This window comes from Halomonas sp. DP5Y7-2 (assembly GCF_019802025.1).
Lineage (GTDB): Bacteria > Pseudomonadota > Gammaproteobacteria > Pseudomonadales > Halomonadaceae > Halomonas > Halomonas litopenaei_A.
Genome location: NZ_JAHVHY010000001.1, coordinates 576,290 through 633,548, shown reverse-complemented (window position 1 = coordinate 633,548; position 57,259 = coordinate 576,290). Strand labels below are relative to the sequence as shown.

The 57,259-nt window shown below is 61.9% G+C and carries 50 protein-coding genes (2 of these 50 cut by a window edge); 28 read left to right on the top strand and 22 right to left on the bottom strand.

Annotation, left to right across the window (positions count from 1 at the left end):
* The 5 genes from aceE to KUW18_RS02640 form a co-directional block, all read left to right on the top strand.
* Window positions 1-928, top strand: the final stretch of a protein-coding gene (gene aceE, locus KUW18_RS02660) for a pyruvate dehydrogenase (acetyl-transferring), homodimeric type (protein ID WP_222560736.1). The gene continues 1,745 nt to the left of window position 1, outside the view; only the last 928 of its 2,673 coding nucleotides appear in the window; the start codon falls outside the window, past its left edge; the stop codon is at window positions 926-928.
* Between the two features lie 74 nt (window positions 929-1,002).
* The gene (gene aceF / locus KUW18_RS02655; RefSeq protein ID WP_222560735.1) at window positions 1,003-3,042 is read left to right on the top strand and encodes a pyruvate dehydrogenase complex dihydrolipoyllysine-residue acetyltransferase; all 2,040 of its coding nucleotides are present in this window, start codon (window positions 1,003-1,005) and stop codon (window positions 3,040-3,042) included.
* Between the two features lie 313 nt (window positions 3,043-3,355).
* The gene (adk, locus tag KUW18_RS02650) at window positions 3,356-4,012 is read left to right on the top strand and encodes an adenylate kinase (protein WP_206940008.1); all 657 of its coding nucleotides are present in this window, start codon (window positions 3,356-3,358) and stop codon (window positions 4,010-4,012) included.
* Window positions 4,013-4,207: 195 nt separating this feature from the next.
* On the top strand, window positions 4,208-4,927 hold the full coding sequence (gene tsaB / locus KUW18_RS02645) for a tRNA (adenosine(37)-N6)-threonylcarbamoyltransferase complex dimerization subunit type 1 TsaB (protein WP_206940006.1): 720 nt from the start codon (window positions 4,208-4,210) through the stop codon (window positions 4,925-4,927).
* On the top strand, window positions 4,924-5,670 hold the full coding sequence (locus KUW18_RS02640; RefSeq protein WP_374107033.1) for a class I SAM-dependent methyltransferase: 747 nt from the start codon (window positions 4,924-4,926) through the stop codon (window positions 5,668-5,670). Before tsaB ends, KUW18_RS02640 begins: the two co-directional genes overlap by 4 nt.
* Here KUW18_RS02640 and plsB read toward each other — a convergent pair.
* The gene (gene plsB, locus KUW18_RS02635) at window positions 5,654-8,089 is read right to left on the bottom strand and encodes a glycerol-3-phosphate 1-O-acyltransferase PlsB (protein ID WP_224851831.1); all 2,436 of its coding nucleotides are present in this window, start codon (window positions 8,087-8,089) and stop codon (window positions 5,654-5,656) included. The two genes, KUW18_RS02640 and plsB, sit on opposite strands and share 17 nt — an antisense overlap.
* A 236-nt stretch (window positions 8,090-8,325) precedes the next feature.
* Here plsB and KUW18_RS02630 point away from each other — a divergent pair, with 236 nt between their 5' ends.
* On the top strand, window positions 8,326-9,441 hold the full coding sequence (locus KUW18_RS02630) for a phospholipase D-like domain-containing protein (RefSeq protein ID WP_206940004.1): 1,116 nt from the start codon (window positions 8,326-8,328) through the stop codon (window positions 9,439-9,441).
* 110 nt (window positions 9,442-9,551) lie between these two features.
* Here the strand turns inward: KUW18_RS02630 and KUW18_RS02625 are convergent, their stop codons facing one another.
* A complete protein-coding gene (locus KUW18_RS02625) occupies window positions 9,552-10,253 on the bottom strand; it encodes a YecA family protein (RefSeq protein WP_206940002.1) in 702 nt (233 codons plus the stop codon).
* A 96-nt stretch (window positions 10,254-10,349) separates the two neighbouring features.
* Between KUW18_RS02625 and KUW18_RS02620 the strand changes: the two genes are divergently transcribed.
* The 3 genes from KUW18_RS02620 (at window position 10,350) to KUW18_RS02610 (ending at window position 13,971) form a co-directional block, all read left to right on the top strand.
* Entirely contained in the window at window positions 10,350-10,934 is a 585-nt protein-coding gene (locus KUW18_RS02620) for a SprT-like domain-containing protein (protein WP_206940000.1), read from the top strand.
* 166 nt (window positions 10,935-11,100) lie between these two features.
* Window positions 11,101-13,050 (top strand): acetate--CoA ligase, encoded by a 1,950-nt coding sequence (gene acs, locus KUW18_RS02615; protein WP_222161675.1) that lies wholly within the window; start codon window positions 11,101-11,103, stop codon window positions 13,048-13,050.
* Window positions 13,051-13,308: 258 nt separating this feature from the next.
* A complete protein-coding gene (locus KUW18_RS02610) occupies window positions 13,309-13,971 on the top strand; it encodes a LuxR C-terminal-related transcriptional regulator (protein WP_206939996.1) in 663 nt (220 codons plus the stop codon).
* Between the two features lie 142 nt (window positions 13,972-14,113).
* Here the strand turns inward: KUW18_RS02610 and KUW18_RS02605 are convergent, their stop codons facing one another.
* Window positions 14,114-15,079 (bottom strand): LysR family transcriptional regulator, encoded by a 966-nt coding sequence (locus tag KUW18_RS02605; RefSeq protein WP_206939994.1) that lies wholly within the window; start codon window positions 15,077-15,079, stop codon window positions 14,114-14,116.
* A 231-nt stretch (window positions 15,080-15,310) separates the two neighbouring features.
* Here KUW18_RS02605 and KUW18_RS02600 point away from each other — a divergent pair, with 231 nt between their 5' ends.
* Both KUW18_RS02600 and KUW18_RS02595 read left to right on the top strand, forming a co-directional pair.
* On the top strand, window positions 15,311-16,810 hold the full coding sequence (locus KUW18_RS02600; protein WP_222161676.1) for a CoA-acylating methylmalonate-semialdehyde dehydrogenase: 1,500 nt from the start codon (window positions 15,311-15,313) through the stop codon (window positions 16,808-16,810).
* 174 nt (window positions 16,811-16,984) lie between these two features.
* Entirely contained in the window at window positions 16,985-17,671 is a 687-nt protein-coding gene (locus KUW18_RS02595; RefSeq protein WP_206939990.1) for a peroxidase-related enzyme, read from the top strand.
* Window positions 17,672-17,792: 121 nt separating this feature from the next.
* Here KUW18_RS02595 and KUW18_RS02590 read toward each other — a convergent pair whose 3' ends face one another.
* The 4 genes from KUW18_RS02590 to KUW18_RS02575 form a co-directional block, all read right to left on the bottom strand.
* The gene (locus KUW18_RS02590) at window positions 17,793-18,464 is read right to left on the bottom strand and encodes a hypothetical protein (protein WP_222237145.1); all 672 of its coding nucleotides are present in this window, start codon (window positions 18,462-18,464) and stop codon (window positions 17,793-17,795) included.
* 353 nt (window positions 18,465-18,817) lie between these two features.
* Complete coding sequence (locus tag KUW18_RS02585) at window positions 18,818-19,972, bottom strand: GGDEF domain-containing protein (RefSeq protein ID WP_206939985.1); 1,155 nt, start codon at window positions 19,970-19,972, stop codon at window positions 18,818-18,820.
* A gap of 336 nt (window positions 19,973-20,308) precedes the next feature.
* A complete protein-coding gene (locus KUW18_RS02580; protein WP_206939982.1) occupies window positions 20,309-20,977 on the bottom strand; it encodes a hypothetical protein in 669 nt (222 codons plus the stop codon).
* 325 nt (window positions 20,978-21,302) lie between these two features.
* Window positions 21,303-21,590, bottom strand: coding sequence for an XRE family transcriptional regulator (locus KUW18_RS02575; protein ID WP_206939980.1), 288 nt, complete (start codon window positions 21,588-21,590; stop codon window positions 21,303-21,305).
* Window positions 21,591-21,947: 357 nt separating this feature from the next.
* Between KUW18_RS02575 and KUW18_RS02570 the strand changes: the two genes are divergently transcribed.
* The 4 genes from KUW18_RS02570 to KUW18_RS02555 all read left to right on the top strand — a co-directional run bounded on the left by KUW18_RS02570 (window position 21,948) and on the right by KUW18_RS02555 (window position 27,409).
* Window positions 21,948-23,381 (top strand): APC family permease, encoded by a 1,434-nt coding sequence (locus KUW18_RS02570; protein WP_222560734.1) that lies wholly within the window; start codon window positions 21,948-21,950, stop codon window positions 23,379-23,381.
* Between the two features lie 291 nt (window positions 23,382-23,672).
* Entirely contained in the window at window positions 23,673-24,635 is a 963-nt protein-coding gene (locus tag KUW18_RS02565; protein WP_206939977.1) for a TAXI family TRAP transporter solute-binding subunit, read from the top strand.
* A 32-nt stretch (window positions 24,636-24,667) separates the two neighbouring features.
* On the top strand, window positions 24,668-25,246 hold the full coding sequence (locus tag KUW18_RS02560; RefSeq protein ID WP_222560733.1) for a DUF1850 domain-containing protein: 579 nt from the start codon (window positions 24,668-24,670) through the stop codon (window positions 25,244-25,246).
* 159 nt (window positions 25,247-25,405) lie between these two features.
* Window positions 25,406-27,409, top strand: a complete 2,004-nt coding sequence (locus tag KUW18_RS02555; protein WP_222560732.1) for a TRAP transporter permease — start codon at window positions 25,406-25,408, stop codon at window positions 27,407-27,409.
* Between the two features lie 150 nt (window positions 27,410-27,559).
* Here KUW18_RS02555 and KUW18_RS02550 read toward each other — a convergent pair whose 3' ends face one another.
* Window positions 27,560-28,270 (bottom strand): YbaY family lipoprotein, encoded by a 711-nt coding sequence (locus tag KUW18_RS02550; RefSeq protein WP_222560731.1) that lies wholly within the window; start codon window positions 28,268-28,270, stop codon window positions 27,560-27,562.
* Between the two features lie 234 nt (window positions 28,271-28,504).
* Between KUW18_RS02550 and purE the strand changes: the two genes are divergently transcribed.
* On the top strand, window positions 28,505-29,026 hold the full coding sequence (purE, locus tag KUW18_RS02545; protein ID WP_206939969.1) for a 5-(carboxyamino)imidazole ribonucleotide mutase: 522 nt from the start codon (window positions 28,505-28,507) through the stop codon (window positions 29,024-29,026).
* Between the two features lie 55 nt (window positions 29,027-29,081).
* Window positions 29,082-30,197, top strand: coding sequence for a 5-(carboxyamino)imidazole ribonucleotide synthase (locus tag KUW18_RS02540; RefSeq protein WP_206939967.1), 1,116 nt, complete (start codon window positions 29,082-29,084; stop codon window positions 30,195-30,197).
* Between the two features lie 139 nt (window positions 30,198-30,336).
* Here the strand turns inward: KUW18_RS02540 and KUW18_RS02535 are convergent, their stop codons facing one another.
* Window positions 30,337-31,359 (bottom strand): YeiH family protein, encoded by a 1,023-nt coding sequence (locus tag KUW18_RS02535; protein WP_222560730.1) that lies wholly within the window; start codon window positions 31,357-31,359, stop codon window positions 30,337-30,339.
* 224 nt (window positions 31,360-31,583) lie between these two features.
* Here KUW18_RS02535 and KUW18_RS02530 point away from each other — a divergent pair, with 224 nt between their 5' ends.
* Window positions 31,584-32,519 carry a LysR substrate-binding domain-containing protein gene (locus KUW18_RS02530; RefSeq protein WP_222560729.1) on the top strand — a complete coding sequence of 312 codons (936 nt, stop codon included), beginning with the start codon at window positions 31,584-31,586 and terminating at the stop codon, window positions 32,517-32,519.
* Window positions 32,520-32,588: 69 nt separating this feature from the next.
* On the opposite strand, the gene KUW18_RS02525 is transcribed toward KUW18_RS02530, so the two are convergent.
* Entirely contained in the window at window positions 32,589-33,389 is an 801-nt protein-coding gene (locus KUW18_RS02525) for a TraX family protein (protein WP_222560728.1), read from the bottom strand.
* 256 nt (window positions 33,390-33,645) lie between these two features.
* On the opposite strand from KUW18_RS02525, the gene KUW18_RS02520 reads away from it, so the two are divergent.
* From KUW18_RS02520 to KUW18_RS02480, 9 genes are all read left to right on the top strand, one after another.
* On the top strand, window positions 33,646-34,605 hold the full coding sequence (locus KUW18_RS02520) for a LysR family transcriptional regulator (protein ID WP_222161688.1): 960 nt from the start codon (window positions 33,646-33,648) through the stop codon (window positions 34,603-34,605).
* A 170-nt stretch (window positions 34,606-34,775) separates the two neighbouring features.
* Entirely contained in the window at window positions 34,776-35,351 is a 576-nt protein-coding gene (locus tag KUW18_RS02515) for a TRAP transporter small permease subunit (protein WP_206939957.1), read from the top strand.
* Complete coding sequence (locus KUW18_RS02510) at window positions 35,348-36,670, top strand: TRAP transporter large permease subunit (RefSeq protein WP_206939955.1); 1,323 nt, start codon at window positions 35,348-35,350, stop codon at window positions 36,668-36,670. The genes KUW18_RS02515 and KUW18_RS02510 overlap by 4 nt, the downstream gene beginning before the upstream one ends.
* Window positions 36,671-36,932: 262 nt before the next feature.
* Window positions 36,933-37,991, top strand: coding sequence for a twin-arginine translocation signal domain-containing protein (locus tag KUW18_RS02505; protein ID WP_206939953.1), 1,059 nt, complete (start codon window positions 36,933-36,935; stop codon window positions 37,989-37,991).
* A gap of 66 nt (window positions 37,992-38,057) precedes the next feature.
* A complete protein-coding gene (locus KUW18_RS02500; protein ID WP_222560727.1) occupies window positions 38,058-39,437 on the top strand; it encodes a glutamine synthetase family protein in 1,380 nt (459 codons plus the stop codon).
* A 44-nt stretch (window positions 39,438-39,481) separates the two neighbouring features.
* Window positions 39,482-40,867, top strand: a complete 1,386-nt coding sequence (locus tag KUW18_RS02495; RefSeq protein ID WP_222560726.1) for an aldehyde dehydrogenase family protein — start codon at window positions 39,482-39,484, stop codon at window positions 40,865-40,867.
* Between the two features lie 7 nt (window positions 40,868-40,874).
* The gene (locus KUW18_RS02490; protein ID WP_206939947.1) at window positions 40,875-42,053 is read left to right on the top strand and encodes an iron-containing alcohol dehydrogenase; all 1,179 of its coding nucleotides are present in this window, start codon (window positions 40,875-40,877) and stop codon (window positions 42,051-42,053) included.
* An 89-nt stretch (window positions 42,054-42,142) separates the two neighbouring features.
* Entirely contained in the window at window positions 42,143-42,871 is a 729-nt protein-coding gene (locus KUW18_RS02485; protein ID WP_222560725.1) for a glutamine amidotransferase-related protein, read from the top strand.
* Between the two features lie 318 nt (window positions 42,872-43,189).
* Window positions 43,190-43,879 carry a YdcF family protein gene (locus KUW18_RS02480; RefSeq protein ID WP_222485118.1) on the top strand — a complete coding sequence of 230 codons (690 nt, stop codon included), beginning with the start codon at window positions 43,190-43,192 and terminating at the stop codon, window positions 43,877-43,879.
* Between the two features lie 27 nt (window positions 43,880-43,906).
* On the opposite strand, the gene KUW18_RS02475 is transcribed toward KUW18_RS02480, so the two are convergent.
* Window positions 43,907-46,213, bottom strand: a complete 2,307-nt coding sequence (locus KUW18_RS02475) for a heavy metal translocating P-type ATPase (protein WP_222560724.1) — start codon at window positions 46,211-46,213, stop codon at window positions 43,907-43,909.
* A 200-nt stretch (window positions 46,214-46,413) separates the two neighbouring features.
* Here KUW18_RS02475 and cadR point away from each other — a divergent pair, with 200 nt between their 5' ends.
* Entirely contained in the window at window positions 46,414-46,869 is a 456-nt protein-coding gene (cadR, locus tag KUW18_RS02470; RefSeq protein WP_222237163.1) for a Cd(II)/Pb(II)-responsive transcriptional regulator, read from the top strand.
* Between the two features lie 95 nt (window positions 46,870-46,964).
* Here cadR and msrA read toward each other — a convergent pair whose 3' ends face one another.
* The 11 genes from msrA to KUW18_RS02415 all read right to left on the bottom strand — a co-directional run.
* Window positions 46,965-47,474: a peptide-methionine (S)-S-oxide reductase MsrA gene (gene msrA / locus KUW18_RS02465; RefSeq protein WP_206939938.1), complete on the bottom strand. Its 510-nt coding sequence runs from the start codon at window positions 47,472-47,474 to the stop codon at window positions 46,965-46,967.
* A 2-nt stretch (window positions 47,475-47,476) separates the two neighbouring features.
* Window positions 47,477-47,923: a peptide-methionine (R)-S-oxide reductase MsrB gene (gene msrB, locus KUW18_RS02460; protein ID WP_206939936.1), complete on the bottom strand. Its 447-nt coding sequence runs from the start codon at window positions 47,921-47,923 to the stop codon at window positions 47,477-47,479.
* A gap of 143 nt (window positions 47,924-48,066) precedes the next feature.
* Window positions 48,067-49,224 (bottom strand): beta-aspartyl-peptidase, encoded by a 1,158-nt coding sequence (gene iadA / locus KUW18_RS02455; protein ID WP_222560723.1) that lies wholly within the window; start codon window positions 49,222-49,224, stop codon window positions 48,067-48,069.
* A 110-nt stretch (window positions 49,225-49,334) separates the two neighbouring features.
* Window positions 49,335-50,117, bottom strand: coding sequence for a transporter substrate-binding domain-containing protein (locus tag KUW18_RS02450; protein ID WP_409995815.1), 783 nt, complete (start codon window positions 50,115-50,117; stop codon window positions 49,335-49,337).
* Window positions 50,118-50,485: 368 nt separating this feature from the next.
* On the bottom strand, window positions 50,486-51,253 hold the full coding sequence (locus KUW18_RS02445) for a transporter substrate-binding domain-containing protein (RefSeq protein ID WP_374107035.1): 768 nt from the start codon (window positions 51,251-51,253) through the stop codon (window positions 50,486-50,488).
* A 196-nt stretch (window positions 51,254-51,449) separates the two neighbouring features.
* Window positions 51,450-52,181 carry an ABC transporter permease gene (locus tag KUW18_RS02440; protein WP_222161695.1) on the bottom strand — a complete coding sequence of 244 codons (732 nt, stop codon included), beginning with the start codon at window positions 52,179-52,181 and terminating at the stop codon, window positions 51,450-51,452.
* On the bottom strand, window positions 52,181-52,885 hold the full coding sequence (locus KUW18_RS02435; protein WP_206939930.1) for an ABC transporter permease: 705 nt from the start codon (window positions 52,883-52,885) through the stop codon (window positions 52,181-52,183). The genes KUW18_RS02440 and KUW18_RS02435 overlap by 1 nt, the downstream gene beginning before the upstream one ends.
* An 18-nt stretch (window positions 52,886-52,903) precedes the next feature.
* On the bottom strand, window positions 52,904-53,674 hold the full coding sequence (locus tag KUW18_RS02430) for an ABC transporter ATP-binding protein (protein WP_222560722.1): 771 nt from the start codon (window positions 53,672-53,674) through the stop codon (window positions 52,904-52,906).
* Window positions 53,675-53,896: 222 nt separating this feature from the next.
* Entirely contained in the window at window positions 53,897-54,889 is a 993-nt protein-coding gene (locus KUW18_RS02425) for a succinylglutamate desuccinylase (RefSeq protein WP_206939927.1), read from the bottom strand.
* A 675-nt stretch (window positions 54,890-55,564) separates the two neighbouring features.
* Window positions 55,565-56,584, bottom strand: a complete 1,020-nt coding sequence (locus KUW18_RS02420) for an SMP-30/gluconolactonase/LRE family protein (RefSeq protein ID WP_222560721.1) — start codon at window positions 56,582-56,584, stop codon at window positions 55,565-55,567.
* Between the two features lie 118 nt (window positions 56,585-56,702).
* On the bottom strand, window positions 56,703-57,259 hold the 3' portion of the coding sequence (locus KUW18_RS02415) for a lipocalin family protein (protein WP_206939925.1). The gene runs 13 nt beyond the window's last position; 557 of the gene's 570 nt are visible here — the last part of the coding sequence; the start codon falls outside the window, past its right edge — the gene reads right to left on this strand; it ends in the stop codon at window positions 56,703-56,705.

The window sequence follows — 57,259 nt, the reverse complement described above, 5'->3', positions numbered from 1 at the left end:
GATTGCCGCCGCCACGTCCTACTCGAACAACAACACCACGTTGTTGCCGTTCTACATCTACTACTCGATGTTCGGCTTTCAGCGTATCGGTGATCTGGCCTGGGCCGCGGGTGACATGCAGGCGCGAGGCTTCCTGTGTGGCGGCACCGCCGGCCGTACGACGCTCAATGGTGAAGGTCTCCAGCACCAGGACGGGCACAGCCTGCTGCAGGCAGCGATGATCCCGAACTGCCGGACCTACGATCCCACTTACGCCCACGAAGTGGCCGTCATCGTGCAGGATGGTTTGAAGCGCATGTTCGCCGACAAGGAGAACTGCTTCTACTACCTGACCCTGATGAACGAAAACTACGAGCACCCGGAGCTTGCCGAGATTCCTGCCGAGGACATCATCAAGGGCATGTATCTGCTGCGCGAGACCGAGGGCAAGAAGGGACACGTCCAGCTGCTGGGGTCGGGTACCATCCTGCGCGAAGTCGAGGCAGCCGCTGAAATGCTTGCCGAGGAGTGGGGTGTCGGCTCGGATATCTGGAGCGTGACCAGCTTCAACGAGCTGCGTCGTGAGGCGCTCGGTCTCGATCGTCAGGCCTTCATCAACCCTGAGGCCAAGCCCGAGAAGCCCCATGTCACCAAGTGCCTGGAAGGGCGTAAGGGTCCGGCTATCGCGTCCACCGACTACATGAAGCTGTACGCCGACCAGGTTCGCGCCTGGGTGCCGACCGACTATCATGTACTGGGCACCGACGGCTACGGTCGCTCCGACACTCGCGAAGCGCTGCGTGCCTTCTTCGAGGTGGATCGTTACTACGTCACCGTGGCGGCGCTCAAGGCGCTGGCGGATCGCGACGAGATCGATCGCAAGGTCGTGGCCGAGGCACTCAAGAAGTACGACATCGACCCGAACAAGCCCAACCCCCTGGACGTCTGAGGCGACAAGGGAATGTTCGGTGGCATGGCGGGCCGGGAGGCCCGCCTCCGTCAAGAGTTTGAAGGAGCGCGACCTTGAGTAGCGAAATCATCAAAGTGCCCGATATCGGTGGGGACACCGATGTAGAAATCATCGAGATCGCCGTATCCGAGGGCGATGTGATCGAAGCGGAAGATACGCTGATCACCCTGGAGTCGGACAAGGCCAGCATGGATGTGCCCGCGCCCAAGGGCGGCAAGGTCATCAAGGTGCTGGTCAAGGAAGGGGATACCGTCTCCGAAGGTGACGACATCGTCGAGATCGAAGCCGAAGGCGGTGGCGATGCCGATGCAGGCAACGACGCGGCTGACGATGCCAAGGACGACGCCCCCAAGGCGGAGGCCGACAGCCAGCAGGAGGCGTCAGCGGCCAGCGACAGCAAGCCTGCTCCCAAGCAGAGCGGCGGCAGTCGTACCGTGGAGATCAAGGTTCCGGACCTCGGTGGCTCCAGCGATGTGGAGATCATCGAAGTGGCGGTGTCCGAAGGCGATGATGTCGCCGAAGAAGATACCCTGATCACCCTGGAGTCCGACAAGGCTTCCATGGATGTGCCCAGCCCCCACGCCGGTAAGTTGGTCAGCCTGAGCGTCAAGGAAGGCGACACCGTCTCCGAAGGCGATGTGATCGGCACCATGGAAGTGGCGGGTGAAGGCGGCGACGAGGATGATGGCGCGTCGGATGACGCTGCGTCCGCCAGCGCGCCTGAGGCCAGCGAGCCTGCATCCGAGGATGACGGTGACGATGATGACGCCGCCGCAGAAGGCGGTCGTCAGGAAGTGCGCGTGCCGGATCTCTCCGGTTCCAGTGACGTGCCGATCATCGAGATGGCCGTCAGTGAGGGTGATGAGGTCGATGTCGAAGACGCCCTGATCACGCTGGAGTCCGACAAGGCCTCCATGGACGTGCCAAGCCCCTTCAAGGGCAAGGTGGTCGAACTGTCGGTCAAGGAAGGCGACACCGTTTCCGAGGGCGACTTGATCGGCTATATCGAAGTGGCCGGTGCAGCGCCCAAGAAGAAGGCAGCGCCCAAGCAGGAAGCGGCTAAGCAGGCAGCGCCCAAGCAGGAAGCGTCCAAGCAGCAGGCGTCTGGCGGCGGTTCGGCGGATAGCGCGAAGGGCTCTGCCGTGGCGGACAAGCCTCGCGATGCCAAGAACGTGCACGCGGGTCCGGCGGTGCGCATGCTGGCACGTGAGCTGGGTGTCGATCTTGGCCTGGTCAAGCCCTCCGGTCCCAAGGATCGAGTGCTCAAGGAAGACGTCCAGAACTACGTCAAGCAGGCCATGGCCAATCAAGGCAAGAGCCAGGGGGCATCTGCTCCGGCCGCCGCCGCGGGTGGTTCCGGTATTCCGCCGATTCCTGATCAGGACTTTAGCCAGTTCGGTGAGATCGAAGAGAAGCCGATGGGCCGCCTGATGAAGATGGGCGCCAACAACCTGCATCGCAGCTGGGTCAACATTCCCCACGTGACGCAGTTTGACGAGGCCGACATCACCGAGCTCGAGGCCTTCCGCAAGTCGATGAAGGCGGAAGCCGAGGCTCAGGGTGCGAAACTGACGCCGCTGCCGTTCATGATCAAGGCGTGTGCATACGCCCTGGCCAAGTACCCGCAGTTCAACGTCAGCCTCAAGGCCGACGGCGAGACCGTGGTGCACAAGAAGTATGTGCATATCGGCATCGCCGTGGATACGCCTGACGGCCTGATGGTGCCGGTGATTCGTGATGCCGACAAGAAGTCGCTGATCGACCTGGCCAAGGAGTCGGTGGAGCTGGCCAAGAAAGCCCAGTCCAAGAAACTCAAGCGTGAAGAGATGACCGGTGGTTGTTTCACCATCTCGAGCCTTGGGTCGATTGGCGGCACCGCCTTCACCCCCATTGTGAACCCGCCTGAAGTGGCGATTCTCGGGGTGTCCAAGGCGTCCATGAAGCCGGTATGGGATGGTGCGGCCTTCCAGCCACGCCTGATGATGCCGCTGTCGCTGTCCTATGATCACCGTGCGGTGAACGGGGCCGACGCGGCGCGCTTTACCGCGCTGCTGGGACAGCTGCTGACCGACGTCCGGCGTCTGCTGCTGTAAGCCCGCTCCACCTGGGAGCAACGAACGGCGCCGCAAGGCGCCGTTCGTCGTTGGCGGCCCGCCCATCAAGTGGCCCTTCACCTGATCAGAGGTGTTGGTGCCATGCTGTGCTACGTCACGCGAATCATGAACCTTTGATGACGCCTGACGAAAGTGCAATCCAGTATTTAGTTATTTGATATTACAGTTGTTTATCCTCTTTTTCCGGTGCTGTGGCGGTTGTCTCAGGTTGTGTCGCCAGAGCTGCGCGGGTATTGTTCGCTAACCCTATTCTTCACCCCGAATTTTTCGCTTTTTCGAAGGAGTTCTACTGATGCGTTTGATCCTCTTGGGTGCACCGGGAGCCGGCAAGGGCACCCAGGCTCAATTCATCTGCGAGCGTTATGACATTCCGCAGATTTCCACTGGCGACATGCTGCGCGCAGCGGTCAAGGAAGGCAGTGAGCTGGGGCTCAAGGTGAAGGAAATCCTGAATACCGGTGGTCTGGTGTCCGATGACATCATCATCGCTCTGGTGAAGGAGCGCATCGCTCAGCCTGACTGTGCCAATGGCTTCCTGTTCGACGGCTTCCCCCGCACCATTCCCCAGGCGGACGCCATGAAGGACGGTGGTGTGAAGATTGACCACGTGCTGGAAATTGCCGTGGCCGATGAAGAGATCGTCAATCGCCTGGCCGGTCGTCGTGTCCACCCGGCATCCGGTCGCGTCTATCACGTCGTCTACAATCCGCCGAAGGAAGAAGGCAAGGATGACGTCACCGGCGAGGCGCTGATCCAGCGTGAAGACGACAGCGAGAGCACCGTGCGCAATCGCCTGTCCGTGTATCACGAACAGACCGAGCCGTTGGTGGGTTACTACCAGGAGTGGGCAGCCGAGGCGCCTGAGGCTGCACCTCGCTACCACCGTGTCGCAGGTGTCGGCAGCGTGGACGACATCACCCGTCAGGTGCTCGCGGCCCTGGAGGGCTAGTCAGGCTTCACGCCCGTGCATCGCTGACCACGGCCCGCCATTGGCGGGCCGTGGTCGTTTACCGGGCATAGCCTGTCAAATGAGCCCGTCGAGTGAGCCCGCCAAATGTCCGATGAGCTCGGGTACCGGCTCCCCCCATTTTCCGGTCACTTGCTTTATAATGCGCCGGTTTTTCCCTTGCAGGATGAGTCCAACATGACCCTGATTGTGGCCCTCGACGCTTCTTCCAGCGCCTGTTCTGCGGCCTTGCTGCGCCGTATCGACGGCCAGCCGGATGAAGTGCTGGCACGTTTTGCGCAGACCCCGCGAGAGCACACTCGGCGTTTGATGCCGATGGTGGATGAAGTATTGGCAGAGGCTGGCGTCACGGCCAATGCGTTGGATGCCGTGGCTTACGGTCGTGGGCCAGGCTCGTTCACTGGACTGCGTATCGCGGCGGGAGTGGCTCAGGGGCTTGCTTATGGTCTGGGACGACCGCTGATCGGTGTGTCGACGCTGCAAGCGCTGGCTCTGAGCGGTTATCGCAGCCACCGTTATCGTTACATGGTGACGGCTCTGGACGCTCGTATGGGTGAAGTCTATGCCGCTGCCTGGCGTATCGATGATGGCCTCCCAGTAGCGTTGGTGGACGAAGCGGTGTTGCCACCGGAGCGGCTGCTACTGCCTCGAGAGCATGAGGATCATGACTGGGTCGGGCTTGGGTCTGGCTGGGCCCTGTGGGATCAGATGCCGGCAGAGCTCCAGGCCAACCTGAACCTGACAGTGGTGGACATCGATCCGGTTGCCGAAGACATGGCGCGACTTGCCGTGGAGGTGTTCGACGCTGGCGGCGGTCAGCGGCCCCATGACGCTCAGCCTGTCTATCTTCGAGACCAGGTGGCCTGGAAGAAGACGGAAAGGAAGCGTGCTCAGTGAGCGTACGCTTGGCCCCAGGGCTCGCCTTGCCCTTCACGCTGGAGCATTGCCCCGAAGCCGGGCTTTTGCTTGAGCGAGATGAGCAGGGACGGCTAGTGCTGGCAGGAGATGAGGCGCTCTACGGCAAGCCGCTGTGGGTCGACTTCATCGGTGGTCGTGATGGTCATCGCCGACGCTTCGGCGGAGGACGCGGTCAGCTGGTGGCCAGGGCCTGTGGCCTGGCAAAGGGCATTACGCCCCAGGTGGTCGATGCCACCGCTGGGCTCGGGCGTGACGCCTTCGTCCTGGCGAGCCTGGGTGCCGATGTGCTGCTGATCGAGCGGGTGGCCGCCATTGCCGCGCTGCTTGACGATGGCCTGCAACGGGCACGTGGCTGCGAGGAAACCCGTGATGCGGCGCAGCGCATGACCCTATGTCACGGCGACAGCAGCCGTGATCTCGCCGAGCTGGTGGCGGACCATCACAAGGCACCCGAGGTGATCCATCTCGATCCCATGTTTCCTCATCGGGACAAGTCAGCGCTGGTCAAGAAGGAGATGCGGGTTTTCCGGGAGTTGGCCGGTGATGATGCTGACGCGCCGCGCTTGCTGGAGGCGGCGCTTGATGTGGCGACTCACCGGGTGGTGGTCAAGCGCCCGCGCAAGGCTCCGCCGATCGATGGGCCCGAGCCAAGGCACCGGCTGGAAGAGAAAACCAGCCGCTACGATATCTACGTGCATCGCTCGCTCAAGGCTCAGGGTTGAGCGCGGACTGGCGGTCGCGCACGTCACTGTTTTCGCGGTAGCGGGTGATCAGCGCCAGGCGTCTGCGCAGTGATGCATCGAGCAAGCGAGAGGCACGCTGGGCGGCTTGTCTGAGACACTCATCGAAGTGGACCTGCTGCTGGTCAAGCCAGATCCAGCCTTCCTGCCCCAGGGTGTCGATCAATGTCTCGAACAGTTTGGGATCAAAGAATTCCGGTGCCTCGCGGCCGCTGAGCAGGCCTAGCCGTTCTGCCAGGTCGCGGGAGCGCTCGGTCAATTCCTGCCGGGTCAGGGTGCCGCTGCCCGCGTGCAGCAGAACTTCGATCAGCAGCGCGTTGCGTTCCAGCGACGGCTGAATCATGCGTCCGACCAGCTGCAGCCGCTCCCGCGCCGCCAGGCTGTCCTTCGGGGTGAAGCTCGCGCCGTAGCGTTCCAGCAGGTCGAGATCACACAGGCTGGTCAGGATGGCATCGATACGCTCTCCAAGATCGGCATCATCGCTGATGCAGAATTCATGTGCCAAGGGTGGCCATAGAGGACGCAGCAGGTCGTGCAGCTCTGCTGGGCTGCGCTGAGTTCGGCTACGGAAGGCAAAGGCCACCAGGGCCGGCAGAGCAAACAGGTGCAGCACATTGTTGCGATACCAGGCCAGTTGCGCGGCCTGTGCGGGGGTGGCACTGACGATATCACCCAGGCGGTGATGGTGGCGTTCGACCAGCTCCAGCGCGACGGCTTTGGTCACACAGTCCTCTGGCGATTCGGCCGGTAAACTGGGCGTCTGGGCGCAGGCCGGACTGCGGGCAAGCCGGCTCAGCAGCGCCAACTGGTCACACAGCGTCGCGTGTTCCAATGCGCGATAAGGTGACGCCAGCAGGGCAAGGCCGGTCAGGTTGGCAGCATTCAGCGCGGCGACCTCATTGATACGCTGCGTCAGCAGGTGTCCGAGACCCGTGACCGTGGGTTTCAACCAGGGGTGATCATCGGCCCCGCTAGTGCGCCACTCCGGGGCGGACCGGTCAAGGAAGTCGGCGATGGGCAGCGGTTCCCCGATGTTGACGGCGACCCGGCCGTAAGGCTCTCGCAGCCGGCCAATGACCCGCAACAGACCCAGCGGTGATTCCTTGCGCTTCTTGCCGCCGCTCAGTTCGCGCTGATAGCTCGAGTTCTCGAGAATGCGCTCATAGCCAATGTAGACAGGCACGAACACCATCGGGCGGTCGTCGCCGCGTTGACAGCGCATGAATGAGGTCAGGGTCATGGCCAGCATGCCGGGACGCGGAGACAGCATGCGGCCACTTCGCGAACGCCCGCCTTCGATGAAGTACTCCATCGGGTAGCCACCGGCCAGCAAGCGATGCAGGTACTCGTTGAAGACGGCGCCATAGAGGCGGTTGTCGCGGAAGCTGCGGCGCAGGAAGAAGGCCCCGCCGCGCCTCAACAGGGGGCCGATGATCGGCATGTTGAGGTTCTTGCCCGCCGCGATGTGCGGCGGCATCAGCCCCTCTCGGTAAAGCACGTAGGACAGCAGCAGGTAGTCGATATGACTGCGGTGGCAGGGCACGTAGATCAGGGTGTGGTCGCCTGCCAAGGACTTGACCTTGTCCAGGCCGGTCACATCGACGCCATCGTACAGGCGATTCCACAACCGCCGCAGGGCGCCGGCAAGGAAGCGCAACACCGGATAGGTCATGTTTGCCGCAATCTCATGCCCGTAACGGCGTGCACGTCGCTTTAGCCGCGAGGGCGACATCCCCTGGTCGACCTGCTGTCCGATGGCGTGGCGTACCGCATCGCTGGCCACGACGCCCTGGATCATGGTGCTGCGGTGAGACAGATCCGGGCCCAGCACCCGTGTGCGCACGCGGCGAAAATGCACGCGGAGCAGGCGAGCGGCCTTGCGGTTGGTGAGCGATGGGTCACCATTGTGCAGCTCCTCGAGGTGCAGAGGCGCGCCGAACTGCAGCTCCACATCGCGGCCGTTGATCAAGACCGACAAGGCCCGTCGAACTCGCCCGGTTAGTTGCCAGCTATCTGCTGCCAGCAGGTGCCAGAAGCCGAAATTCTTGCCCGGGGCGCGACCCCAGAACACGCTGACCGGTACTAGCTGGACCTGGATACCGTTGGCGACAAGCTGGGTAAATGGAGCAACGCTGGTCGCGCGGCCGCGCCACAGGCGCGAGCCACGAGCCGGAAGCGCCACGCAGCGTGGCAGTGAAAGCTCCGCCAACTTGCCGTGGGCGGGAGGCAGTCCATGCTCCCGACAGTAGGCATCCAGCAGCAGCACATCGCTGAGTGCTGGCCTTGGCAGCACATACAACGTCGGCAGGTCGGGATTGAGCTGCAGCGGAGCCGGCTCGGCCAGACGGACCTCTGTCCATAGTTTGATCAGTCGTCGCAGCGGCGCGTGAAACATAGCCATCCCGTTGTCCATGCCGCGAGCAGTCCGGGCTCGGCGGTCGTCCATGTGTGCCGTCAGTATAACGATCGGACACGCAAACTTGGGATTAATTGCGAATAAGGCTGACGTTAGGCCACCTTCTCTCGCGACTTTTCTGTGCCCTTTGATTAGGGTATTCAGGAGTCACGATGGTGGCGGGTGTGACGCTGCCATGGCCAGGCAACGACCCGCATGCAATGGCATGGAGGCCAGGCGAGATGAGTACCCAATGGCGTGAGCACAACGCGGTGGAACTGCTGCCAGAGGCAGATCGATTTCTGCCAGCCTTGTTCGAGGCGGTGGCTCAGGCACAGGAATCTGTGCTGGTAGAGCTATATCTGATGGAATCGGGTGAGCTGGCCAACCGAGTCATCGAGGCGTTGGTCGGTGCGGCCGCCAGGGGGGTGGCGGTCTATCTGTTGCTGGATGGATTCGGCGCGATGGGGCTGTCACGCGCTGATCGACAGCGGCTGACGGCAGGTGGAGTCTGGTTGCGTGACTTCAACCCGCTGGGATGGCATTCGCTGGCTCGCAACGTCAGCCGCGATCACCGCAAGCTGGTGGTGGTCGACCAGCGGCTTGCCTTCACCGGCGGATTTGGGGCGGTGGATGACTTCCTGTCGGCCTGGTTCGAGGTGGCAGTACGGGTGCGGGGCCCGGTCGTCAACGACTGGGTAGCGCTGTTTGCCCAGGTGTGGAATTCACCGCTGGCCAGAGGCGCCGACCAGGCGCCGGCGCTACCTCGCGTACCCGCCACCGCTGACGCGGCGGATGGCAAGATGCGGGCCAGGGTCATGTGGGGGCGTGGCTATCGCTTTCAGGCGATCCGTCATTCATTGCAGCAGCGTATCGATACCAGTCAGGGTCGGTTGTGGCTATGTACGCCCTACTTCGTGCCGACATTGGGTACGCGACTGAGACTGCAGCGAGCGGCACGCAAAGGGGTGGATGTGCGCCTGTTGCTGCCAGGGCAGGACCATGACCATCCCGGTATTCGATATGCCGGACAGCGCTTCTACTCGCGCCTGCTCCGCGCTGGAGTGCGCATCTACGAATTCCAGCCGAGCTTTATCCATGCCAAATTCGTCATGGTGGACGACTGGGTCAGTCTAGGGTCGTGCAACTTTGATCACTGGAGCCTGCAATGGAACCTGGAGGCCAACCAGGAAGTGGAAGATGCTGGCTTGGCGCAGGAGGTGGCGACGCTGTTCCAGCGCAATTTTGCCGTCAGCAAGGAAATCTCGCATGAGCATTGGAGCCGCCGCTCACTGTGGGCAAAGTTGAGAACCTGGCTGTATGGCACTCTCGATGGCTGGATGACGCGCTTGCGCTGATGGACGGTGGATACCGCCTCGTCCAGCGCGGGCTCGACGACGCCAGGCCTCGCCGAACCCGATGACAGTGCCGGTCGCAGCGCCGGTGGCAGCGCTAGTGGCAGTAAGGCTCAGCGCTTGCCCTTGCCTTTGGCGCCGCCCTTGCCGCCTGCTCCCTTCTTGGCGGAAGGTGGCGCGCCCTTGCCCCGTGCGGGGGACTTGCCTCTTGGCTTGGGCTTGGGGGTATCCGGCGGCACCCGGAAGTGCAGATACAGATCCAGCACCAGTTCAGGCAATTGGTTGACCAGCTCCTCCAGACGTTTTGCATCGCCGGCCAGGTCCGCCATGTCGGGTTCATCGGCAAACAGCCCCGACAGTGCCATGAAGGGCAGCAGCAAGGTGGCGACGCTTTCTTCGTCGCCCTCGAACCAGGGGGCCTCGTCCAGGAAGACGCCCTCCATGAAGCCGGCACACCAGTCCCCGATGGGGGTCTCTTCCGCTGCCATGCCATCCAGCGTCAGCTCGAAGGGCAGCTCTGGCAGCCCCCCACTTTCCAGCACATTGATGGCGTTGGACTTGAGCTGCTCGAACAGCCCCAGGATGATCTCACGCTCCTGCTCTGACTCGAACTCCGGTGAGCCGTGGAACAGCTCGGCCACCCAAGTGGCAGCATCGATTTCCCGTGGCGCTACTGCCAGGGCGACCAGAAAGCCGTGCGCGCCAATCAGGTCTAGCGCATCAGCGCCGGCCCGTTCCTCGAGAAAGTCATCGAGCAGGTCCAGGGCATCATCTTCGAGCAGCGGTTGCGGGAGCGGCGTTTCGGCGTCGGACATGGAGCGCTCACTTGGTCGGGGGTGGAATGGGGGCGGTCTTTACCGCCCTGGTTCGAGGCGGCATTCTAGCATTCCTTGAGGGAGACTGATGATTCAATGAGTGAGACGCGACGCAGACCGCATGCTGCTTTGGCAGGCACCGCCCCGGTACTTCCCGCGGTGGACGGAGAGTGGCTGGAAGCGCTCGGGGCCAAGGCACTGCATGCGGCGGTGAATGCCAGAGTGAAAGCGGCGGTGGCCCTGTGTCGCGACGTTCACCCGCATCTGCCGGAACCCGCCGTGTGGTGTGATCTGCGGGGGAAGGGCGCTGGTCAGGCGCATTTCGGCCGAGGGGGGCTGCGTTTCAATCCCAGGCTGCTGGAGGAGAACCGCCAGGCCTTCTTTGATGAGGTGATTCCCCATGAGGTAGCCCACTGGTTGGTCTGGCACCTTGAGGATGGTCCTTCCTTTCGTCCGCACGGGCGGGAGTGGCAGACCGTCATGGTGCGCCTGTTTGGCCTGTCACCCAGGGTGACTCATCGCTTTGACACCAGCCGGTCCAGTCCTGCACCGTTTCGCTATCGTTGCCACTGTCGTGACCACCATTTTTCTGCTCGCCGCCACGCCAACGCGAAGGCCGGTCAAGAGTATCGCTGTCGTCACTGTCGTGGGCGGCTTTGCTACATCGATCGGGCCGACTGAAAACATGGCATAACTCTTTGTTTGTAATAACAAAAATAGTCATACCAATGTCTAAGGGGAAAGCCTGGGCTGGCAACGTTATGCTGGCTAGCAGGTTATTCGCGCCGGACACGCCTCTGTTGGCGGCTGGCTCTCCACTTCAATGGGTATCCAAGGACAGAGCACCATGAGCGATCACAAGCACGTCTATCCGGTCTCCGATACGTTCGCCAAGACCGCCTGGGCCGACAAGGCCACCTATGACAAGCTCTATCGGCAGTCGGTGGAAGACCCTGAAGCTTTCTGGAAAGAGCAGGCCGCTCGCCTCGACTGGATCAAAGCCCCCAACACCATCAAGTCGGTCTCCTACGCCAGTGACAATGTGGATATCCGCTGGTTCGAGGACGGCACCCTGAATGTCGCCGCCAACTGCCTGGACCGTCACCTCGAGACCCGTGGCGACAAGCCGGCCATCATCTGGGAAGGTGACGATCCCGGCGAGTCGTCGGTCATCACCTACCGCGAGCTGTACGAGCGTACCTGTCAGTTGGCCAACGGATTGAAATCGCTTGGCGTTGGCAAGGGTGACACGGTGACGCTCTACATGCCGATGATTCCCGAGGCCGCCATGGCCATGCTGGCCTGTGCGCGTATTGGCGCGGTGCACTCGGTCGTGTTCGGCGGTTTCTCCCCTGATGCGCTGGCACAGCGGGTCAAGGACGCTGCTTCTCGCATCATCATCACGGCGGATGAGTCGGTTCGTGGTGGCAAGCACGTGCCGCTGAAGGACAACGTGGATGCGGCGCTGACTCGCGATGGCACCGATGTGGCGGAGAAGGTGCTGGTGGTCAAGCGCACCGGTGGGGATATCGAGTGGCACCAGGATCGTGATGTCTGGTACCACGACCTGGTGGCAGGACAGGACACTGACTGCCCCGCGGAAGAGATGGGCGCTGAAGACCCGCTGTTCATCCTGTATACCTCTGGCTCTACCGGGACCCCCAAGGGGCTCAAGCACACCACCGGTGGCTACCTGACCTACGCCAGCCTGACCCATCAGTACGTGTTCGATTATCACGAGGACGAGGTCTACTGGTGTACCGCGGACGTGGGCTGGGTCACCGGACACAGTTATATCGTCTACGGGCCCTTGGCCAATGGCGCCGTTACCCTGATGTTTGAAGGGGTGCCCAGCTACCCCACTCATGGCCGTATGGGCGAGATTGTCGACAAGCACCAGGTCAACATTCTCTATACCGCCCCCACGGCAGTGCGCGCCCTGATGGCCCATGGTGACCATGTCATGGACTCCAGCTCGCGCAGCAGCCTGCGTCTGCTGGGGTCTGTCGGGGAGCCGATAAATCCGGAAGCCTGGGAGTGGTTCCACCGAGTCATCGGCAACGGCCAGTGCCCAATCGTGGACACCTGGTGGCAGACCGAGACCGGCGGCATCATGATTACCCCGCTCCCCGGTGCCATTGCGCAGAAGCCGGGTTCGGCGACGTTGCCTTTCTTCGGGGTGCAGCCCGCACTGGTGGACAACGAAGGCAAGCGGCTTGACGGCGCGACCGAGGGCAACCTGGTCATCCTCGATTCCTGGCCGGGGCAGGCACGTTCCATCTGGAACAACCATGAGCGCTTCGTGCAGACCTATTTCTCGACCTATGAAGGAACCTACTTCACCGGCGATGGTTGTCGTCGCGACGAGGACGGCTATTACTGGATTACCGGCCGGGTAGATGATGTGCTCAACGTTTCGGGCCACCGCATGGGGACGGCCGAGATCGAGTCATCGCTGGTGGCTCACTCCGCCGTCGCGGAGGCCGCGGTGGTGGGCTTCCCGCACGATATCAAGGGGCAGGGCATCTATATCTACGTGACCCTTAACGATGAGGCGGAGCCCAGCGATGAACTGCGCAAGGAATTGACCCAGTGGGTGCGCAAGGACATCGGCCCCATCGCATCGCCTGACCATATCCAGTGGGCGCCGGGGCTTCCCAAAACGCGCTCTGGCAAGATCATGCGGCGTATCTTGCGCAAGATCGCGGCCAACGAATGCGATGGACTGGGTGATACCAGCACGCTGGCCGATCCCACGGTGGTGGAAGACCTGATCGAGCACCGCGCCATCAAGTAACAGCGGGTTGGCAGACGCTCGACATGGCATGAATCATGCCGAAACGCCGGTGGCGGCGATGCCCGCCACCGGCGTCTTTTCGTCTGGAGTGCACCGAATGGTGCGGACTTGATGGGCATCTTGTGGCTGACGTTGATGAAGGGAGTGCAAGGGTGCTTGGGAAAGCCGGTGGCCATGGGGTAACATGCTGGTCAAACAAGCGTCTTGCGTTGTGGCGTCAGGGCCTGACACGCCGCAGCGGAATCCGGAGGAGAATCCATGGCCTTTGCCCAGAAATTCATCGTTGCCGATGATCATCCGCTGTTCCGTGCTGCCTTGACGCAGGCGCTGCGCCAATTGGCACCTCAGGCCGAGATCATTGAAGCGGATACCATGGAAGCCACTTCCGACGTGGTGATCCGGCATCCTGATGCCGATCTGATTCTGCTCGACCTGCACATGCCTGGCGCTCACGGCTTCTCTGGGCTGATCCAGTTGCGTGGACAGACCCCGGACGTGCCGGTGGCGGTAGTGTCCGGCAGTGATGAGCTGCACGTGGTTCGTCGAGCCATCGACTACGGTGCGTCCGGCTTCATTCCCAAGTCTTCTTCGCTGGCGTTGATTGCTGAAGCCGTGGGGGAGATTCTCGATGGTGAGGTGTGGCTACCGGAAGACATGGCGGACGCCCTCGGTGAAGCCGATGAAGAAGAAGCCCGTTTCGCTGAGGCGATCGCCTCGCTGACCCCCCAGCAGTTTCGCGTGCTGAACATGCTGACAGAAGGGCTTCTCAACAAGCAGATTGCCTACGAGTTGAATGTGTCTGAGGCCACCATCAAAGCCCACGTCACGGCGATTCTGCGCAAGCTTGGGGTGCATTCACGCACCCAGGCGGTGATCGCCGCGCAGAAGCTTGAGGTCGAGCCGCCCAAGGTCGAGTCCTGAACGGACCTGGCCCAGCGCTGCAGAGCACCACAACAACACCCCGCCATCCGGCGGGGTGTTGTGTTTTGGGGTGCCCGGCGAGGGGCGCCCGGCGAGGGGGGCTCGGCCAGGAGTGCTTAGCGAGGGGGCTCGGCAGGGGGCATCAGGGCGAGGCCTGGTCGCTGCCGGGGTCGTCGTCCGGCATGACCAGCTGCGCCTGCCTTCCCATCAGGAAGTCCTGGTTGAGCGCCAGAGCCTCCCGCAGGTAGTCCCACAGCAAACGGATGCGCGTCAGCTGCCGCTGTTCCTGCCGCGCGGTGACCCAGAACTGCCTGTCGATCGATACGTCGTGGTCAAGCACTGTCCTCAGCTCGGCGCGCCCGGCAGCCATGAAGCATGGCAGCACGCCAAGACCGGCACCGCTTTCGGTTGCCATCATCTGCGTCGTGACGCTGGTGCTGCGTAGTGAAAAGTGGGCCTTGGTGTCCTCGCGACGGTGTGCCAGCAGAGGGTCCAGATAATTGAGCTGCTCACTGAACAGCAAGTCATCCACGTAGCCGATCAGCGGGTGCTGGCTGAGTTCCGTGCGGTGCAGCGGTGCACCGTGCTGTCGCAGGTAGCGATCCGCGGCGTAAAGCTTCAAGCGGTAATCGCACAGCCGGGATGTGACCAGGCCCTGATTGGCCGGCCGTTCGATGGTGATCGCCAGGTCGGCCTCATGACGGCTCAAGTTGACGACTCTAGGGAGTGCCAGCAGGTCTAGAGTGAGGCCTGGATGTCGGCGACAGAAAGCGCTGAGCAGGGGCGCTATCACCCAGGTGCCAAAGCCCTCGGTGACACCCAGTCGAATCTGTCCTTCCAGCCTCAGGTTGTGGTCGACCAGACCGTCAGTGGCGTCGTCTGCATGGCGTGCCATGAGCTCTGCGTGCACCTTCAATCGCTCGCCGGCTGGTGTAAGACGGTAGCCATGAGTACTGCGTTCAAACAGCTGAGTGTTGAGGCGCTGTTCAAACCGGCGCGTTCGACGAGATAGGGTGGAATGATCGACCCCCAGGCGCCGCGCGGCATCGGCCAGGCGAGGGTGTCTGGCCACTTCAAGAAAGACCTGCAGATCCTGCCAGTCGAGCACGTTTGCCTCCGGTTGTCCGCCGACATCGCTTTTGCAAAATTGCACAAGCAATGTGCCCCGCTGAACATTGTTTGGCTATCCGACCTGTGGCTAGACTGACCCTCTTTGCTTGCGTGTGTAGCCTCACGCTGGGCGTTGGTGGATCGCCCTGCACCACGCGAGCCGCTGGTGTTGACAGCGACACGATACGGCAACAACGCGATACGACAACGACAAGAGTAGGAGCACGCCATGACAGTCCGCGATATTCCGATGATCATCGATGGCCAGGCCGTCCCCTCGCAGTCCAGTGAATGGCGCGACGTGACCAACCCGGCCACCCAGGAGGTGGTAGCCAGGGTCCCCTTCTGTACCCTCGAAGAGGTCGACAAGGCGGTCGCCAACGCCCACCAGGCCTTCTCCAGCTGGCGCAAGGTGCCGCTCGGCAAGCGCATGAGGATCATGCTGAAGCTGCAGGCGCTGATCCGCGAACACACCCCTGAGCTTGCGGCCTTGATCAGCGAGGAGCATGGCAAGACGTTGCCCGATGCAGAAGGAGAGGTGGGGCGTGGGCTCGAGGTGGTGGAGCATGCCTGCTCGATTACCTCGTTGCAGCTCGGCGAGGTGGCGGAAAACGCGGCCAGTGAGGTGGATGTCTATACCCTCAACCAGCCCCTTGGTGTGGGCGCCGGGATCACCGCTTTCAACTTCCCCATCATGTTGCCATGCTTCATGTTTCCGCTGGCGATCGCCACGGGCAATACCTTCGTCCTCAAGCCCTCCGAGCAGGATCCCAGCTCGACCATGCGGCTGGTCGAACTGGCCCTTGAAGCCGGTGTCCCGCCTGGCGTGCTGAATGTCGTGCACGGTGGCCCAGATGTGGCCAACCGTCTGTGCGAGCACCCGGATATCAAGGCCATGTCCTTTATCGGCTCGACCCATGTCGGTACCCAGCTCTACCGCCGGGCCAGCGAGTCCGGCAAGCGTGCCCAGGCCATGATGGGAGCCAAGAATCACTGTGTGGTCATGCCCGATGCCAATCGCAGCCAGGCTATCAACAATCTGCTGGGTTCCGCCTTTGGCGCTGCTGGGCAGCGCTGCATGGCGAATTCCGTCGTGGTGCTGGTCGGCCAGGCGCGGGAATGGCTGGACGATATCGTGGAAGGTGCACGCAACATGCGAGTGGGGCCAGGCACCGACCGTCAGGCGGATCTCGGCCCACTGGTGTCTCCGGCGGCCAAGGACCGGGTTGAACGCCTGATCGCCCAGGGTGAGCAGGAGGGCGCCAGGCTGCTGGTCGATGGGCGTGGCTGTCAGGTGGAAGGTTATCCCCAGGGCAACTTTGTGGGGCCTACACTGTTTGCGGGTGTTACCGCCGAGATGGACATCTACCGGGAAGAGATTTTCGGCCCAGTGCTGTGCGTGGTGGAAGTGGACACGCTGGATGAGGCAATCGCCTTCATCAATGCCAATCCTAACGGTAACGGCACCTCGATCTTTACCAACTCGGGATGGGTGGCGCGGCGCTTCGAGACGGATATCGATGTGGGGCAGGTAGGCATCAATGTGCCGATCCCGGTACCGGTCGCCTATTTCAGCTTCACCGGCTCACGGGCATCCAAGCTGGGCGACCTGGGCCCCAACGGCAAGCAGGCGATCAGTTTCTGGACCCAGACCAAGACGGTGACTGCGCGCTGGTTTGAGCCTGAAAATGTCTCCTCTGGCATTAACAGCACGATCTCGCTGAGCTGAGCTGAACCGAACTGAAGGAAGCCAGAACCCCCGACAATGCCCCGGCCACGGGGCATTGTCGTGTGTAGACAGGTGGAGCGTGTTCGATCAAAGGACAAGAGTGAGAGCGCTTGCTTTACGTTAACGTAAAGTCAGTTTTTTGAGAGCCACCTCACTCAATGCTGGAGTCCGCCCATGTCGTCTCGCTCGTCATCCGTTTCTCCTCCTCTCTCGTCTTCGTTATCTTCTGCCTCATCTTCTTCCTTGTCATCGCCGGTACCGTCGTCCGGTGATCCGTCCCTGAGTCGCTTTCCCATTCCAGCATCTCTTGACGAGCTGCCCGACGATATTCGTGACAGCATTCTTGCCGTTCAAGACAAGGCGGGTTTTATCCCCAATGTGTTCTTGATGTTGGCCCATCGGCCCGCTGAGTTTCGTGCCTTCTTTGCCTATCACGATGCCCTGATGGAGCGGGAGTCAGATACCCTGACCAAGGCCGAAAAGGAGATGATCGTGGTCGCCACCAGCGCGCGTAACCGCTGCCTGTACTGTGTGGTGGCCCATGGCGCCTTGGTAAGGCTCTACAGCAAGGATCCATTGTTGGCAGATCGCGTGGCGATCAATCACCATAGCGCGGATCTGAGCGAGCGGCATCGTGTGATGCTGGACGCCGCCATTCACTGCGGCATCGACGTAGGAGAGTTGACCGAAGAGTGGATGACGCGGCTGGAGGCAGTGGGCTTTACCCAAGACGACATTTGGGACATTGGCGCCATCTGTGCCTTCTTTGGCCTGTCCAATCGATTGGTCACCTTGACCGGCACGCCACCGAATCCAGAGTTCTACCTGATGGGGCGAGTGCCCCGTGAGTCCAACTCTTAGGTTCGCCAGGCAAGCGAGCTCGAGGAAACACAGCATGCCAGCCTGCGCGGACGAGTCGCTGCGTCGCGGGTGCCTGGTGTCGCTTGGCTGGTGACCTCAGTGTCCCCGTACCCCTGTGCCGTCAGCTCAGCAGGGAGAGCAGCGGCTTTTCGGCCAGCTCGATCAGCCATCGTGCAAGCAGCTGGCGCTGGGAACCATGTGCAACCAGGCCCACGGTATCGTCGCTGCCGTCCTTGGCATCGGCGTGTGGCAGGCTGATGGCAAAATCACCCTCCTGCAGGTGGAACTCGTGGATTTCCCGCAAGCCGGCAGGTGTCTCGCAGCGTATCGAACGATAGCTGTCGTCTTCTCCATAGATCAGACGATGGCACACCTTGTAGCGCGTATAGAGCGAGAGCCCACCCGCAAAAGCAGGCCATCTGGCGGGGGTGTGGCGAATATCATCGGGAAGGGCAACATCGTCTTCCAGGGCCTGGGAAAGAGACTCTTCCAGGGTGGTGGAAAGCAGCGGGCGCCATGGCATCGCGGGGGAGGCCGTGGCCAAGTCCTCGGGTCGACGGATATCGATATCCTGATAGACCAGCGTATGAGGCTGGCAGTCGCCATTCTGCCAGCCATCGAGCAGTCTCAAGGTCAGTCTGCCCTGCTCAAGAGGGCCGAACAGCAGCGTCTGCAATGCCAGTAACAAGTGTAGCTGGCGCTCGTTGGCCTGATTGTCGAATGCAGTATAGGGCGAGGTGAACAGGCGATGCAGACGGCAGGGCGCGTGTTCCTTGGCTTCGCTGTATGGCATGGCGACATGTCCTCGAGAGCCGGGCGAATAGTGTCATTTGCTTAGCTTAATAAGTTAATCCTGTTTCTTTAAGCATGGCAACGGCTGTCTTGCTGGACGGTCTTGTTGACGGTCTGAGCGACGGCCTTATCTATGGTTGCGCAGATATCTTCGTGGGGTTCCCGGTGCCAGGAAAACACTGCATCAATATCTGCGCCGACGATTCACTGCGTTGCGCGCTCTCGATTTCAACAGCGATACCGCATAGGCTCCGAACGCTGTGCTTCGGTTGCCTGGCATCGCGTTGTGCTCGGCTGATGTGTTCAGCGCTTGACTAGGGCGTCAGGCCAGATGATCGATCAGCTGCTCGGTGCCTAGCGTTCATCGTTGTGGGCCGTGGTGGGCTGATGAGGTGCAGCAGCCTGCTTGTCCGTTTCTTGCGCGTCGTCAGTGGGGGAGGGCTTGGCGGCCTTATTGCTGCGGCCTCGCTTTCTGGCTTCCTTGTTGCGATACATCATGGCATCTGCCGCACGCAGCAATTCCTCCTCGCGCAGATACTCGCGGTCGCCCGTCTCGGCCACCCCCAAGCTAATGGAGAAGTCCGGGTACTTGTCCTGAAAGGCCAGTTCGATCTTGCTGCCAATGGTACCCGCGCTCTTGACGTCGCAGTCAGGCAGGATGCAGCAGAACTCGTCGCCGCCAAGGCGGCAGCAGATGTCGCTGGACCTCACGGTCTCACGCATGATCTGGCCAAAGGTGATCAGTATCTCGTCACCCTTGTGATGGCCATAGGTATCATTGATCTGCTTGAAGTCATCGATGTCGCAGTAGATCAGGCTGACCAGCGAGTGCCGCCTTTCTGCCATGCGGATTTCGCGACTCAAGGCCTCGCTCATGCCGCGTTGATTGAACAGTCCCGTCAGCGCGTCCTTCTCCGCGTAGGTAGCAAGCTCCTTCGTCTTTTCCTCGAGATTGCGGGCATAGATTTCCATTCGCCGCTTGGCGCTGTGCACTTCATTGAGCAGGGTGTCGATATAGGTATCGAAGACCAGTGTGATATCGAAGTACATCAACTTGTCGAGGTTATCCTTGGCCGAGGTAAGGCTGTGTTGGTCTGTCAGGTTTTCGTCGATCACCCGAAACAGGATTTCCTTGAGGGTTCTCATGGCGGCCAGGAACAGCTTGGGCTCCACCCCGATACGCTTGTGTACCAGTCCGATGCGCAGCCGGCTGTTGACGTACTCCGCATCGTAGTAACCGGTGAACAGATCAAGCACGTACTGGCGCTGAGCGGAACGCAGCCGCTGAAGGGTTTCCGAGTCGCCGATCAGCAGGCTGATTTCATCGATTTCGGTCTGGCGCTCGTAGAACTCTTCGACAATGATTTCGATATGTTCATTAATGATGGGCTTTAGCGCAGCCAGATCTGCCAGACCTGCCTCATCAAGATTCAGGAACTCCTTGCGGCGCTGAATCTCTACCTCGCTGATATGCATCTGCTCGAGCAGGGATTTGTCGATCGGCCTCATGGCGACTCTCACCGGATTGATGCGCCGCTCGCGGATTGACTAAAACCCCCGGCGCCGACATTAAGAAGAAGTGTGTCTTCAACATATATCGCGTTACGGCCGGGCTTGCACCGCATTTTGGCGATTGTGCACGCCATTGATACACGAGGATTCCACGCAGTGCGCAAATGAGTACATGTTGGCTGGCGAGAAGGTCGTCAGCACCAGTATACCGTGGGGGAAGGGCGTGGCGCCGAGAGGCAGGGGTGAGAGGTTGAAGGGTGACGCGAAATAGCGGGTGTTACGCGCCCGCGCCGTCATGCCAGGATGACGGCGCAGCCGTATGAGTCGACGTCTTTACTGGATCACTGAGCGGAGCAGGTCGGAGACGTTGCCGCCTTGCGCGGGAAGGGCTAAAGCGGCGGCATCAGGAGGAGTGGAGGTCAGTTGGGAGACCTGGAACTTGTCACCGAAACGCAGGATACCAAGTCCACGCTGTTCCAGTTGGGCGGCCACTGGATCCGGTTGTCCCGTCATGATGCGCTGATAGCGGTCGACCACCTGCAGTAACTCTCGGACCTCGCCGCGCTGGCTGAGTACCAGTGAGTCCTGGCGACGATCACCGTCACGATTGATCCAGTCGAGGCGGTATACGTCTCCTTCGATACCCGCAACGCTCTCCGTTGAGCCAGTGGGCTCTAGGGCCAACACCTGCTGAGCCTGATAGCTGCCCAGTTGCGACATGTCCTGTCCGCCGAGCTGCCCGGCAATCGACTGCAGGTCACGGATACCCAGAACCACCGGCTGTCCGCCGAAGTTGGTCACCGCATACCCCTTGCCATCGCGAAGTAGCAAGTAGCCCTTGGCGGCGTGACGAGGGAAGTCCAGGCGAAGCTGGTCTCCTATCCAACGTGCCGTCACTGCGCTATCGGGATCGCCACTGCCGTCTACCAGGGTGGCCTGGCCGTCGGCCAGCACCATGGGGGACATGCACAGAAGGCAGGCTGCCAGAAGGGAACGGCGCATGGGGATTTCCTCTACATAGGGGTAAAGAAGGGGGAAAGAAGCACAAAGGGTGAAGACGCGTGATGCAGAGATACGTGGAAAGTGAGAGTTCGGCAGTCAGCGAAGGTTCCATGGCATCGCCAGAACGGCCTAGCGGCCACGTCAGTGTAGACCCCGGGCGGTGCCCGCGACGACTGGCGCAGCCAGGGGAGTAGCAGGCGTTGCTTGGCAACACTGAGCCAGGCGCGATCGGGATACACGGAAGCTGACGTCATCGCCTGCGGGCGACGTCGTCAGCGTGAGCTATTCAGTGATTCGGCTCAGAGGTTCTGTTCCGAGGTTCAGTTCAGTGATTCAGTGATAGGTGGCCATCGTCGATGATTCGGCGGATGGCCTGCAATTCATCGCAGGTGAAGTGCTCCAGCCTTCCAGACAATAGATCACTGATCTTTTGCATGGGTAGGCCTGCGCGGCGGGCGATCTCACGGCTTCCGAGATCGGATACGGCAATCAGCCGTGTGACGATGCGCATCAGTCGTGTGCGCTGTTCCAGGTCCCTGACGTCGAGGTCAGGGCATCGTCGAGGAGGCGGTTCTGAGGCGTCTGCTCGAGACAAGGAATCTGCGGTGCTCATGGTGCTCCAATGGGCGTTTGCGACCCCTACAGCATGCAACCTTTTTTGCTCCCTTGCCAGTCCAAAATCGGCAAACGGCTAGTGTCATTGACGGGGCCGTCAGGGAAAAGCGCAGGGAGGCCCGCTACGCCCGGGTGCACGGGCGAATGGAGGTATGCTGCGCCGATGTAAACTTAGACGAAAGAGGTATCAACCAGTGCTGCTGACGGCAGAGTAGCGCGTGATAGTTTTCTCGCTCGAGGGATACATTCAACAAGAAAGGCTCTGGCATGAGAGCTTTCCCCCCGCCTGACCTGTTCTGATCTGTTGTCCCTTCGCGGGTAGCCAGGGCGGGGGAGTTACAACGAGCGATAGATTATGCAAGCGAACAGCAGTGAAGGAGCACAGCTAAGTCGAGTGCTCGCGCGCAAGGATGTGCTGGCCCTGGCGTTTGGTGCCATGGTGGGCTGGGGCTGGATTGTCCTCACCGGAGGCTTTATCACCTCAGCCGGGAGCCTGGGTGCCATTCTGGCCTTTCTGCTCGGTGGAGCGGTCATCGTGTTGGTGGGCCTGACCTACGCCGAGCTGGCGTCGGCGATGCCACAGGTGGGCGGGGAGCACGTCTACAGCTATCGCGCCATGGGGCACTTCGCCTCATTTTTGTGTACATGGGCCATCGTGCTGGGCTATCTGAGCGTGGTGGCGTTCGAGGCGGTGGCGCTGCCTACCGTCGTCGAACACCTGTTCCCTTCCTATGCGGTCGGGCATCTTTGGACGCTGGCCGGCTGGGACGTCAAGGCGACCTGGGTCGCCGTGGGCATGGCCGGTTCGATCGTCATGATGATCATCAACTACGTTGGCGTGCGCACCGCTGCGCTGGTGCAGAAGCTGGTGACCTTGCTGATCCTGGCGGTGGGCGTGATGTTCATTACTGGCGCCTTGTTCGAGGGCGGCAGCGCCAATCTGACACCGCTGTTCAACACCGAGAGCGGGGTGCTCGGGGGAATCACCATGGTGCTGATCATGGTGCCGTTCCTGTTCGTCGGCTTTGATGTCATCCCTCAGGCTGCGGAGGAGATCGACCTGCCGTTTCGCGATATCGGACGCGTGTTGATGCTGTCCGTGGTGCTGGCCGTGTTCTGGTACGCCTTCATCGTGCTGGGGACCGCGCTGATGCTGTCTCCCGCTGAACTCGAGAACAGCTCCCTCGCGGTACCGGATGCGATGCGGGCGGTGTTCAACACTCCCTGGGCCGCCAACCTGATGGTGCTGGCAGGTATCGCGGGCATCCTGACCAGTTGGAATGCCTTCTATGTGGGAGGCTCCCGGGCCATCTATGCCCTGGCGCATTGCGGCATGTTGCCGGCCTTCCTGGCCAAGCTGCATCCCCGTCATCGGACGCCGGTCAACGCCATTCTGCTGATGGGACTTGTGTCCAGTCTGGCTCCGCTGCTGGGTCGCCAGGCCATGGTCTGGCTGGTCGTGGCGGGCGGACTGGGCATCGTCATTGCCTACCTGTTTGTGTCCATTTCCTTCCTGATACTGCGGCGTAAGGAGCCGGAGCTCGAACGTCCTTTCCGGGTCAAGCATGCCAGGCTGGTGGGCTGGCTGGCGGTCGTGATGTCGCTGGGCCTGATTGCGCTGTACCTGCCCGGCAGTCCTTCGGCGCTGTCTTCGATCGAGTGGGGACTGTTCGCCGGCTGGATGGGACTTGGACTGGGGCTGTATGTGTGGTCCCGCCAGCGCTACGGCACCGACTACAGCGATCGCCAGATGAAGCGTGAGCTGGCGGGGGCTGGGCAGGACGTCTGAGTCCGCCGCGTCACCGGCCGATCCATCATGAACCGTTATTCAACGCTAGCGGGTGAGCGGGCGCAGAGCCTCGCGCCCGCAGCCAGGCCGCGGCAGCGGCCTGGTGGGTAGCGTTGACGTCATGAATCTGCAGCGATGCATCTAAGACCTTGTGAGAATTGCAGACAAAGACAAAAAACGTCGAAATGTTGGCATTGGCGAAGTCGCTAGGCACTTGCTAGTTTGCTTAGCGCATCTCGAATCGATCAACAACAACGTCACGATGGTTCCCACGAGGAACGGAGGAAGATCATGCGAGCACTGACATTCGCCCTGACGGCGTCCCTGCTGGTTGCCAGCCACACCGCGGTGGCCCAGAGCCAGCTGTCGATTGCCACTGGCGGTACCGGCGGCACCTATTACCCCTATGGCGGGGGCCTGGCAGAGCTGATCAAGAAGCATGTCGATGGCTATGATGCCGTGGCAGAGGTCACCGGTGCCTCGGTAGAGAATATGGGGCTGGTGTGGCGCGGCGACTCGGACCTTGCCCTGGCGCTGGCGGATACGGTGTACCAGGGTGCAACCGGCACCGGCGATTTCGAGGGGCGCAAGCTCGAGAACATTCGTGCTATCGCGTCGATCTACCCCAACGCGGTGCAGATCGTCACCATGGCGGACTCCGGTATCGACTCGCTGGATGACCTGGAAGGTAAGGTGGTATCGGTGGGCGCCCCGGGTAGCGGTACCGAACTTAACGCTCGTGCCATCCTTGAGGCCAACGGCCTCAGCTATGACGACTTCGACGCACGGCGCCTCAACTTCAACGAAACCGCTGATGCCTTGCGTGACGGCGATATCGATGTCGGCTTCTGGAGTGTCGGTCCGCCCACCAGCTCGATTCTGAACCTGGCGACCACCAGCGACGTGCGCCTGATCGGTCTCAGCGACGAGGAAGTCGCCAATGCCCAGGAAGACGAGCCGGTATTCGCCGCCTACGAGCTCAAGCAAGGCCTTTATGAAGGCATGGACGCCGCGGTGCAGACCCTGGGCGTACCCAATGTGCTGATTGCCAGCAGCGAGATGGATGACGAGCTGGCCTACCAGATCACCAAGACGTTGTTCGAGCAGACCGATGAACTGATCGCCATTCATCCTGCCGCCAATGACACCACGGTTGAGTTCTCGGTGGAGTCCACGCCCATTGCCTTCCATCCGGGTGCCCTGCGTTACTACGAGGAAGTCGGTGCTGAGGTGCAGGACAAGCAGCGTCCCTGATGGTCATGGGGACACGCTTCACAAGGCGAGCCATGTGGCTCGCCTTGTGCGTGCTATGGCTGGGTGTGGCGCCGATGACCGCAGCGGCTGCGGAGCTGACGTCGAGCTGTGACGATCAGCTGACGGTACGCGATAGTCAGGGCAGGCTGCTGGTGGCAATCCCGATGCCGCCTGGCGCTGGGTGGTGCATGGCCTGGAACCATTCCGTGGAAGGGTTCGAGGTGCTCGACTGCTACCGTCACGTAGAAGGTCAAATGGTGCTGGAGCGCAGCCACCTGCCCGACTTTGCCGCCGGCCTTGACCATGTGCCGGGCCGCGGGCGGCAGGTCAGTGATGGGCAGGGAGGCTACTGGATCAACGATATCGACGAGGCGGTGCCGGGTAATCACTACCGGCTGCGGGTCGGCGCCAAGCGCGTTGATCACCGCCTGGTCAGCCGTGGAAAGCCCACTCTGGAAAGGTTGGTCGCGGCGGGACGGTCGTGTGCAGCCGCCTGGGCGGAAGCGTTGCCCGCGCAGGCTACCCCGATCAGCTTGAGCGATATCGCGGCCGGGCGTTTGGTCAGCGTTGGCCTGGAGGGGCGCGGCGTGGATGACCATGGTCCAGGCTAGGCTTGAGCATCCATAAGGCTGGCATGACCAGCCATTGTCTAACGTACATGCAAGGCGAAATTCGCCGATAGGGCAGGGAGCGACCGTCGCTGCTGCACCATTTGATGGCGCAAGGCTGACACCAGCATGCCCCTGACTGACACTCCCAGGAAGATAACGATGAGCGAATCGCCAGCTTCTCCCGTGGTGCCTGGCAGCCAGGCCAACCACTCGAAAATCGTACTGTGGCTGATCTCTCTGGTAGCGATCGGCCTGTCACTGTTTCAGCTTTATTCGGCTGGCATCCAGCCGCTCGGCTTGTTCTATCAGCGCAGCATCCACCTGGCGCTGGTCATGATGCTGGCGTTTTTGATGTTCCCCGTGTTCGGCCCGTCCCGAGGGCGAGGCCCGGTGGGAGCGCTCATCGACCTGGTGTTCTTCTGTGGCGCCGTCGTCACCGGCGGTTATATGGCGCTGTATCTTGACGAGATCATCAATCGCGCAGGATTCTGGAGCCAGACCGATATCTGGGTGGGCATCATCGCCACCGTGACCGTGCTGGAGGCCAGTCGGCGAGCGGTGGGGCTTGGCATGACCATCATCGGCATGATCGCCATTCTCTACGCTTTTGCCGGCCCCCGGGGCGAGTTGCCCTGGCTCGGGCAGTTCCTGCCGGGCATCCTGGAACACCGCGGCTACAATCTGGATCGCCTGGTGGGCCAGCTGTACCTGGGCCAGGAAGGCATTTTTGGTCTGCCCATGGGGGTAGCCGCCACCTACATCTTCATCTTTGTCCTGTTTGGTGCCTTTCTCGAGATCACTGGCGCAGGCAAGTTCTTCATCGATCTGGCGTATGCCGCCACCGGGCGCCAGCGCGGTGGGCCCGCCAAGGCTGCAGTGATTGCCTCTGCCGGGATGGGGTCGATCTCAGGGAGTGCCATCGCCAACGTGGTGACCACCGGCGCCTTTACCATTCCTCTGATGAAGCGACTTGGCTACAAGCCGCATCAGGCGGGGGGCATCGAGGCCGCGGCCTCTACCGGGGGGCAGATCATGCCGCCATTGATGGGGGCTGGGGCATTTCTGATTGCGGAATACACCCGGCTGCCCTACCTCGAGGTGGTCAAGGTCAGCATTCTTCCGGCCTTCATGTACTTTGGCACGGTCTACCTTTTCGTCCACATCATCGCCCTGAAAGAGGGCATGCAAGGCATGGCCAAGGAAGAGCTGCCGCAGATGAGCGACGTGCTCAAGCATGGCTGGCACTTCCTGCTGCCGCTGGCGGTGCTGGTGTGGCTGCTGGTGATGAACATGTCGCCGATGCGGGTCGGCTATTACGCCATCGTCTGCATGCTGGTGGTGGCCGTGTTGCGCTTCGCCGTCTGGTTCTTGTTCGTTGCGCCAAAGGAGGGGCAGCCGGTCAATGCCCAGCGCCTGGCCCTGGCCTGTCGTAATGGCCTGATGAAGCTACTTGAGGGGCTGGAGCTTGGGGCACGCAACGCGGTGGCGGTGACCATGGCCTGTGCGGTGGCCGGTATCATCGTTGGCGTGGTCGGTTTGACCGGCCTCGGCCTCAAGTTCTCGGCCATGATGCTGGCCTTCTCCAACGGCCACTTGCTGCTGGCGCTGATCATGGTGCTGCTGGCCAGTCTGGTACTGGGCATGGGCCTGCCGGTAACGGCGAGCTACATCGTGCTGATCGTGCTGGTCGGTCCGGCACTCTCCAATGAGTTTGGCGTACCGCTGCTGATCGCTCACCTGGTGGTGTTCTGGTACTCCCAGGATTCCAACGTGACGCCACCTATTGCACTGGCAGGCTTTGCAGGTGCTGCCATTGCGGGTGCCAAGCCGATGGAGACCAGCTTCCAGTCCTGGAAGTTCGCCAAGGGCCTGTATCTGGTGCCGCTGTTCATGGTCTACAACCCTGAAATCATTATCGGTGGGCCGGTCTGGCTGTTGATCTGGAAGGGCGTGACGGGCCTGCTGGCGTTGGGTGCCTTTGCGGCGACGCTGGAGGGCTACCTGTTCACCCGGATCCCGCTGTGGCAGCGGTTGCTGCTGTTGCCGGCAATCGTAGGCGTGTTCCTGCCGTCGATGATGTTCGACGTTGCCGGGGCCGCGGTGATGGCAGCGATCATTGGTTTCAACTGTTGGGAGTCGCGCAGGGTGGCAACGCCCGCCTAGTCGGTCGAGTGACAGGTTTTTTCAGCGTGACGACAGCGCCGTGCCTCAGGGCACAGCGCTGTCGTTGTGTTGTGGCACAGGTTGTGTCGTGGCACACGTTGTCTTGCGGAACAGCGCGGCCAGATCCGCACGGGTGTGGCGGGGCCCGCGTTACTGGGCTTGAGCGCTGTCGCTGCCTTCAGTAGGGGCTGTAGCATCAGGGGCTGTCGCATTGCTGCCGCCGGCGGCCGCTGCCCCCTGGCTGGGTTCCTGCATGCCAGCCGCTTGCTCGGCCACCGCGTCGGCCTGCTCAGCGGCCTGCTTCTCCGCGGCGGTGGGCTCATCACCGCTCGACAGCAAGGCCTCCTGGGCTTGCTGCATGCTTTCACTCTGGGCGTTGCCATCGGCTCCCACCGGGTGGAGCACGATGGACACCGGAGGCTGGTCGGCGTCTGGTCCGACCTCGACCGGGTTGGCTTGGGTGCTGGTCCAGATCAGCTGGCCGTCGTCGCCCCGGATTTCCCCACGCAGGCTATGGGTGTGACGTTCGCTGACATCGCTGGTGTCATAGCTCAAAGAGAAATCGGTGGGCGCCTGGCGGTCGATCGAGACCGTGGTCTCGGCAATGGTCTTGGCCGGTGCATCGGCCAGGGCCACATCGTTAAGAAGGACCTTCACGTCAGCGCCCTGTGGCAGTGTCTGCCCGGTTTCGGCAAAGCTGACGGTACCCTTGAGGGTCATCTGTGTGGCCTGCTCGGCGCTGGCCTGCTGGCTGGTCTCGGCACTGCTCTGGGAGCTGCTGGCGTTGCTCTGGCTATCGTCGCAACCGGCCAGCGCCAGGCCAGATGTTAAGGCGGCGATAAGCAGCAGGGTCGGTTTCATGGCTCTCTCCTTGGTGAGCGTGTCGTCCTAATAGACGCTGTAACATTGGCGATGACAGAAAAAAGTAGCAGACCAATGCGCAGTCAGAATGAATGTTGCTGTCGCTGGCTGACGACGTCTGTATCGGGAGAGGTATCGCTCCCTCGGCTCTGCTAGACTATGGCGCTTCCCGATTGTTCCCTAGTCGCGGCGATTTCTTTGCTGCGGCACCGTCGTTTCTTCGAGGAGTTGCCGATGTCATCCACCTCCCCAGCGCCCCGGGTCGGCGTGATCATGGGTTCCAAGTCTGACTGGCCTGTCATGGAGCACGCCGTCACCATGCTGGAGCGCTTGGGCGTGAGCTATGAAACCCAGGTCGTCTCCGCTCATCGGACGCCGGACCTGTTGTTCGACTACGCCAAGAGTGCTGCCGAGCGTGGCATCCAGGTCATCATCGCTGGTGCAGGAGGCGCGGCCCACCTGCCGGGCATGGTGGCGTCGCAGACGGCATTGCCGGTGCTGGGTGTTCCGGTTGAATCCAAGGCGTTGAAAGGGCTGGACTCGTTGCTGTCAATCGCCCAGATGCCAGGTGGCGTAGCGGTGGGTACGCTGGCGATCGGCAAGGCTGGCGCGACCAACGCGGGGCTGCTGGCGGCTCAGATCGTCGGGCTTGCCGATAGCGCGGTGCGTGATGCGGTAGAAGCCTTCCGCGCCGAGCAGACGCAGACGGTGCTGGATAACCCAGATCCCCGTCCCCCGGAAGCTCGCCAGGGCTGAGCGTGGTTGGCGCCCCAACCCTTGCACGACCGTCGTAAGAGCATAGGAGCAAGTCATGAAGATTGGTGTTCTCGGGGCCGGACAGCTTGGCCGCATGCTGGCGCTCGCTGGCTACCCGTTGGCCAACCGGTTCCGCTTTCTCGATACCACCGGGAATCCCAGTGCCGGCATCGGTGAGGTGATGATCGACACCGACCAGAAACATATTCAGAGCTTTCTTGAAGATGTCGATCTGGTCACCTATGAGTTCGAGCATCTGCCAGTCTCGCTGGTTCAGGCGATCGAGGCGGAGCGGCCGGTATATCCGGGCAGCGAAGCGATTCGCGTGTGTCAGAACCGGGCCGAGGAAAAGGCACTGTTTGATCGCCTGGGCATTCCCACTCCCGCCTATCGGTTGGTAGACAGCGCAGAGGCGCTGGAGGCCGCCGCCAAGGAACTGGGGACGCCGGTGGTGGCCAAGTCCATCACCGAGGGCTACGACGGCAAGGGGCAGGCGGTGCTCAAGCAGCCAAGCGACGCTGCAGACGCCTGGTCGCGCATCAACCACCCGCGGCTGATCGTCGAGTCATTTGTCGACTTCGTTCGCGAGGTATCGATCATTGCCGTGCGCGGCCGTGATGGACAGGTCGTGTTCTATCCCATGGCCGAGAACGTGCACGTCGACGGCATCCTGCGTTACTCGCTGGCGCCCATGCCCAACCTGGATGACAGTGTTCAGCATACTGCCGATGAGTACATTCGTGCGCTGCTGGACGAGCTGGACTACGTCGGAGTGCTGACGCTGGAGCTGTTTCAGTGTGCCGACGGTAGCCTGTTGGCCAACGAGATGGCGCCACGGGTCCATAACTCCGGTCATTGGACCATGGACGGTGCGGTCACCAGCCAGTTCGAGAACCATTTGCGCGCCATCCAGGGCTTGCCGCTGGGCGATACCAGCGCGCGTGCTCCCACCTGCATGGTCAACGTGATCGGTCGTGAGCCGGACCCGAGCCAGGTGCTGGCCATGCCCGATGCCCATCTGCATCGCTACGACAAGAGCGAACGAGCAGGCCGCAAGCTGGGCCACATCAATCTGGTGGCCGCCGATCATGCGACCTTGCTGGATCGTGTTCGCCAGTGCGCAGCGCTGGTGCCCGATGCCCCTGAGGTGCGCTTCAGCTTCGAAGACTGAGCGCAGGTTGCGTGGCAGCAAGCACAGCGGGCCCCTTCTGGGGGCCCGCTGTCGTTTGTGCTGCTTGTACTGTTTGTACTGTTGGTACTTTGCCGCTGGCGGTCAGACGCTTGGCCGCTATCCAGGATGATCGGGCCGCTCACCCCATCAACACGGCGCTGGCCAGGCCACCGCCGACCACCAGCAGCACGAACAGGATCAATGCCAGCAGGAAGGGCTTGATGCCCAGCGCCTTGAGGCGCGATATCCGGGTATTGATGCCCAGCGCCGCCATGGCCATGGTCAGCGCGATCTGACCGCCAAGCACCAGCGCAGCGTGCAGCGGAGCCGGCAGGCTGATGACACTGTTGACCCCGACCATGACGATAAAACCCAGAGCAAACCACGGAATGACCAGCTTGGCTTTCTCGACCTGAACGCCGGCCTGTCCGTCCGGCGTGGCGGCGTCTGCTTCACTGGGCTGGCGTAGCCACCACTGGCCGACGATCAGCAGGAAGGGGACCAGCAGCATGACCCTGACCAGCTTGACAATGACCGCATTGGCCAGCGCGTCCGGGCCGACCGCGTCGCCCGCGGCGACGACCTGAGCGACTTCATGAATGGTGGCGCCGATATAGACGCCGAACAACCCTTCCTCCATGCCCAGCCACGGGTACAGCAGGGGATAGGTCAGCATCGCCAGAGAACCGAACAGAACCACGGTGGCCACCGCCATCGACGCAGCGGCAGGCCTGGAGCGGATGGTAGACTCGGTGGCGAGAACTGCCGCCGCCCCGCAGATGGCACTGCCTGCGCTGGTCAGCAGGGTAGTTTCTCGGTCCATGCCGAGGACCCGGGTGCCGATCTGATAGCCGCTCACCAGTACGGCAGTAATCACCAGTGCATCGAGTAACAACACCTTGGGACCGAGTCCTACCACCTGAGCAAAGGTCAACGATAGCCCGAACAGCACGATGCCACCGCGCAGCAGCCAGCGGGTAGCAAAGGCCAGTCCCTTGTGGGAAGACTCCAGGGTACGCCCCAACGGCAGGTTGCCCACGATGATACCCAGCAGCAGGGCGAACACCAGCGGACTGATCCCCGTGTCACTGATGCCTGGCAGGCGGCTGATCACCTGGCCGGCCAGTGTGAGTAGGGCGCACAGTACCAATCCTTGCCACATGATCCTGACCTCCTTTCATTATTGTGCTGGCATCGATACTTCTGCGAGCGGCACGGGAAGGCGTGCCTCATCTGGCTACCGACATCAGCTTTGCTCTGATGGGGCCATTCTAGGCTTGGATATATCTTTTTATTATCGTGTAATAACGAAATCTGTTATAAGTAAAACCGATATAAGAGCAGGCGGCGTTTGCGAGGCTCCTGATCACGCAGCGAGAGGTCATCATGTCCCACCCTACCCATCAGCGATCACGCTCGCGCATCACCTTGCGTCAGCTGGAAGTCTTTGTAGCCGTCGCCAGACTGGGGACTGTCAGCGCCGCTGCTCGACAGCTAAGCCTTTCTCAATCGGCCACGAGCCAGGCGCTGGCAGACCTGGAGCGGCAGCTTGGCGTGGTGGTATTCGAGCGTCCCGGGCGTAGACTCAGCCTCAACGATACGGGGCATCGTCTGTTGCCCAGAGCCGAGCAGTTGCTGGATGAGCTTGATGACCTGGTCGCCGCAGCGGTAGAGCCAGGGGATGTGCTGCACGGTAGCCTGGCGATTTCTGCCAGTGCCACCATCGGGACCTACCTGCTGCCGCCCCTGGCCGGTGAGTTCGGTGAATGGCATCCCGGTGTCGATCTGCGACTGCGCCTGCGCAATACCGGCGAGGTCATTGCCGAGGTGCAGCGTTTCGATGCGGACCTGGGATTGATCGAGGGGCGCTGCCATGAACCGGGCCTGGCCAGTGAGGTGTGGTGCGAAGATCACATGGTGGTGGTCTGCGCGCCTGGGCATCCACTGGTGGAAAAGGGCCGCATCTCGGACGTGGATCTGGCCGAGCAGCCCTGGATACTGCGTGAACTGGGCTCTGGCTCCAGGGAGGTGCTCGAGGCAGCGGTGCTTCCTCGAGTGGCCAGACTGAAGGTGCGGATGGAGCTGGGGCAGCACGAAGCCATCAAGCAGGCCGTCGCGGCCGGCTTGGGCCTTGGCTGTCTATCACGCTTGAGCGTGCGTGGGGAGCTGGAGCGGGGCGACCTGGTCGAGCTGGCCCATGACCTGCCATTGACGCGCCACTTCTCGCTGGTGTGGCATCCGGACCGCTACCGTAGCCCGGCATGGCAGGCCTTCAAGGTGTTTCTGGTGGAGCACAAGGATCGCGTCATTCACCGTCGCTGATTCAGCCTCGTCACGCAACTTGCGATGACGGGGCAATTGAAGCGAGCAGGCTAGCCACCACGTGGCGGTCTACAGGATCTGCGCATTGCCATTCCACAGCAGGATGGCAGCGATCACCGCGAAGTGAGCGGGATACCACGCCAGCCACATCTTTCTCGGCATGGTCACAGAGGGGGCTCGGACCAGGCGGCTGGCACCGGCAGCCAGCAGCAGGACCAGCAGCACGGTGGCTACCGTTACCGACTTTGCCATGTCAGAGGAATTCATCAGGCCGGCCACTGCCAGCAGCGGCAGGCAGCCTGCCACGGCCAGCAGCCGCGATGGGATATCGTCGTCGGCGCGATGCAACTGACCGATCGCCAGCATGAAGAAGGGAACCAGTAACAGCCCCTGGTGGCCGTACTCCACCCAGAAGCCGGCGAAGTACCATGCCAGCGCGATGCCCAGGGTCTCCAAGGCGAGACGTGGATAGCCCAGTTCGCCGCCGTCCTGGCGCCGGGTCAGTTGCTCGAGCCAGTGACCCGCCATCAGGCCAAGGGCCAGGGTAAAGCAGATGTTGAGCTGGAAGATCGCTTCACGTGGCATCAGCTGGTAGGGAAGCTGGGCGAGCAGACCGATGACCATGACTCTGCGGGCGTAGCGCAGGGGATCTCGGGTGTTGAACAGACCATGCCAGGCCACCATGCCGGCGAACAAGGGGAAGGCGATGCGACCGACACTCGAATCGATCCAGCCCATATGCCAGGCATCAGTGGCCAGGTAGCGGGCGACATGATCCAAGGTCATGGTGATCAGTGCAATCCACTGTCCCCAACTGGTCCAGGCGGAAGACGGGCGCGCCGCGTAGCTGGCGTTGGTGGCGAGGTTCATCGGACATCCCTGTTGTTCGCAATGTCAGGATAGACTGATGGACGTCCCACAAGTTCCAATACGGCACATTTTAGCCGTTGGGAGCTGCACGGCTCAGGCATCCGAGCGGCGCGCCTCGCAGCGGCTCGCCGGGGCAGGCCTTCATGCAGTGGCACCTTTGGACGTCACCGCCGGTGAAGAGCAGGATAGGATGGGGTGCGTGACGGCAGGCGCTGCGTCACAGGGACAATAACAAGACAACCCTTCAGGAGTTGCCATGAAGAATGGCTTCGGTTTCGATCTGCGCAGTATGGAAATCTTCGTCGAGACGCTGGAGCGGGGCAGCCAGAGTGCCGCCGCGGAAGCGCTGGGGTTGACCCAATCCTCGGTATCCCACTGTCTGGCGACCCTGGAAGAGAGCCTTGGACTGACGCTGTTCGAGCGTCGCTCACGTCCTTTGGAGCCGACCAGCGCTGGGCGGTTTTTCTACGACCGGGCGAGACGGCTGCTGAGTGAAGCCAGGGATACGCGCCGCGAGCTGATTTCCGGCGCCTTTGGCCAACTTCATCAAATGCGGCTGGCACTGGTCGACTCGTTGGCCACCGCCGTGGGCAAGCCCTTGATCGACCTTATCCGGCGACACACCCGGGACTATACCCTGACCACGGGGCTCTCCCACATGCATGGTCACTCACTGCTGACCCGACATGTGGACGTGATCATTTCGGATGATCGCCTCGAGAATTATGACGGTCTGGAGCGCCATAGCGTGCTGGTGGAGCCTTTCGTGCTGGTCCTTCCGGCCGACTGGTCTGGCCCTGCCGACAATTTGCGCTGGCTATCGCGTCAACTCGATCTGGTGCGCTATGTCCCGCAGTCATTGATCGGGCAGAGCATCGAGCGCCATCTGCGGCTGTCTGGCGTCGAGCTGCCGGCGCGTCTTCATCTGGACAATACCTGTGCCTTGCTCAAGGCGGTCAGCGATGGTGTCGGCTTTACCGTGACGACTCCGTTGTGCCTGTACCAGGCGGGTCTTGACCAGCTCAGGGTGCGGATCGAGCCGCTGCCCCTATCGCCGCTTAGTCGCACGCTGACGCTGGTCGCGCGACGGGATGAGCTGGGAGGGCTGCCTGGGCAGCTGGCCCGTGACGCACGGCGTTTACTGGACGCTGGCTTTCGCCGTACCCTGGCAGCCGAGCTGCCCTGGGTAGACGCACAGATCACGACGACGTCGTGACGTTCCCCGCGGGGTGATCCGTCCTGGTGCGTCGAGGTCCTCTCGATGCGCCAAGCGGTGGCAATATCGAAAGCTTCGATAGTGCGGGTGTCGTTGAAGTCGATGCAACTGGCGAGGTTGGTCTGGCTGAACCAAGACTCATGAGATTCCTCTTGAGTCCGGGAGACCCCATGCCGGCAGCCATTCGTCTCTACGTTCGTTACGTCGACCGCTTCAACCGGCGCATCGGGCGTATCGTCATGTACCTCATCTTCGTGATGATAGGTGTACTGCTGTATGCCTCGCTCTCGCGCACGCTGTTTGACCGGCCGCTGCTGTGGGGCGTCGAGGTCTCGCAGTTTCTGATGGTGGCCTACTTTCTGCTGGGCGGCGCCTATTCCATGCAGCTCGATGACCACGTGCGCATGGATCTGTTCTATACCCGGCTGTCCCCTCGTGCCAAGGCGATGAGTGACGTGCTGACGATGCTGTTGCTGCTGGTGTTCCTGGGCACACTGCTGGCTGGCGGCATCTCCAGTACCAGCTATGCGATCAAGTACGGCGAGACCAATTACAGCTCCTGGGCGCCGCCACTGGCACCCATCAAGACCATCATGACCGTCGGTGTGGCCTTGATGCTGGCCCAGTGTCTTTCCACCCTGTTCAAGGATGTCGCCGTGCTGCTCGGGCGACCGCTGGAGGAGAGTGAAGGGGAGAAGGATGCCAGGGAAGGGAAGAACCGCAAGGACGGGGAGGGCGACCGATGAGCTACGAAATGATCGCCCTGACCATGTTCTCTTCCATGATGCTGCTGCTGCTGACCGGACAGCGGGTGTTCGGCGTGATTGGCTTTGTCGGCGCGGCAGCCGCCTTGGTGCTGTGGGGCGACGGCGGCATGGAGATGCCCTTCAGTGCCGCCATCCAGTTGATGAACTGGTACCCGCTGTTGACCTTGCCGCTGTTCATCTTCATGGGATACATGCTGTCGGAATCGGGCATCGCCTCCGAGCTCTACGAGATGTTCCACGTGTGGATGGGGGGGCTGAGAGGGGGCCTGGCGGTGGGCACCATCGGTCTGATGGTGGTGGTCTCGGCGATGAATGGGCTGAGTGTGGCCGGTATGGCCATCGGCGCCACCATTGCCCTGCCGGAACTGCTGCGACGGGGCTACGACAAGGTCATGGTCACCGGCGTGATCCAGGCTGGCAGCTCGCTGGGCATATTGGTACCGCCCAGCGTGGTGCTGGTGCTCTACGGCATGATTGCGCGCCAGCCGGTCAGCCAGCTATGGCTGGCCGGGGCGATACCCGGCTTGATCCTGGCGGCCATGTTCGTGGCCTATATCGTCATCCGCTGTCGCTTGCAGCCGAGCCTTGGGCCGACCCTGCCGCCGGAAGAACGCAACCTCTCCACCGCTGACAAGTTGAAGCTGTTGCGCGCCGGCATCATGCCATTGGCCATCTTCTTTTTCATGACCGGCCTGTTCGTGATGGGAGTGACCAGCCTGGTGGAAAGCGCTGCGGTAGGGGCGCTGTCGGCCACTCTGGCTGCCCTGATCAAGGGACGCTTGAATCGCGCCGTCATCGAGACCACGGTGCGCCGCTCGCTGGGCATCACCTGCATGTTCATGTGGATCATCCTGGCGGCCTTGTGTTTTGGCGCGGTGTTCGATGGTCTCGGCGCGGTGCGTGCCATCGAGTCTGTATTCCTCGAGGCCTTTGGCCTGACCCCCTGGCAGATCCTGGTGATGATGCAGCTGTCCTACATCCTGCTTGGCATGTTTCTCGATGACACCGCCATGCTGGTCATCGTGGCGCCGCTTTACGTGCCGCTGGTCATCAGTCTTGGCTTCGACCCGATCTGGTATGGCGTGCTCTACACGATCACGGTGCAGATCGCCTACATGACCCCGCCCTTCGGCTACAACCTGTTCCTGATGCGGGCCATGGCACCGCCGGAGATCAGCCTGGGGGATATCTACAAGAGCGTGTGGCCGTTTGTCGCCATCATGTTGGCGGGCCTGGCGCTGATTACCGCCTTTCCCCAGCTCGCACTGTGGCTCCCCGAGCTGTTCCGGGATTACTGAGCCTGGGCGAAAGCAGCGACCGGACCTGCATTGCCAGGGTCTATCGCGCACCGGTCAGCGGCGAAGAAGGTGCGCCACAAGGCATGTTAGGCCGGATGCCGGATGCCGGAGCGAGCGAGCGATAGATAGCGCAACATCGACAACAAACAGGAAACGAAAAACGGCAGGAGGCCGGCAACACACCGACAGGTGCAATGAGTCACAGCAGTACCCGATGGCATCACCCCTGACCACAACAATCGACAGAGTAGGGAGAGATCCAATGACCAACCGTCGCGACTTCTTGAAAAAGGCCGGTGTCGCTACCGCCGCTACCGTGGGCGCAGGCACTCTGGCCGCGCCCTATGTGCATGCCCAGTCGAAGACGCCGATACGCTGGCGTCTGCAGACCTATGCAGGGCCAGCGCTGGCGGAGCATGTCATCAAGCCTTCCATTGATGCCTTCAACAAGGCCGCCAATGGTGAGATGGAAATCGAGCTGTATTTTTCCGATCAGCTGGTCCCCACCGGGGAGCTGTTCCGGGCCATGCAGAGAGGCACCATCGACGCCGTGCAGAGCGATGATGACTCGATCAATGCACCGGTGGACGTGTCGGTGTTCGGCGGCTATTTCCCGTTTGCCTCGCGTTACAGCCTGGATGTACCGACCCTGTTCAACCACTACGGTCTGAAGGAAATCTGGGAAGAGGCCTACGGCGAGATCGAGGGCGTGACCTGGCTCGGCTCGGGCAGCTGGGATCCCTGCAACTTCGTCACCCGAGAGCCCATTCGCAGCATCAAGGACCTCGAGGGCAAGCGGGTGTTTACCTTCCCCACTGCCGGGCGCTTCCTGACTCGCTTCGGGGTGGTGCCGGTGACCCTGCCCTGGGAAGACATCGAGGTCGCCATGCAGACCCGCGAGCTTGATGGCATCGCCTGGGCGGGCATCACCGAGGCTTACACCGTGGGCTGGGCGGATGTCTCCAGCTACTACCTGACCAACAACATCTCGGGCGCCTGGGCGGGGTCCTACTTTGCCAACAGCGAACGCTGGAACGAGCTCCCGGATCACCTGAAGACGCTGTTCAGGATGTGCATGGACAGCTCTCATTACTATCGTCAGCACTGGTACTGGTGGGGTGAAGCCCACTACCGCACCAAGGGTGGCAAGCTCGAACTGACCTCCATCCCGGAAGAAGAGTGGCAGACCATCGAGGATGAAGCGCTGGGGTTCTGGGATGAGATTGCGGCCCAGAGCGAGCGCAATGCCAAGGTGGTGCAGATCCTCAAGGACTACCGCCAGACCATGCAGCAGGCGGGCCCTCCCTATCGCTACAGCTGATACGGGGCAGTGCAGGCCGGCCTGCGGGCCGGCCCTTCATTCCTTCGCCCATGAGGAGGGTGATCGATGTCAGGACTCAACCCGAGGGATGTGCGCACGGCAGAGGATGCTCGGCGCGTGGTCGAAGCGCGCAACCTCAGCCACGTCAAAGTCGGCTTTCTCGATCTGGACGGGGTCATGGTCGGCAAGTACATGCAGCGTGACAAATTCTTCGCCGCACTGGAGGGGGGCTTTGCCTTCTGTGATGTCGTGCTGGGCTGGGACAGCAAGGACGAGCTGTACGACAACACGCGCTTTACCGGCTGGCATACCGGTTACCCCGACGCCCAGTTGAGGCTATTGCCGGAGACCTGCCGCGAGGTGCCCTTCGAGGGCGACATGCTGCTGTTCATGGCGGAATTCACCGAGCGGGCCGAGGCGATCTGTCCCCGCGGGCTGCTGCGTCGAGTGCTGGCCCGGGCCGCCGACATGGGATTCAAGGTGCATGGATCGCTCGAATATGAGTTTTTCATGTTCCAGGAGACGCCTGAGTCGGTGCGCGAGAAGGGCTTTCGTCAGCTGCGTCCCCTGACGCCCGACATGATGGGCTACTCGATGCTCAGAAGTTCGGTCCACGCCGAGCTGTATCACGAGTTATTGGCCTTGTCGGAACGCATGGACTTCCCCATCGAGGGGCTGCACACCGAGACCGGGCCAGGAGTGCTGGAGGCGGCCATTGGCGTCGACGAAGCCCTGGCTGCCGGTGACAAGGCGGCGTTGTTCAAGACCTTCACCAAGGTCTGGGCTCAGCGGCGTGGCCTGATGGCCACCTTCATGGCCAAGTGGTCGCCGGACTATCCCGGGCAGAGTGGGCACATCCACCTGTCGATGACCCACCTGAATGACGGCCAGTCGGCCTTCTACGATGGCGAGGCCGAGTACGGCATGAGTGCCATCCAGCGTCATTTCGTCGCCGGACAGCAGCGCCTGATGCCAGAGTTCCTGGCCATGTTCGCGCCTACCGTCAACAGCTACACCCGGCTGATACCTGGTTTCTGGGCGCCGACTGACGCCACCTGGGGGGTGGAAAACCGCACGACGGCGCTGAGGGTCATTCCCGGCAGCGCCAAGTCTCAGCGGGTCGAGTATCGCCTGGGTAGCGCTGATGCCAATCCCTATCTGGCGCTTGCCGCGGCAATCGGTGCCGGCCTCTATGGGATCGAGCAGCAGCTTGAACCCGACACGGCGGTCACTGGCAACGCCTACACAGTGGATCACCCGGAGCATCAGGCGCTGCCTCGAACACTGTGGGACGCAGCGCAGCGGCTCAAGGGATCTGCCCCGGCGCGGGCGCTGTTCGGTGACGACTTCGTCGAGCATTTCGCGGCCACCCGAGAATGGGAAGAGCGCGAGTTCCGACGTCACATCACCGATTGGGAGCTGGATCGCTATTTCGAAATCATTTGACGCGGATGCCCGGCATCCCGCCCATCGACTGACGAGAGAACCGCATGGCCATTCAACAGACCCTATCGCCGGTGGACGGCTCGGTGTACGTAGAACGAGAGCAGGCCGATGCCGAGCAGATCGAGCGTACCCTTGCCCTGGCGACCGATGCCCAGAAGCGCTGGCGTGACGTCAGTGTGGAACAACGCTGCCGTCTGGCCAGCGCCATGGTGGATGCCTTTATCTCCCGGCGCGATCAACACGTGGAAGAGCTTTGCTGGCAGATGGGGCGGCCCATCGCTCAAGCGGGAGGCGAAATCGGCGGTTTCGAGGAACGTGCCAGGGCCATGATCGAGATGGCGCCTGGGGCGCTGTCTCCACTCAGGCTAAGCGACAAGCCGGGGTTTACTCGCTACATCCGCCGCGAACCTCTCGGCGTGTCACTGATCGTGGCGCCCTGGAACTTTCCCTACATGACGGCCGTGAATGCGGTGATCCCGGCGCTGCTTGCCGGAAACGCGGTGATCCTCAAGCACTCGGCCCAGACCCCGCTGTGCGCAGAGCGCATGGTGGAGGCCGCCCGGGAGGCGGGTATCGAGGAGGGCGTCTTTCAGTTCCTGCACATGAGTCACGCCGACGCCGAGCAAGTGATGGGAGATCCACGCATTGCCCACGTCTCGTTTACCGGGTCGGTCGCGGGTGGGCGCACCGTGGAGCAGGCAACGGCGGGGCGTTTCATTGCGACAGCGCTGGAACTGGGGGGTAAGGATGCGGCTTACGTGCGTGGCGATGTCGATCTGGACAGCACAGTGGATGGTGTCATGGATGGCGCCTTCTTCAACTCAGGCCAGAGCTGCTGTGGCATTGAACGCATTTATGTCGAGCGAGCCATCTTCGATGATTTCGTCGCGCGCGCCGTGGCCTGGCTGAAGCAGCTCAAGCTCGGTAATCCCACCGACCCCGCCACGACCCTGGGGCCTGTGGTCAAACCTGCTGCCGCGGATTTTGTACGAGGCCAGGTAGAAGCGGCGGTCGCTGCCGGCGCACGTGCCTGGATCGATCCCGGCGACTACCCGCTGTCCCGGCCAGGTAGTGCCTATCTGGCGCCGCAGCTGCTGACGGACGTCGATCACTCCATGGCGGTGATGCAGGAAGAGAGTTTTGGCCCGGTGGTCGCCGTCATGCCCGTCGATAGTGACGACGAGGCCATTGCACTGATGAATGACTCCGCCTTTGGCCTGACCGGCGCGATCTTTACCCGCGACCTGGAGGCCGGTGAGGCACTGGCGGCCCGCCTTGACGTCGGTACGGCCTTCGTCAACCGCTGCGACTATCTGGATCCCGAGCTCGCCTGGACGGGGGTCAAGCTATCAGGACGTGGTTGCTCGCTATCGCGCCTGGGCTTTGACAGCCTGACCCGGCCCAAATCCTTCCATCTCAAGCATCCCTGAGGTCACCATGAGCGATATCAGCCGCTTTACCACCAGCTGGAATTATCCGTCCTCGATCCTGACCGGCGCGGGGCGTATTCGAGACCTGCCGCAACAGTGCCATGAGCTTGGCATGCATGCGCCGCTGCTGGTGACCGACCCTGGCCTGGCGGCGCTGCCGATGGTGGCGGATGCCCTTGAACACTGTCGATCGGAAGGACTCCGGGTCGGGCTGTTCAGCGAGATCAAGGGCAATCCGACCGGTGCCAATGTCATCGCTGGCGTGGATGCCTTTCGCGAGGGGGAGCATGACGGCGTGATCGCCTTCGGCGGCGGTTCCGGGCTTGATGCCGCCAAGGCGGTGGCCTTGATGGCCAATCAACGTGACGGCCTGTCGCTGTGGTCGCTGGAGGATATCGGCGACAACTGGAAGAATGCCGATGCCAAGGCCATCGTGCCGGTGGTAGCGGTTCCTACCACCGCGGGCACCGGCTCCGAAGTGGGACGTGCCTCTGTGATTACCGACGAGGCAGAGCACGTCAAACGCATCATTTTCCACCCTGGCATGGTACCGGCGCGGGTGATTCTTGATCCGACCCTGACCGTCGGACTGCCTCCTGCGGTGACCGCAGCGACCGGTATGGATGCCCTGTCCCACTGCCTGGAAGCATGGTGCGCGCCAGGCTACCACCCCATGGCGGAAGGCATCGCGGTGGAAGGCATGCGGCGGGTACGAGACTTCTTGCCGAGGGCCTATGCCCATGGCGATGACCTGGAGGCGCGCCTTAACATGCTGGTCGCCTCCAGCATGGGGGCGACGGCCTTTCAACGAGGGCTGGGGGCAATGCACGCCTTGGCGCATCCTCTGGGAGCCCTCTATGACGCCCATCACGGCACCCTTAATGCCATCCTGATGCCCTATGTGCTCAAGGCCAACGAGCGCGCCATCGGCGAGCCCATGGTCCGCCTGTGTCGCTACCTGGATCTGCGCCAGCCCAGCACCGCCAGCGCCATCGATTGGGTGCTGGAGCTGCGCGAACGATTGGCGATTCCTCATGATCTGGCGGCTATCGGTATCGACGATTCACAGGCCGACAAGGTCGCCGAAATGGCGGTGGTGGACCCGTCTGCGGGATCCAACCCCATCGCCTTCACGGCCGAGGACTATCGTCGGGTCTTTCTGGCGGCCCTTGAGGGCAGACTCTAGCGGCCGGCCTCGCCCGATGACACAGCCCTGGCGGCTCTCTGGCAAGGTGGCCGGCCAGCGTCAAGGGAGTACTGGTGATGGAGAACATCATGCGAATCGGTCTACTGCAGTGCGATGACGTGGCACCTGAACTGATCGCCGCCCATGGCAACTATCCCGCCATGTTCGAGGCGTTGCTGGCGCCGGCGGCATACGATCTTGGCGTGACGCTAGAGTGGCAGGTCTATCGCTGCCTGGATGGCGAGATTCCAACGGATATCGAAGCGGTGGACGCCTGGCTGACCACCGGTTCCAAGTTTGGGGTCAACGACGGCCATGACTGGATCGACCGTCTTGAGGGATTCGTACGCGATCTCTATCGTGCCGAGAAGCCGCTGGTGGGCATCTGCTTTGGCCACCAGTTGATCGTCAAGGCGCTAGGCGGCGAGGTCATCAAGAGCCCCAAGGGGTGGGGGGTTGGCCTGTCCAACAATCAGGTAGTCGAACGCGAACCCTGGATGACGCCATGGCAGGAAGCGCTTGACCTGCTGGTCAGTCACCAGGACCAGGTGGAGGTGCTGCCCGAGGGCGCCTGTACGCTTGGGGGGAGTGGCTTCTGTCCCCACTACCTGATCCGAGTGGGCCGCTGCTTCCTCGGGGTTCAGGGGCATCCGGAATTTCGCCCGGACTACTCCCGTGACTTGATGAACCTGCGCCAGGGCCTGGTGGGAGACGCCCGGGTGCGCCAGGGACAGGCATCATTGTCCGGGCGCATCGACGACGCCGTGATGGCCGAGTGGATACTGCGCTTTATGCGCGAGGCGATCGCGGTCAGGTAGGAGGGCAGAGCAAGGCGAAGCGATGCGCTAGCGGGGTATAGGTAGCAGTGAGCTAGCGAGGTAGAGATAGACCCGCGGCACCAGGGCTTGTCTGAAAAGTGCCTGCGCTCGGTAATACGGCGTTAAAAAGCGGATCAGGCGGCTCGCTTCTACCCTGTAGACTGCGTTTCCTCACCGATTTTTGCCTTGGCTAGCCATCACTTGCCGATTTTTCGGACTTCTTTGGACAAAGCCTAGCGGGACGTGACTGAATGCGAAGTGAGGGAGCGAATCGATCAACGTCTACGATACTGTTGGGGGCCGCCGATGACGCCGGTAATGCGCGATGCTCAGACGCTCTGGGCGTTTCTTCAAGGCCAGCCGGCTTGTCTGGTGCCTTCGGATATCATCATCGTCTGCGGTTCCTATGATCTGCGCGTGTGCGATCATGCCTGTGCATTGATGAGAGCGGGTACCGCTCCTCGTATGTTGATAACCGGCGCTACTGGCAACTGGACACGTCATCTGTGGGAGCGAAGCGAGGCCGATGTGTTCCTTGATCGAGCACGCTCGCTGGGGGTTGACGCGGGGCAGATCACGCTGGAAAGACGTGCAACCAATTTCGCGGAGAACATCCGCTTTTCCCGTGATCTCCTCCCCGGGGTGCGTCGTGCAACGTTTGTGACCAAGCGGAATTCTGTTTTACGCGTGAAGCATACCCTCGCTGTGCAGTGGCCAGAGTTGACAGCTGCCATCGATGCCCCTGCTACGGCCTTTCCCGATGACGTATCCAACCAGATCGGGGTGCTTGGGCTGATCGATGAGATGGTGGGTGACCTTCATCGGATGCTGCACTATCCCGAACTCGGATATCAGTCACCCTTTTTCATCCCTGAAGAAGTACTGCAGGCTTGGCACACGCTGATAGATCTAGGATTCGACCGTCATCTTTTGGATGTACCAACTTCTGCTGGGACGCCGAATTCCACAGCCTCGCTCAAGCCTGACTCCTTGGATGCTCTCAAATAGACCTGACATAAGCTCCTGTTGATATCTTCAAGGTGTGAAACGCGCCTTGAGAATCCTCAGCCCATTGCCTACCACCAGAAGGCTCGATCCCAGGTCGGCGAAGACGGCCATCCACAGGGTGGCGTTGCCGGTCAGGGCGAGGGCCAGAAACACGGCCTTGATCCCCAGCGCTAGCGCAATGTTCTGCACCAGCAGTCGCCGGGTGGTGCGGGCCAGGTCGATCAGCCTCGGCAGGCTGGCCGGGTCATCGTTCATCAACGCGATATCGGCGGTCTCGATGGCCACGTCGCTGCCCGCCGCGCCCATGGCGATGCCGACATCGGCTCGGGCCAGCGCCGGTGTATCGTTGATGCCATCGCCGACCATGCCGGTGGTGCCGCGCTTGGTCAGGGCATCGAGGTGCTCGAGCTTGTCTTCCGGCAGCAGCTCGCCGAAGGCCTCGTCGATGCCAGCTTCCAGGGCGATGGCATCGACCCGAGACTGAGTATCGCCGCTGAGCACGCTGACCTTGACGCCTTGACGGTGCAGGCGCTTGATCGCCGCCTTGCTGCTTGGACGCAGGGCATCCCGTACCTTGAAGCTACCCAGCACGGTCGCGTCGCGGCCAAGCCAGACGACGCCGGCATCGTCATCCGTTGGTCCATGACTCAGCAGAACCTTGTCATCGACGCCCATGTCGCGGGCCAGACGGCCATTGCCGAGCCATACCCGAGCAGTCATATCGGTGTCGCTTGTCGCCTCCCTGGCCACTAGACCACGACCACTGCGCTCCTCGACCTGCTCGAGAGAGACATCGGGCTGCGCGCCCAACCCCACCACCAGAGCGCGGGACACCGGATGGTTGGAGCGCTCGGCCAGGGCCACGGCCAGGCGGTGGCAGTCCTTGTCGGACGTGTTGCCGATGGCACTGGCGCTGACCAAGTGTGGCTTGCCCTCGGTCAGGGTACCGGTCTTGTCCATGGCCAGGTGGGTCAGGCGGGTGGCCTGCTCCAGAAAGGCGCCTCCCTTGATCAGAATTCCCTGGCGAGCGGCGGCGCCGAGCCCGCTGACCACGGTGACCGGGGTCGAGATGACCAGGGCGCAGGGGCAGGCAATGACCAGCAGGACCAGGGCACGATAGACGCCGTCGAGCCACGGACCGAGGCCCAGCAAAGGCCAGCCGACTGCCACGACCAGCGCCAGGACAAAGACCACCGGCGTGTAGACGGCGGCGAAGCGGTCTATGGTGCGCTGGGTCGGCGCACGCCGTGACTGGGCGTCCTCTACGGCGTGAATGATGCGGGCCAGGGTGGTGTCACTGGCGTCGCGTGTCACGCGGTAGTCGAGATCGCCGGATAGATTGATTGAGCCTGCGTAAACGGTGTCACCTGGACCGCGTTCGCGAGGCAGGCTTTCGCCCGTGATAGGGGCTTCATCCAGGCTCGCTTCACCGCGCACGATCTCACCATCCAGCGCCAGGCGTTCACCGGCGAACACCCTGACCAAAGCCCCAGGCCTGACCTCTTCTGCCTTGATCTCGCGCCAACGGTTCGGCTCGGCTGCGCTCTCGTCGCGCACTCTGGCCATGGGCGGCGCCAGGTCAAGCAAGCCTGAGATGGCCCGGCGGGCGCGCTCCAGCGAGCGCGCTTCCAGATGCTCCGCCAGGGTGAACAGCACAATCACCATGGCCGCCTCGGACCAGTGCCCAATCAGCATGGCGCCGGTGACGGCAACGCTCATCAGGGCATTGATATTGAGGGTGCCCTGGCGTAGCGCCAGCAAGCCTTTCTTCCAGGTGGGCAGCCCCACCATGGCGATGGCGATAATGGCCAGCAGCGCCGCCAACCAGGGCACGCCCAGGCCAAGCCAGCCGGTGACCTCTGCCCCCAGAGCCAGTGCGCCGGCGACTGCCAGGCGAGCCCAGGGCAGAGAAGCGCTATCGCGGGGGGGCTCCTGCTTGGCCTGATCAAGGAAGCGAGCCGTCATTCCCGCCTCCTGAATACGCGACGCGACCGCCCGGCGGTCCACATTTCGGTGATGGATGGTGAGCCGACGCTGCATGGTGTCAAAGGTCAGCTGCTCGACGCCTGGCAGGCTGTTCAGTGCTTTGCGCAGGACGCGCTCTTCAGTCGGACAGCACATTTCGTCAACGATCACGTCCAGGCGCTGAGTGCCTTCCGGCGTAGCCGCAGAGGTACTGTCGGTCGGTGCATTCTGGGTCGACGCGCTCTGGGTCGACGAACAGTTCGCACTCGACGTTCCGCTCGGGTCGTTGCCGCAGGACGCTTTCGTGTGCCCGACACTGCAGCAGGATGAGGGGTCGTCTGACGGTGTCTGGCGCTCAAGATCAGCCATGCCTGGAACTCCAAAGAGGATTCTGGTATCCAAGTTAACACCCTGTAGTGACTACAGAGTCAAGCATCCGAGTGAGTCACGAGATCACCTGCCGCGAGAAGACGTCCAGCATGGGCGGCGAAGGCATGGCGCAAGCTTCGATGACATGCCAAGAGCGTCGGTGACATGCCAAGAACGTCGAGAGAATGGGGAGGCCGTAAATGAAGATAGGAGAACTGGCCCGTCGTAGTGGGGTGAAGGTAGAAACGCTGCGCTACTACGAGCGCGAAGGGTTGCTGCCCGAGCCCGAGCGCAGTGACGGCAACTATCGCGTGTATCGTGATGCCCACGCCGAGCGGCTGGATTTCATTCGCCACTGCCGCGCGCTGGACATGACCCTGGACGAAATCCGCGCGCTGCTGGTCTGCCAGGATCACCCGGAGCGTCCCTGTGAAGATGCCGATGCGTTGATCGAGGCACACCTGGGCCATGTGGAGCAGAGAATTGCCCAGCTGTCCCGATTGAAGGCGGAGCTCGAGGGGCTCAGGCAGCGCTGCGCTGGGCATGGCACGGCGGGAGAGTGCGGCATTCTCAACGAACTGGCGCAGCCGGTAGGGGACGTGAGTGGTGGAGGAGACGCCGGGGTTCATGTGGGCGGTGCGCATCCCCGGCGTTGAACCCCGTGAGAAACGACACCGCCCAGAAGGGCGGTGTCGCAGTTCGCATACCAACGGCAGGATATCGCGTGCTAGCCGCCTGCCTGGTGGCAACCTCAGGCCTCTTCCGTGCGCTTGGGCAGGACCCAATCCGGGCGCGGGAAGTGGCAGGTATAGCCGTTGGGAAGACGTTCCAGGTAATCCTGGTGCTCCGGCTCGGCTTCCCAGAAGTCGCCTACAGGCTCTACTTCGGTCACCACCTTGCCCGGCCACAGCCCCGAGGCATCGACATCGGCAATGGTGTTCAGCGCCTCTGCCTTCTGGTCTTCGTCCACGTAGTATATGGCTGACCGGTAGGACATGCCACGATCGTTACCCTGACGGTTGACCGTCGTCGGATCATGAATCTGGAAGAAGTACTCCAGCAGTCGACGATAGCTGATCACCGCCGGGTCAAACATGATCTCGATGCCCTCGGCATGGGTGCCATGGTGGCGATAGGTGGCGTTTTCCACGTCGCCACCGGTGTAGCCGACACGTGTACTTTCGACGCCTGGCAGCTTACGGATCAGATCCTGCATGCCCCAGAAGCAACCTCCTGCCAAAACTGCGCGTTGTAGTGCCATGTTCAGATCTCCTCCACTTGATCCAGGTACTCGCCGTAGCCTTCGGCTTCCATGTCATCGCGGTGGATGAACCTGAGCGACGCCGAGTTGATGCAATAACGCATGCCACCCTTGTCTCTAGGGCCGTCTGGAAAGACATGACCCAGGTGGCTGTCGCCATGGCTGGAGCGCACCTCGGTACGGATCATGCCATGGGACGAGTCCACCAGTTCATTGACGTAGGCAGGCGCAATGGGCTTGGTGAAACTTGGCCATCCGCAGCCGGACTCATACTTGTCCGACGACGCGAACAGGGGTTCGCCGGAGACAATGTCCACGTAGATGCCCGGTTCATGATGATGCAGATACTCGCCGGTGCCAGGGCGCTCGGTACCGCTCTCCTGGGTGACCCGGTACTGTTCACGATTGAGACGGGCAATGGCCTCGGGTGACTTGTCGTAGGTTTTCATAGGCTCTCCTCGTGGATGGGGGAGACACGGGCTTGGCACATCGATTTGTCAGCCATCGCACGCTCACTCAACGGTCGTTGCGCTGGCCGTCCAAGCTCGTGGGACAGCCTTCAGTCTGTGATCCGCCAATAATCCTTACACGACTAACGATCTGTGTCACGTCGATGCACGCATCGTCCCAGCGCCCAGACCTCGTCAATTGCCCAGGCGTCGTCAGCAAGGATCAGCAGGTCCGCATCCTGCCCTACCGCGAGGCGTCCCTTGCGAGCAAGGCCCAGGGCGTCTGCACTGTGGCTGCTGGCGAAGCCTAGTGCGTTCTCCAGCGCGATGCCGTGGTCGTTGACACATTCGCCCACTACCTCGAACAGGCTGTCGAGGCGTCCCGCCTTGAGGCCAATGAAGCGGCCATGGTCATCGAAGCGCGGCAAAGAAGCGTTGGCGTCTGACGAGAGCGTCACGCGCGAGGGCTCGACACGCGCCTTGAGCGCCCGCGCGACCGCTTCCGAGGCGGGGACTTCGCCCTCGGCGAGAAGCTCCGGGGTGGTACTGGTCGTGAGGTCGATGCGGCCGCCGTCACGGGCGAAACGCAGCCCGTCTTCGAACAGGGTCGCGGTGCGGTTGATATGGGTGGGCATGAACTGAGCGATAGGCAGTGCCGTGGTGCGTGCCACCTCGCGCAGGATCTCGAGTCCCCCTGAGGCGTCGCCGGTGTGGATGAACACAATGCCGGACTTGCCCGCCAGCATGCCCGCAGTGCGGCTATCCGATGCCAGCCGGGCCAGCTCCTGAACGGACGGTTGGGAACCGCGGTGGTCGCTGATGGCGACCTCTCCCACCCCGATGTATTCAGGAATATACAGAATGTCCTGAGCGACGGAGCCGGTCAGGGTGACCGGGGGAAGCTGGTAGGACCCGGTATAGGCGTAGCAACTCAGTCCCCCGGCGGCGAGCTCGCGCACCTTGCCGAGCAGGTTGGCCGGGGTGCGGGTCAGGGCGTCGGTCCCCAGGGCGCCGATCAGGGTGGTGACGCCGGAGCTCACGGCGTCCTCGAGACGCAGCTCCGGGGTGCGGGTGCCAAAGCCGCCCTCGCCGCCGCCGCCGGTCATATGGACTAGCGGATCCACCAGGCCAGGAATCACTCGCCGCCCCTCCAGGTCCTGGACCGAGAGACCGGGCAAGTGAATGTCCGGGCTATCCTGCGGGTCGAGTATGGCGGCGATGCGTTGGTCGGCGATCAGCAGATGCTTGAGGCCAAGCGGAGCTGGGGCATACAGCCGCGCATTCTTGAGAAGGGTCAGCATGGCGGTTCCTGCGGGTCGGTCGAGGCTGGGATGTGGCTGGCGCAACGCCAGCCAGTGTTCTTCACTCCAGGCCGGGCGGCGTTCACCGCCCGGATCTGGTGGGGGCATGGCTACAGTTTAATGTCGTAGCTGAAGTACTCGCTCATGATCTCGTCGTAGGTCCCATTGGCCTTGAGCTCTGCCAGCGCTTGATTGAAGCGCTCGGCGAGGTCGCGATCACGCTTGCGGAAGGCAACGCCGACGCCTTGTCCGAAGTAGGTGTCGGGCTCCTTGATGAAGTCGCTGATGCGCACAAAATCGCTTGCCTCGGTATCGATCTCGATCATCGCCTCGGCGATCGGGTAGTCCATGAAGGTCAGGTCAAGACGGCCGGCACGCAGGTCGGCGACCACATCGTCGGCGCTGGCATAGCGGCGTATCTCGAGCACATCGCCGTACAGGTCGGTCACGTAGCGATCCTGCAGGGTAGCGCGCTGGACGCCAGCCGTGAGCCCTTCAAGGCTTGCCTTGTCGGAGATGTCGATGTCCCGGCCACGTGGCGTGATCCAGGCGCTCGGCGTGGTGTAGTAGGGCTCGGAGAACAGTACCTGGCGGCTGCGTTCCTCGGTGATCGCCATGGACGACATGATGGCGTCGAACTTGCGCGCCATCAGCGCCGGAATCATGCCGTCCCAGGGTTGCTCCACCCAGGTGCACTGGATCTCAAGGTGCGCGCAGACGGCATTGCCCAGGTCCACTTCAAAGCCGGTCAGAGTGCCATCTGCGGTCTTGTACTCGAACGGTTCGTAGGGCACGTCAACGGCCAGGCGCAGGGGGTCGTCGGCCAGGACGGGAGGGGTGGCAAGCATCAGAGCTGCCAGGGTGGAGGCAAACAGCATGGGAGAGCGTGGCATGGGGAAATCCTCAAATAACGGAAAAGTGTTGTGTGGTCGAGACACAAGCTCACCGCCCACATTAATAAGGCGGAAAGACACCAGGGGATGTCGTACGGGAGATAGCCAGGCGCCGATGACGCCAGCGATTATTCGTCGAACCACTCGCTCAGGGCGAAGCCATCCAGCCAGGGCGACTGGGGCAGGCATAGTGGGCGAGACAGGGGGCGAGATAGGGGCATCGCGCCGTGGAGGAGCAAGGGCGAAGGCACGTCAGGTCAGCTCAGGTCCAGATCGGTGGTGGTTGACGCCGACCCCAGGGGGTCGACGTCATGCAGTGCCAGGGTGAGGTGACTCAGCAACGCACTGTGTATCCAGTAAAGTACGATTTATTCAGCAAAGTACTTGGCATGGATCTCGTCATAGGTGCCATTGCCCTTGAGGGTGGCCAGGGCGTCATTGAAGGCCTTGGCCAGGTCTTCGTCGCGCTGGCGGAAGGCAATGCCGAAGCCGTCACCGAAGTATTCCTTCGGTTCGGTGATCTGCTCACCGACCACCTTGTAGTCACCGGCATCGCTGTCCAGCAGCGTGGACTTGCCCACCGGATAGTCGAGGAAGCCGATATCCACGCGACCAGAGTCCATGTCCAGGACCAGGTCGTCGGCGGTGGCGTAGCGGCTGACATCAGCGACATCGCCGTACAGGTCTGTGACGTAGTTGTCCTGCAGGGTGCCGCGCTGCACACCGATGGTCATGCCCTCGAGGGCCTCGGCATCGGGGTTGCCCATCTCCAGGTCGGCTGGGGCAAACCAGGCTGACGGCGGAGTGAAGTAGGGGTCAGAGAACAGCACCTGCTCGCGACGCTCGTCGTTGATCGTCATGGACGACATGATGGCGTCGTATTTGCGTGCCATCAGGCCAGGAATGATGCCGTCCCATCCCTGCACCACCCACTCGCACTGGATACCGACCTCGGCACACAGGGCATTGCCCAGGTCGATGTCAAAGCCGGTCAGCTCGCCGTCAGGGGTGCGGTACTCCATGGGCTCGTAGGGAACGTCGACGCCGATGCGAATATCACGAACCTCAGCCTGGGCGGTGGAGGCAAGAACCGCCGTGCCGATGAGACTCGCGGTAAAAAGGTTGCGCAGTGTCATGTGGAGTGACCCTTATTGTTGATGAGAGATGGTTGATAGGAGGGTAATGGCAGGCGTCTCGTGGACGCATGATGCCACCTTAGCGAATCACGCCCCCGTCAGGAAGGAAAAAAAGGGGGCAGTGAAACGGTAGTTCCCAACGCTCGTTTGACGATCGTCAAGGTACGCCGGAGGGACTGGCCTCCGGCGTTGGTCTTTAGCCTGAAGCCGGCTTAAGGTGCGCCAGCAAGCGCTTCTCGAGATAGCGGAACAGGTAGAGGATAGCGAAGGTCAGGCACAGGTAGATGGCCGCGACGAACAGGAAGGCATCGAAGGGCGCATAGAAACGTGCGTAGACGAAGCGAGCGGCGCCGGTCAGGTCCATGATGGTCACCACGCTGGCAATGGCGCTGGCGTGGAGCATGAAGATGACCTCGTTGCCGTAGGCCGGAAGCGCCCGACGAAAGGCGCTGGGCAGCACGATACGACGCATCATCAGGGAGTAGCGCATGCCGTAGGCCCTGGCCGCCTCGATCTCTCCACGGGGAGTTGCCTTGATGGCGCCATGGAAGATCTCGGTGGTGTAGGCCGCCGTATTGAGGGAGAACGCCACCAGCGCCGGGAAGAACGGCTTCTCCAGCAGCACCCAGAGCCAGGTGTCCTGGATGCCCTCGACGAAGACGACGCCATAGTAGATAAGATACAGCTGCACCAGCAGCGGCGTGCCGCGGAAGACGTAGGTGTAGAAGAAGATGGGCATCTTGATCCACCGGCGCTTGGAACCGCGGCCAATGGACAGGGGGACCGCAGCAACCAGGCCAACGATCAGCGACAGGAAGACCAGTTGGACCGTTGTTGTCAGTCCTTCACCGTAGTAGGACAGGGTGTCCAGGGTGAAGATGCTGTTGTCGGCCAGCATTGTCTCCAGTGAGGCGAGCACAGATTCCATCAGTCATGGCCTCCAAAACCGACGTCATAGCGCTTTTGCAGCTTGGCGAAGAACCACTCCGAGACGCTGGCGATCAGCAGGTAGATGATCGCGACGATAATCATGAACAGGAAGGGTTCCCGGGTGGCCTTGGACGCTTCGGCGGCCACCCGAACCATGTCCGACAGGCCGATCACCGAGACCAGTGCGGTGGTCTTGAGCAATACCATCCAGTTGTTGGAAAGGCCGGGCAGGGCGTGGCGCATCATCTGGGGAAAGCGGATGCGCCTGAACACCAGCGCATGGCTCATGCCGTAGGCGCGTCCGGCCTCGATCTGGCCGCTGTCGACGGCCAGAAAGGCGCCGCGGAAGGTTTCTCCCATATAGGCGCCGAAGATCAGACCGATGGTCAGGACGCCTGCCACGAACTCGTTGACGTTGATGAAGATATCGATGTCGAAGCGGTCATACAGCCAGTCGGTGACCATATTGATGCCAATCTGGCCGCCAAAGAACAGCAGCATCATCAGCACCAGGTCGGGGACACCGCGGATGATGGTGGTATAGAGGGTTCCCAGACGATGGGCGACCCAGTTGCGTGACATCTTTGCGCTGGCGGTAATCAGTCCCAGCACAATGGCCAGGATCAATGACAGTACTGCCAGCTCGATGGTGACCAGCGCTCCCTCGAGAAGGCGCGGCCCGTAACCGTGAAGGTCAATCATGGGTCTCTCCTGGCCGTCTCAGCGCTTGGGTGCAAGAAACTGCTTGAGTCGCTCGGAACGGGGATTGCCCAGCACCTCATCGGGAGGTCCGGCTTCTTCTACCTGCCCCTGGTGCAGGTAAATCACCTGGCTGGACACGTCCCGGGCAAAGGCCATCTCGTGGGTGACCACGATCATGGTGCGGCCCTCTTCGGCCAGGTCGCGCATGACCTTGAGCACGTCGCCGACCAGCTCCGGGTCAAGCGCTGACGTCGGCTCGTCGAACAGCATCACCTCCGGGTCCATGGCCAGGGCGCGGGCGATGGCGCCGCGCTGCTGCTGGCCTCCGGAAAGCTGGGCGGGATAGTAGTCGGTGCGCTCCGCCAGGCCAACGCGCTCAAGCAGCGCCCTGGCATGCTGGATGGCTTCTTTCCTGGGCTTCTTCAGCACATGCACGGGCGCTTCGATGACATTTTCCAGCAGGGTCATGTGGGCCCACAGGTTGAAGCTCTGGAACACCATCGACAGTTTGGCGCGCATCTGCACCACCTGGTTCCAGTCGGCGGGTTCCCGCCCGTGCTTGGTTTCCTTGAAACGGATCTGCTCGCCATGAACGATCAGTTCGCCTTCATTGGGCTGCTCGAGCAGGTTCATGCAACGCAGGAAGGTACTCTTGCCGGAGCCGGAAGCTCCGATCAGGGTAATGACGTCACCCTTGCGGGCCTCCAGGGACAGCCCCTTGAGCACTTCGGTGTTGCCGAAGCGCTTCTTGATGTTGCGCACTTCCAGCGGAATCGGTGTATCAGCCATGGATCGGGCTCCAGAGAAAAACGGCCGTGCCTGGTAAGCCGGCCGAATGGCGCGGGCTGGCGCGAAAAAACGGGGGATTCTAACAGGCTTGGGTCGGCGCAGCAGACGAAGCGAAATACAGAAGCATTATACCTTCGTCTAATCTGGAGGGGCGGGTCATCATGATGTTATCTCCAAGTTGTTGTTATCTCGAGAATATCGGGGAGATCGCAGCGTACAGGGTCAGTCCATGTCGAGAGCAACAGGGGCGACCAGAAGCGCTGCACGGGCGCCGAGTTCCACCTTGGCGTTGGGAAATACCACGCTCAGTGGTGTTGCGCCGATGCGCGTTTCACCGGCCTTGGCGTCGCGGGCGACGACCTCGCCCGGCGCGAACTCGGTGAAGTTCGGGGTGTTGTCGGCAAAGCACAGCGTAAAGTCCTCGCTTTCGCGAAAGACCTCCATTTCCACCGCGAAGCCCTGTAGATCCGCGATCTGCCCCTCTCGCGGAGACAGTCCGCTCAGCAAGGCCAACAGCAAATCACCCATGGCAGCAAGGGGCGCAAGATCATTGTGACCGAAGGGCAGCGCCTTGCCGAGTTCCAGCGTAAACGCCTGGGCCTGGTGGTAGTGCTTGCTGTAGTGGGAAAAGGTCCAGCTATGCTGATGCTGCTTGAGCGCCGCCTGAATGCCAGCACCGGCCATCCATCGCCACTGCTGTGGTTCGGTAAGCGTGTCAGCGAAGGGGGCCACCACGAAGCGCGGATAATGGCTGTCGCGAATGGCGGTATGCAGGTCGTAGTGCAAGCGTGGCAGCTGGGGGTGGTCAGCAAAGAAGGTATCTACTGCCGCCATCAGTTCACGCGCACGGTCGGCCTCATCACCGGGTTGGTCCAGGCCTTGGCGGAACAGCCGATTGAGGTTGGTCTCGACGAAGCGCGTGTTGCGTCGAATGGCTTCCAGGTTGCCCAGGATCACCAGCACGGGAGCCCCCAGCTCGATGAAGCCGGCCTCAAGGCGTGCCAGGCAGTCTCCGAGCAGCTCGATGGGGGCCGTCTCGTTGCCGTGGATACCGGCTGACAGCACGCAGGCGCGTGCGTGGGGAGATACGTGGTCTGGGGTAAGGCGCAACACCCCTGGCGCTTCGATGCGGTAGTGTCCGCCGTGAATCCTGCCGTCTGACGGGAGCGAGGCGGAAGCAGCGTCGAGGCTTTTCGACAGCCAATCAGAAAGCATGTCGAGCTTCCTCTGTGGTGCTACACAACATACGGGTATGGCGAGGTAGAGCAAGCAACATGGGCAGCGTTCTTTGTTGTCGTATGCGGTGGTGGTGTGTGACGCCTACCGCTGGGCGTCGCCAACTCGGCACGCTGACGCGACGCCAGTCTGGCGAACCGGCGCCGAGGAGCGCACTGCCCTCACGGTGATCACGCCATCATGTGGATCCAGTGGCGCTGGCCCGGAGCACATTCTGACGCCTGCTCCTGTGCACGTTCCGATGCAAGTTCCGGTGCAGGTTCCGATGAGAGCTGAGCCAGCTTCGGCACGCTTCACGCTAGCTGCAAGGGCGGGCGTCGATCTGGTGTAAACCCGGGGTGCGAAGATGAAAGGTCGTGTAGCGTCGCCGGCGAGCACCGGTAAAGGGCGGCTGCAATGACGTCACGGCGCAGTGCTGGCGTCTCACGGCCTTGCCGCTACATTCGCCCCGGCTCGCCGATTCGCTTCGGCGAGCCGGGGCCAGGCTCAGGAGGTCTAGGGTTTGTACGAAAAGTCGACGAGCGAAGGTTAGACAAGGCAAAAATCGGTGAGAAAGCGCAGTCTACAGGGTGTAAATGAGCATTTTGACCGGGCTGGCGTACCAGCCGATTTTTAACGCCGTATTACCGAGCGCAGGCACTTTTCAGGCAAGCCCTAGATTCCCCGTGCACCGGTGTACAGGGTGTAGATCGACTGACTGGCAGCCATCAGCAGGCGGTTGCGTTTCTCACCCACAAAGCAGACGTTGGCGCACACCTCTGGTAGCAGAATACGGCCGATGAGGGTGCCGTCACTGGCGAAGACGCTGACACCATCGATGCCCTCTCCTCCAGACGTACCAACCCACAGGTTGCCGTCCTCGTCGCAGCACATGCCGTCGTAGCCCTCGGTCTTGCTCTCGACCAGCCGCGTTGCTTCGCCTAGCGTCTTCTGGTCGCTGTCCAGGGTGAAGCGGGTAATGGTCGCAGGTTGGTCGGGATGGTGAGAGGGGGCCGTGTCAGTGACGTATAGGGACGTGCCGTCCGGGCCCAGAGCGATGCCGTTGGGCTTGAACAGCTCGGTAGTCAGCCGTCGAGGCTCGTCCAGGCCTTCTTCCCAATAGTAGATCGCAGTGTCCAGCTCCAGCTCACGCTTCTGCCCCTCGTAGTCGGAGTGAGCGCCGTAACCCGGGTCGGTAAAGATGATCGCGCCCCCCGGAAGCGTTACCAGATCATTCGGGGCATTCAGGGGTTTGCCTTCGTAGGTGCTCGCCAGCACGCTGAGGCTGCCGTCCCACTCATAGCGTACTACCCGTGCAGGGGAGTGTTCGCAGGCCACCAGCCGACCGCGATCATCGAACGCGTTGCCGTTGGAGTGCCCCACGTGGTCACGCAGCACAGTGACCTGACCACTGGCCTCGTCCCAGCGCATCTGTCGCGCTCTTGGGATATCGCTGAACACCGCGTAGCGGCCGACGGCGTTCCAGGCAGGCCCTTCCAGCCACAGCCCACCTGTCCATTCGCGCTCCAACGGAGCGTTGAACAGCTTGTACGATGCGAATCGGTCGTCTACCACCTGCCATGCATCGACCGGGTAACGTTGGGGGGCGGGGGCCTGAGCGAACAGCGACGGTGCAAAGCTGCTGGCGCCGATGGCTGCCGTGGCAGCAAGAAATTCTCGTCTTCCAAGTGACATTGGGGAAACCTCCATGCAGTGAAAAGGCAGCCACCATGGCCGCCCCTTCAGCGTATGAGGTAATCATGCATCTGTATGTTATACATTCTGACGAGGGCTGGTGGACCTGATCGGCGGCTCACGCCCCTTGTCGATACGCGGTGCAGGCCTCGCCCTGGTCGACGTTGATCAACTCGTCAACCGGGTAGTCGAGGCGTTCGGCGCGCTCGACCAGCGATTGGTAGGTCGCCTGGTCCAGTTGAGGACTCCGCGCCAGAACCCAGAGATAGTCGCGGTCTGGTCCGGTGACCAACGACCATTGTCCTGCGTCGTCCAGCGCCAGAATGTTGTAGCTTGAGTAGAAGGGGCCGAAGAAACTCACTTTCAGGCGGCCCACATTGTCTTCCTCAAGCAGGTAGGCCTTGCCTTCTGCCACATCCACGTTGCCCTCGGCGAGGTTGACGCCGCGGTTGATCACTCGCACGCCACCGTCGTCGCGCAGGGAGTAGTCTGCGGTCACGCAGTCCAGCCCCTCTTCAAAGCTGTGATCGAAGCGAGCGATCTCGTACCAGCGCCCCAGGTAGTCATCAAGGGCAAAGTCATTGATGGGTTGGGTACCCGAAGGCAGCCCGGTGCAGCCGGCCAGCGCCAGCATGCTGAGGGGAAACAGGGTGGTCAGAGAGCGAAGACGGCGTC

Coding starts and splice junctions, on each gene's coding strand:
- adk (WP_206940008.1), top strand. CDS start 3,356: ATGCGTTTGATCCTCTTGGGTGCACCGGGAGCCGGCAAGGGCACCCAG.
- tsaB (WP_206940006.1), top strand. CDS start 4,208: ATGACCCTGATTGTGGCCCTCGACGCTTCTTCCAGCGCCTGTTCTGCG.
- plsB (WP_224851831.1), bottom strand. CDS start 8,089: ATGGCTATGTTTCACGCGCCGCTGCGACGACTGATCAAACTATGGACA.
- KUW18_RS02630 (WP_206940004.1), top strand. CDS start 8,326: ATGAGTACCCAATGGCGTGAGCACAACGCGGTGGAACTGCTGCCAGAG.
- KUW18_RS02625 (WP_206940002.1), bottom strand. CDS start 10,253: ATGTCCGACGCCGAAACGCCGCTCCCGCAACCGCTGCTCGAAGATGAT.
- KUW18_RS02620 (WP_206940000.1), top strand. CDS start 10,350: ATGAGTGAGACGCGACGCAGACCGCATGCTGCTTTGGCAGGCACCGCC.
- acs (WP_222161675.1), top strand. CDS start 11,101: ATGAGCGATCACAAGCACGTCTATCCGGTCTCCGATACGTTCGCCAAG.
- KUW18_RS02610 (WP_206939996.1), top strand. CDS start 13,309: ATGGCCTTTGCCCAGAAATTCATCGTTGCCGATGATCATCCGCTGTTC.
- KUW18_RS02600 (WP_222161676.1), top strand. CDS start 15,311: ATGACAGTCCGCGATATTCCGATGATCATCGATGGCCAGGCCGTCCCC.
- KUW18_RS02595 (WP_206939990.1), top strand. CDS start 16,985: ATGTCGTCTCGCTCGTCATCCGTTTCTCCTCCTCTCTCGTCTTCGTTA.
- KUW18_RS02590 (WP_222237145.1), bottom strand. CDS start 18,464: ATGCCATACAGCGAAGCCAAGGAACACGCGCCCTGCCGTCTGCATCGC.
- KUW18_RS02585 (WP_206939985.1), bottom strand. CDS start 19,972: ATGAGGCCGATCGACAAATCCCTGCTCGAGCAGATGCATATCAGCGAG.
- KUW18_RS02580 (WP_206939982.1), bottom strand. CDS start 20,977: ATGCGCCGTTCCCTTCTGGCAGCCTGCCTTCTGTGCATGTCCCCCATG.
- KUW18_RS02575 (WP_206939980.1), bottom strand. CDS start 21,590: ATGAGCACCGCAGATTCCTTGTCTCGAGCAGACGCCTCAGAACCGCCT.
- KUW18_RS02570 (WP_222560734.1), top strand. CDS start 21,948: ATGCAAGCGAACAGCAGTGAAGGAGCACAGCTAAGTCGAGTGCTCGCG.
- KUW18_RS02565 (WP_206939977.1), top strand. CDS start 23,673: ATGCGAGCACTGACATTCGCCCTGACGGCGTCCCTGCTGGTTGCCAGC.
- KUW18_RS02560 (WP_222560733.1), top strand. CDS start 24,668: ATGTGGCTCGCCTTGTGCGTGCTATGGCTGGGTGTGGCGCCGATGACC.
- KUW18_RS02555 (WP_222560732.1), top strand. CDS start 25,406: ATGAGCGAATCGCCAGCTTCTCCCGTGGTGCCTGGCAGCCAGGCCAAC.
- KUW18_RS02550 (WP_222560731.1), bottom strand. CDS start 28,270: ATGAAACCGACCCTGCTGCTTATCGCCGCCTTAACATCTGGCCTGGCG.
- purE (WP_206939969.1), top strand. CDS start 28,505: ATGTCATCCACCTCCCCAGCGCCCCGGGTCGGCGTGATCATGGGTTCC.
- KUW18_RS02540 (WP_206939967.1), top strand. CDS start 29,082: ATGAAGATTGGTGTTCTCGGGGCCGGACAGCTTGGCCGCATGCTGGCG.
- KUW18_RS02535 (WP_222560730.1), bottom strand. CDS start 31,359: ATGTGGCAAGGATTGGTACTGTGCGCCCTACTCACACTGGCCGGCCAG.
- KUW18_RS02530 (WP_222560729.1), top strand. CDS start 31,584: ATGTCCCACCCTACCCATCAGCGATCACGCTCGCGCATCACCTTGCGT.
- KUW18_RS02525 (WP_222560728.1), bottom strand. CDS start 33,389: ATGAACCTCGCCACCAACGCCAGCTACGCGGCGCGCCCGTCTTCCGCC.
- KUW18_RS02520 (WP_222161688.1), top strand. CDS start 33,646: ATGAAGAATGGCTTCGGTTTCGATCTGCGCAGTATGGAAATCTTCGTC.
- KUW18_RS02515 (WP_206939957.1), top strand. CDS start 34,776: ATGCCGGCAGCCATTCGTCTCTACGTTCGTTACGTCGACCGCTTCAAC.
- KUW18_RS02510 (WP_206939955.1), top strand. CDS start 35,348: ATGAGCTACGAAATGATCGCCCTGACCATGTTCTCTTCCATGATGCTG.
- KUW18_RS02505 (WP_206939953.1), top strand. CDS start 36,933: ATGACCAACCGTCGCGACTTCTTGAAAAAGGCCGGTGTCGCTACCGCC.
- KUW18_RS02500 (WP_222560727.1), top strand. CDS start 38,058: ATGTCAGGACTCAACCCGAGGGATGTGCGCACGGCAGAGGATGCTCGG.
- KUW18_RS02495 (WP_222560726.1), top strand. CDS start 39,482: ATGGCCATTCAACAGACCCTATCGCCGGTGGACGGCTCGGTGTACGTA.
- KUW18_RS02490 (WP_206939947.1), top strand. CDS start 40,875: ATGAGCGATATCAGCCGCTTTACCACCAGCTGGAATTATCCGTCCTCG.
- KUW18_RS02485 (WP_222560725.1), top strand. CDS start 42,143: ATGCGAATCGGTCTACTGCAGTGCGATGACGTGGCACCTGAACTGATC.
- KUW18_RS02480 (WP_222485118.1), top strand. CDS start 43,190: ATGCGCGATGCTCAGACGCTCTGGGCGTTTCTTCAAGGCCAGCCGGCT.
- KUW18_RS02475 (WP_222560724.1), bottom strand. CDS start 46,213: ATGGCTGATCTTGAGCGCCAGACACCGTCAGACGACCCCTCATCCTGC.
- cadR (WP_222237163.1), top strand. CDS start 46,414: ATGAAGATAGGAGAACTGGCCCGTCGTAGTGGGGTGAAGGTAGAAACG.
- msrA (WP_206939938.1), bottom strand. CDS start 47,474: ATGGCACTACAACGCGCAGTTTTGGCAGGAGGTTGCTTCTGGGGCATG.
- msrB (WP_206939936.1), bottom strand. CDS start 47,923: ATGAAAACCTACGACAAGTCACCCGAGGCCATTGCCCGTCTCAATCGT.
- iadA (WP_222560723.1), bottom strand. CDS start 49,224: ATGCTGACCCTTCTCAAGAATGCGCGGCTGTATGCCCCAGCTCCGCTT.
- KUW18_RS02450 (WP_409995815.1), bottom strand. CDS start 50,117: ATGCCACGCTCTCCCATGCTGTTTGCCTCCACCCTGGCAGCTCTGATG.
- KUW18_RS02445 (WP_374107035.1), bottom strand. CDS start 51,253: ATGACACTGCGCAACCTTTTTACCGCGAGTCTCATCGGCACGGCGGTT.
- KUW18_RS02440 (WP_222161695.1), bottom strand. CDS start 52,181: ATGGAATCTGTGCTCGCCTCACTGGAGACAATGCTGGCCGACAACAGC.
- KUW18_RS02435 (WP_206939930.1), bottom strand. CDS start 52,885: ATGATTGACCTTCACGGTTACGGGCCGCGCCTTCTCGAGGGAGCGCTG.
- KUW18_RS02430 (WP_222560722.1), bottom strand. CDS start 53,674: ATGGCTGATACACCGATTCCGCTGGAAGTGCGCAACATCAAGAAGCGC.
- KUW18_RS02425 (WP_206939927.1), bottom strand. CDS start 54,889: ATGCTTTCTGATTGGCTGTCGAAAAGCCTCGACGCTGCTTCCGCCTCG.
- KUW18_RS02420 (WP_222560721.1), bottom strand. CDS start 56,584: ATGTCACTTGGAAGACGAGAATTTCTTGCTGCCACGGCAGCCATCGGC.